Below are 57671 nucleotides of genomic sequence, written 5' to 3'. Positions count from 1 at the left end.
ACGATCTGCTGCATCCATGTGTTCTGTTTGCTTATATGCAGGCAATCTGTGAAAAAAACGCGGATTATATTTACTGTGATGAGGCAACTTTTAAAGGAAACAGCATTAATCATATGATTACCATGCATTTCAAACCTGATTATGCGCCTGATAATCTGCTTGCCAACAATTACATCTGCCATTTCAGCGTATTCAGCAGAGAACTTCTGGAAAGCGGTGAGTTGTTCCGCAGCCAGTTTGATGGCAGTCAGGATCACGACATGATCCTCCGGCTGACAGCTAAGGCAAAGCATATCGTGCATATACCGAGAATCCTGTATTACTGGAGATCTCACAAGGGAAGCGTCGCATCTTCCATTGATGCGAAGACTTATGCGATCAATGCAGCAAAGGGTGCAGTTGCTGACCGCCTGACAAGATTGGGATATAAAAACTTTGAAATCGAGAGCACCAGGGCATTTGCAACGATTTTCCGGATTAAATATGCGCTGTCAAGCCATCCGCTTATATCCATTATTATTCCGAATAAAGATCATATGGAAGACCTGAGCCGCTGTGTGGATTCCATTATCAATCTGTCCACATATGATAATTACGAACTGATCATTGTGGAAAATAACAGTGAAACAGCCGAGATCAGAACGTATTATGAAGAAATCAGCAGACATCCGCGTGTGCAGGTGGTAGAATATAAAGGTGATTTCAACTATTCAAAAATCAACAATTTCGGTGTACAATATGCAAAGGGAGAGTATCTGCTGCTTTTAAACAATGATACAGAGGTCATAACCCCGGACTGGATGGAAGAACTTCTGATGTATGCAATGCGTGAGGATGTCGGCGTGGTCGGTGCCAAGTTGTATTATCCGGATAAAACGATCCAGCATGCGGGTATTGTGATCGGACTCGGCGCACATCGAACAGCCGGACACACGCATTACCGGATCCCGGAAGCCAATGTCGGCTATATGGGAAGACTCTGTTACGCACAGGATGTGACAGCGGTAACAGGTGCCTGTATGATGGTTTCCAAAGCCCTTTATGAGGAACTGGGCGGACTGGATGAGAGCTTTACCGTGGCACTCAATGATGTGGATTTCTGCCTGCGCGTCAGAGAAAAGGGATTTCTCAACATCTTTACGCCATTTGCAGAACTGTATCATTACGAATCCAAATCAAGAGGCAGTGATAAAAAGGATGATAAGGCAGTGCGTTACCAGAAGGAGTCAGACAGATTCCGTGCGAAATGGGCAGATGTGCTGGCAAAAGGCGATCCGTATTATAACCCGAATTTCTCTCTGGATCACTCAGATTTTACCGTGAACTGGAAGAGGCCGAAACAGTAAAGTAATAAATTTATCATATAGCAGGAGGAGAAAGAATGAGCTACAGAGAAACTTACAACTTTTGGTTAGAGGATGATTATTTTGATCAGAATACCAAAAACGAGCTTTTGGCAATCCGTAACAATGAAGAAGAGATCGAAGATCGCTTTTATCGCGATCTTGAATTCGGTACAGGCGGCCTTCGTGGCGTGATCGGTGCGGGAACAAACCGTATGAATTTCTATACGGTCAGAAAAGCAACACAGGGTCTTGCCAATTACATCATCAAACAGGGCAGCCAGGAAAAAGGCGTAGCAATCGCATATGATTCCAGAAAATTTTCACCGGAATTTGCGCTGGAAGCAGCCCTCTGCCTGAATGCAAACGGAATCAAGGCATACTTATTCGATGCACTTCGCCCGACACCGGAGCTTTCCTTTGCTGTCCGTCAGCTCGGCTGTACAGCAGGTATCGTCGTAACAGCAAGCCATAATCCACCGGAATACAACGGCTATAAGGTATACTGGGAAGACGGCGCACAGATCACAGCACCGAAGGACGTGGAGATTGTTGCAGAGGTAAAGGCAATCACAGATTATCATACCGTAAAAACAATGTCTGAAGCAGATGCCAAGGCACAGGGACTTTTAACGATCATCGGCAAAGAAATCGATGATGCTTATATGGTAGAACTGAAGAAGCAGATCGTACATCCTGAGATCATCAAAGAAGTAGCAGATGAGATCAAGATCGTTTACACACCGCTGCACGGTACAGGACTTGTTCCGGTCAAACGTGTTCTGTCAGAGCTGGGCTTCAAGAATGTATATGTTGTACCGGAGCAGGAGCTTCCTGATCCTGAATTTACAACACTGGCTTATCCGAACCCGGAAGATCCTGCAGCTTTTGAGCTTGCGATCAAGCTTGCAAAAGAAGTTGGCGCAGATATCATCCTGGCAACAGATCCGGATGCTGACCGTCTCGGTGTTTACGCACTCGATACAAAGAGCGGTGAATATGTGTCCTTCACAGGTAATATGTCAGGTATGCTGATCGCCGAATATCTGCTGAGAGAAAAGACAAAGACAGGTACAATGCCTGAAAATCCTGCACTTGTTAAGACAATCGTTACAACAAACATGGCAGATGTCATGACAAAAGCATATAACGTAAAAGAGATCGAAGTACTGACCGGCTTTAAGTACATCGGCGAGCAGATCAAGCTGTTTGAACAGAACCATACTTACAACTATGTATTCGGTCTGGAAGAAAGCTATGGCTGTCTGGCAGGTACACATGCAAGAGATAAAGATGCCGTTGTTGCTGTTATGTGTCTGTGTGAAGTGGCTGCATACTGCAAGAAGAACGGTATCACACTCTGGGATCAGATGCTGAAGATCTATGAAGAGTACGGATACTTTAAGGAGGGTCTGCACACGATCACCATGAAGGGTGTCACAGGCGCGCAGGCGATCAAAGATATCATGGCTGCACTCCGCAAAAATCCTGCAAAGGAACTGGCAGGCCTGAAGGTACTGAAGGTGCGCGACTACGATGCAGATGTTGTAACGGATATGGCAACAGGTGAAAAGAGCAGTACAGGACTTCCGAAGTCAAACGTACTGTACTTTGATCTGGAAAATGATTCCTGGTGCTGTGCACGTCCGTCCGGAACAGAGCCTAAGATCAAGTTCTACATGGGCGTAAAGGGTACTTCCCTGCAGGATTCCGAAGAAAAACTGGAAGCACTGAAGAGCGCAGTACTTGCTATGATTCCTGAAGTATAGGAGTTTATCTGCTATGAAGAAATTAATAGAACAGATATTAAAATTCGGCGTTGTCGGAGTTGTCTGTTTTCTGATCGATTTTCTGATCACTATGGGACTGTCCACGCTTCTTAGAAGCGTGGCAGGTATGCCCACAGGCAGCGCAGCACTTGTCGGCGCGTTTTTTGGATTTACGATATCTGTGATTGTGAATTATCTGCTGTCCATGAAGTATGTATTTGTCCGCAAAGAGGACATGGACAGAAAAAAAGAATTTATCATCTTTACAATACTGAGCCTGATCGGGCTTGTCATCAATGAGCTGATCATCAAGGTATCGATCGATGTTCTGTATGAAAACTGGACGTGGTTGAAAAATCTGATCGGTCCGACGACGGTGACTGCAGCAGCCAAAATTGTTGCGACGGCTATTGTGATGGTTTATAATTTTATTACGAGAAAGATCTTTTTGGAACAGAAGGAAGGGTAACATATGAATGACAGAATGCTGCTTTTTATACCGGCATATAACTGTGAAAAACAGATTGTACGTGTGCTGCATCAGCTGGACGAGGAGGTAGTTCCTTATTTTGAGGAAATTCTGGTTGTCAATAACCGCAGTACGGATCATACCGAGCAGGTTGTGATGGAGTATCTTGCGGAGCATCCGTCTCTGCCTGTGAAACTGATGCGGAATGATGATAATTATGGTCTGGGCGGTTCGCAGAAGATGGCATTTCATTATGCGGTGGAGCATGGTTATGACTATGTCTGCATGCTGCACGGAGACGATCAGGGAGATATCCATGATTTTATCCCGATGCTGGAAAAGAAGATCTATCAGAGGCATGATTGTGTACTGGGTGCCAGATTTATGAAAGGCTCCAGACTGAAAGGCTATTCCACATTCCGTACACTGGGAAATGTGGTTTATGATTTTATCTTTGCATTTATCACAAAGCAGAGGATCTTTGATCTGGGAAGCGGACTGAACCTGTACAGCACAAAGATGCTGGAGAACTCCTTCTTTGAGAAATTCCCGGATAATCTGATGTTCAATTATGTCATGATTCTGGCCTCTCACTATTATAAGCATGATATTATTTTTTATCCTGTTTCCTGGAGAGAGGATGATCAGGTATCCAATGTAAAAATGGTAAATCAGGCTGTCACAGTCCTGAAAATGGCATTTGGCTATCTGTTTAACCATGAGAAGATCAAACAGGAATACCGTGAGGTAGTGAGAGAAAGCTATACAAGCAGACAAATTGAAGAGCTTGCAGACTGCGAGCCACAGGCATAAAAGAAAACGGAGCGTATCATGATTTGCATACTTACGATCGCAGTCGGGTTTATAGCGGTGCATTTCTTTAAAATGCTGCGTCTGTATCTGGTTCTGATGGAACACAGGATCAGCTTCGGACGCTTTATCCTGCTCTACCTGCGGACAACCTTTATCAATTTAATCATTCCGTTCAAACTGGGCGAATTATATCGTGTTGAAGAGATCGCACGGGTAACAAAAATCTGGCAGGTCGGCTTTTTAAGCGTTCTGGTAGACCGTTTTTTTGATACCCTTGCGCTTCTTTGCGTTTTATTGCCGTTGGATCTGATTCTGCGGGGGGGCATTTCCGTGATCACGATCGTATTTCTGGTTGCCCTTTTTGTGATCACGCTTGTATATCTGGCAATTCCGGCGAGCTATACTTACTTAAACCGGTATCTGATCATGCGGAAAACATCCGGCCGGGCACTTATGGCACTGCGCGGACTGGATATCGTAAAGTCCTGGTATGACTTTACCCATGAGCTGATCACAGGGCGCTCTGCACTGATCGTAGCAGCTTCTTTCCTTGGCTGGGGGGCTGAAATTATTACATTGCGGGCGTTATCTATATGGATGCACATTTCATTCGGTCTGGGTGATTTTGCTTCCTATATTGAAGCAGTGCTGTTAAAAGGAGAGAGCAGTCTTCTGGAGACATATACAAGGATGGGTGCGATCGCACTTCTGATCCTGACGATACTCGGCTATGTGAGCTATCTGCTCTATCACAGAAAGGAACGGGCATGAAGAAAGTAATCGTTATCTATGATGACAGTCTGAAACCGAATAAAGAGATCAGGTCTATTACCGGAGATAAATCCTACGGAAATACGATCTTTAAACGTGTGACACTGAAAAACAGAATGCGGGAAGAAATCGAGAAAAACAAAAACGTGGTTTCTATGTATTCGATCAGTGACAAACAAGAAAACGAAAAGTTAAAAGAAGAATTAACAAATTTAAAAGAAGGAGAGGCAGTGTTTTATCTGTACTCCAATTTCGGACTGGCAGATACCGTGCAGTTCCAGACACTTTTGACAAAGACTGCCTATGTAAATGAATGTTATACCGTATACTGTGGAGATCAGCCAGCTGCAGTGATGCTTCCTTCTGTAGAAAGTTATGAGCAGAAAGCACAGCAGCTTCTGGAGCGGAATGTACTGGCAGAACAGGTAGAGACAACCGTATTTACGGATTTGTCGGATCTGAATCATTTCCTGACCTTTATTACCGGCGGCTTTGATGCCAGATTTTTCAATGCACTTGCCGGTGATGCTTATACGGTTACAAAAAAATCGACGAAAATAGAAAAAATTAAATCTGAATATAAGTTTTATTATCTGCTGCCCGACAATATGAAAATGTGGTTTGTCATGCCATATGATTATCGGGAGGATGCAAACGGTGCCAGCTATACGATGGAACGCTATCATATGACCGATATCGCGATCCGGTTTGTACATGGCGCAGTCAGTACGGAAGAACTTTCCGATATTTTAGATAAACTGTTTTACTTCATTAACATCCGCGGCAGAAAACAGGTTTCCGAAAAGGAAGCAAAAGCGGTTGCGGATGCGCTCTATGTGGAGAAGCTGAAGGAACGTATGACGGATCTGAAAAAGCTGCCCGCCTACAGCCAGTTTGATGCGCTGCTTTCCATGGGAACAGATTATGCAGGTATTGATGCGGTGGTAGAGAAATATCTGCAGCTTTATGAGAAGATCGCAGCACGCCCGGCAGAAAATGCCCTTGTGATCGGACATGGAGATCTGTGCTTTTCCAATATCCTGTACAGCAGGGAGGCAAATCTGCTGAAACTGATCGATCCGAAGGGCGCGCTGAACGAGGATAATATGTATACAGATGTGTACTACGATCTGGCAAAGCTGTCCCATTCGATCTGCGGCTGCTATGATTTCTTTAACAGTGGTCTGTATCTTATCACAATGGATCGGGAGATGAAGATCCATCTGAGCATTGATGTGGATGCTGCGCCGTATATAGAAGTATTTAAGCACTATCTGGAAAAGAACGGCTTTGACTATGTCAGAGTCAGATTATATGAGGCAAGCCTGTTTTTATCCATGCTGCCATACCATATGGATCAGCCGGGTAAAGTATTCGGCTTTTTAATGAATGCGATCAGAATTTTAGAGGAGGTAGAGACATGTACGAAGATCTGACATTTTGTTTTGATATAGACGGTACGCTGTGTCCGATCAAGAAAAAGGAGGAGGCGTATATCGATCTGGTTCCTTACCCGGAAATGATCGATAAGATCCGTGAATATAAGGCGGGAGGCGCGAAGATCGTGCTGTTTACATCCCGTAATATGAACAGCTATCATGGCAACATCGGTCTGATCAATGCCAACACTGCAAAGGTGCTTCTGGCATGGCTGGAAAAATGGGATATTCCGTATGATGAGATCGTATACGGAAAACCGTGGCCGGGACATAAAGGCTTTTATGTAGATGACAGAACGATCCGCCCGGATGAATTTCTGCGCTGCAGCGTAGATGAAATGGATGAGATCTGTAAGAAAAGCCGTCCACAGAATCAGTAATCTATGAGAAAGTTTCTGATATGGGGGAGCACGCTGCTCCTGGTACTCATAACTGCATATAGCATCTGGCAAAGGGAAGACGGCGGGCTGTCCTATCAGACCGTAACGGAACATAAGGCGGAAAAGCTTGCGTCCCGTATGCAGGAGCAGGAAACACTGGAAGGTTTTTCGCTCTGCTTTGCCGGAGAAAAGCTTCCGTACGATGCTGGCAGTAAGACATTTTTTCTGCCGCTTTCTGCTTCCGATTCCTTATGGGAGAGCGGAGAGCTCCGCGCAGAGAATGGGGAAACGGTTTTGTTTCTGGAGGATTTCGGCAAAGAAGACAAACAGACGCTGATGGCAGAAAACCATGCGATCCCGTTTCTGGCGGCAAAGGGTAATGCGTATGCCGTATATTCCCTGAAATTGACAGGTCTGCCTATTGTGACATTTACGTCCACGGAGGAAATGACAGAGGCGGGAGAAATGCTGTATGCCTTTTCCTTATATGACAGTGATACGAAGACTGACTGGGTTACAACCTGTTATACGACGAGCAGGCTCAGAGGAAATACAAGTCTGGCTTATGAGAAGAAAAGTCTGCGCCTGAAGTTGAAAAAGAAGAAAAAGGATGGCAGCTTTGAGAAAAAGAATTGTGATCTTTTGGGCATCCGGAATGATGATGACTGGATCTTAAACAGCCTGTATGCGGATAATACAAGACTGCGAGACAAGCTTTGTATGGATCTGTGGCAGGAAACAGGTGCTTATGACAATCCCTATGGCAAAAATTTTGGCATGCAGGGCGAATATGTGGAAGTGCTGATCAATGAATCTTATACAGGTCTGTATCTGCTGACACATCCGATCGACAGAAAGCAGCTTGGACTGTCTGCAAATACCGGTACGGATACACTGCCCGAGCGGCTTTACAAGAAAAAATACGTCGCTGCCTGGCAGGAAAGTGATTTCCTGGGGGGATTATCCGATCCCAACCAGATTGATTACCGGGGCGGTTTTTACCTGAAAGGGAATCAGGTTGTCGGAACAGAGGAAGAATGGGAACCGCTGCGCCGTCTGGCTGCCTGTATCGAGGCGGATGATACGACCTTTACGCAGCAGATCGGACAGCTTGTCAATATGTCCAACCTTGTGGATAACTGGCTGTTTTTTCAGGCGATCGGTGGATTCGACAACAGTAATAAAAATGTGTACTATGCTGCGCGGAATGAAAACGGAAATTACAGGGGTTATTTTATTCCCTGGGATTTGAATATTTCCTTTGGCGCTGTTTATGCGGAAAACAAATATTATGCGGAAGAAACGCTGGAGGAAACCGGGACGCTGGTGCAGTTTGAACCGGGCTGCAGGGCAGTCATGCTGGATGCAGACGACGCGCGTGCACTTGCAAAAGAAAAATGGGAAGACTGGAAAGAAAAAGCATTTACTGCCGATGCACTGTTGGAAAGAGTGCAGAATCTGCAGCAGGAGCTGACCGGTTCCGGCGCCATGGCGCGGGAAATGGAAAGATGGCCGGGCGGTAATGCCTCTACAGATCTGTCGCTTCTGACGGAATTTACGAAGCGGCGGATGGCGTATATGGACAGTATGATTGACGGTTTATAAAGCGGAGAGGAGTGAGGACGTGGCGATCGCAAAAAGCAGGCATGAATATAAGTTCCGTGTGAATGAAAAAGATCTGCTGATGCTTGGCATGCGGCTCACGCCTTTGATCGCAAAGGACGCTCATGTAGGAGAGCAGGGATATTACCATATCCGCAGCGTCTATTTTGATGATTATCACAATAACAGCTTTTACAGCAATGAAGCGGGCGTTGATCCGCGTGTGAAATACAGGATCCGCATTTACAATGCCAGTGATGCTTCGATCAAGCTGGAAAAGAAGATCAAAGAAAACGGTATGACGCGGAAATATGCGGCGCCGCTGACGCGCCGGCAGGCAGATACGCTGCTCCGGGGACAGCTGCTTCCGATTGATCAGGAGAATCTGGAAAGCTATCCACCGCTCCTTGCACAGTTTTTGCTCCTGATGCGTACAAGACGGATGCAGCCTAAGGTGATCGTGGCATATGACCGCATTCCCTATGTGGACAGAAGAGGAAATGTGCGGATCACATTTGATAAAAATATTGCGGCTTCTGTGGATTTTTCCCACTTTTTTGAGGAAGAAATGCAGAAAATACCGCTGCTCCCACCGGGAGAACATTTGCTGGAGGTCAAGTACGACGAGTACCTTCCGGCAGTTTTAAAGCAGCAGTTAAATCTGGGAAAGCTCAGACAGGAGACTTTTTCCAAATATTATCTTTGCAGAAAGAGGGCAGGCAATGAACACTTTTTCGAACATCTTTAAAAAATCTTTTCTGGAGGGCTTCAGCGGCAGTGATATCACGACCGCACGGATCCTCGTTACACTGGCAGTAACCTGCGCGCTTGCGCTGTATATTTTTATCGTGTATTATGTGGCGACAAAGAAAACCTTTTATTCCAAAACGTTTAATATCGCACTGTTTATGATCGCAGTCATCACGGCAAGCATCATTCTGGCAATGCAGTCCAACCTTGTGATCTCCCTTGGTATGGTCGGTGCTCTTTCAATTGTCAGATTCCGAACGGCGATCAAAGATCCGATGGACCTGATCTTCTTATTCTGGTCGATCAGCATCGGTATCATCTGCGGCGCGGAAATGTACAAGATCGGTATAATCACTTCACTTGTCCTGACGATCGGATTATTTTTGTTAGAACTGACACCGGCGGGAAAAGCAAGTGTCCTGCTTGTTGTCAATGCAAAAGATGCACAGGCGGAAGCCGAGATCATGCAGATTGTGGGGCAGTATGCAAAGCGCCCGGCTGTCAAATCGCGGAATCTCAGTAAAGATGGTATGGATCTGATCATAGAGATCAAAACAGCACAGGAAAACAAGCTGCTTTCTGAGCTTCTGGCAGCACAGAACGTATACGGTGCTTCCCTGATGGCACATGATGGCGAGATAATGTAGGAGGATATGACATGAAAATGACAGTTGTGATCACAATGGCAGGACTTGGTTCCCGTTTCCGCAAGGCAGGCTACAAGGTGCCAAAATACCAGATCGAGGCGCACGGCAGAACTTTATTTGACTGGTCGATGGAAAGCCTGAAGGGCTTTGCAGACCCGGAAAATGACTATATATTTGTTGTTCGTAAAGAAGACGATGCAGAGGATTTTATCCGCAGCTCCTGTGAAAAGATCGGTATTAAGAATGTGACGGTGATCGGGATCGATTATCTGACGGACGGACAGGCGACGACAGCCATGCTGGCGAAAGATGTGTGGGATAAGGAATCAGCCTTGATGATCTATAATATCGATACGTATGTGGAAGCCTATGAAATGAAGACAGAGCAGATCGCCGGGGATGGTTTTATCCCTTGTTTCCATGCGCCGGGAGATCACTGGAGCTTCGCAAAACTGGATGAAAACGGCAAAGTCGTAGAGGTACGTGAAAAAGAGCGTATTTCCGATAACTGTACACTTGGTGCTTATTATTTCAAGACCTGTGCACTGTACGAACAGCTTTATAACGAATACTATACCAGCGAAGAAAAGCTGGAAAAGGGTGAAAAATATGTGGCACCGCTTTACAATTACCTGATCTCCAAGGGCGGAGATGTCCGCATTTCCATCGTGGATTTTGAGAAGGTGCATGTACTCGGAACCCCGGAGGAACTGAATTACTTCCTCGGACACTATAAAGACTAAGCGATAGAAGAATGAGAAAGGAGAGGCCATGAAGCAGGAAAAGAAGGGCTTACAACTTGATAAAACAGCACTGGTGATTTCCTGCGTTCATTTTCTCCTGAGCTTCTGGACAGACCACTTTATTTTCCGGTATGTGGTGTTTGATTTCAGCTCCGTGAAAAATATCGTAAAATCGATTGAAACCTGTGGGGTAAAACTTGTTTTCCTTTTCCTGCTGATCGCAGTATGGCAGGGAATTTTTTATGTTTGCAAAAAGGCGGACAGAACATTCAAAAGAGTGGTGCTCGGCTATTTTCTGCTGATGCTTGTTTTTTTGCTGCTGACATGGCCGGGCATCTGGCGTATGGATGAATTTGGCATCCTGTCCAGTGCTGTGCAGCTGTTTCCGCATTTTTGGCAGAATTATATAACAAGCGTGTTTTATATATTTTCCCTGATGCTGTTTCCGTTTCCTGCGGGTGTGATTCTGACACAGATCATCTGTATCTCCCTGATCGTTGCAAGACTGGTGACACTCTGCCTGTCTGCAGAGCCTGCATATACAGAAAATAAGAAAAGAAGCATTTGTTATTTATTGCTGCTGCTTCCGTTCTTACTGTTACCGGTACTGGATTCCAATCTGTATCCGATGCGTGTCAGCCTGCATGCGTTTTTGGAACTCTGGCTTTTGGCAGAGCTTTATTTTAACTGGAAAAAGAATACGATGCCAGCATGGTATCTGCCGGTGCTTGCTGCAGTTGTGACTGTGTGGCGGACAGAAGCAATCTATTATGTGGTCTGTTTCCCATTGCTGCTTCTTTGGATAGGCAGGGGGAAGAAATACCGAAAACAGATTTTACTATATTTGATGTGCACTGTTATTTTATTCGTACCGCAAAAGCTGGGCGAAAAAATAACAAGTGGCAGTCAATATGAACTGACAAGCGTTGTACTGCCACTCGTACCGCTTGTGGAGGCAGCGCATGAAACAGACACTGCAGTCGACAGACAACTGCTTGCTGAAATTGACAAGGTTGTCAGTGTAGAGGTGACACTGGAAGGCGCCAGAGAAGGAAAGACTGGGATCAACCTGTTCTGGAGCCGTCCGGACTTCCAGAGAACATACACGGACAAAGAGTTCGCATCCTTTAAGCAGGCATATTATAAATTAATCCTGCGTTATCCCGCCGTTTTCCTGAAAGAACGATTTGAGACATTTGTGTCATCTACGGGACTTCTGGAAAATACGACGGAGCTCTTTACAGCGTCTGTACCAAACTATGTGACATTTCGGCAGTATCCGCTCAGCAGTCCGATCTCAGATCAAACAAGAACGGCTGTTATCAAAGGACTGGAATTAAGGACGCAAAAAGACTATACACAGAAGCTGGCAGTGACGGATTTGGTATACTCTGCACTGCCTGCAATTCTGATCCTGCTTATAGCATCCGTTATTTTATTGATCCGCAAGAAATGGCTTCCACTGTTTGTGCTGCTGACTGCACTGGTGAAAGTACCGCTTGTATTTCTGACAGCACCGTCCAGATTATTTATGTATTACTATTCTGTTTATCTGATCGGATATGCAGTGTTATTTTATTCAATCTTTTTGCTGACAAAAAAGAAAACAAAAACGAGTAAGACAGGAGGCAGCTTATGAGTAAAATACGAAGAACCGTCTCTTATCTGAAACGAAATGGCATTGCCAATACAATAACAGCTGTACTTGAAAGAATAGATAAAAAAGGAATGGATCAGGCAGGCAGACAGGCAGCTTCTTATATGCGGCAGGTGACACCGAAGGAACGCTGGGAAATGGATGCACTTCCTGGCGCAGAAAGCAGAACATGGGAAAAAGCATATACGTTCAGTATTTTAGTACCGACGTATGAGACCGATGAAACATATCTGCGCGAAATGATTGATTCTGTGCTGGGACAGAGCTATGGAAAGCTACAGCTTGTGCTGGCAGATGCCTCTGCATCAGACCGGGTGGAGCGTGTGGCAAAGACGTATGGGGATGACAGACTGACTTATTTCAGACTGCAGGAAAATGCAGGGATCTCCCATAATACCAATGAAGCATTTGACCATGCAACGGGAGAGTATATCGGACTTTTGGATCACGATGATCTTCTGTGTAAAGATGCACTTGCCTATATGATGGAACGGCTTGAAGAGCAGGACTATCTGTTTTTATATACCGATGAGGATAAGATCGACCAGACCGGAACGACCGTGTTTGAGCCGAACTGGAAACCGGATTTTAATCTGGATTATCTGCTTTCTAATAATTACATCTGTCATTTTTCCGCGATCCGGACGGATCTTATGAAAAAGCTGCAGTTTCGCAGCAGCTATGACGGTGCACAGGATTATGATCTGTTCTTACGCGCTGTATATGAGATCGCAAAAGAAGGGCCAAAGGATACAGAGGGACGCCTTCTTTATCCACAGGACTATATGAAACGTAAAATTGCACACATTCCGCATATCTGCTATCACTGGCGGGCGCATCTCGGTTCTACCGCAGACAATCCGCAGAGTAAGCTTTATGCTTATGAGGCGGGGAAACGTGCTCTGGAGGATTTTGTTACACAGAACGGATGGCAGGCAGAGGTCAGCCATACAAATCATCTGGGCTTTTACCGGATCGACTGGAAAGATATGTTTGCACAGCGGCCGGATATTGTGGCTGTCTGCTCAAATGAGATCAAAAGAGGCAGGGTAGCGGGAAGCGGTACACTGCAAGGTGCAAAGTACGGAGAACATGTATTTACCGGACTGAAAAAGCATTACAGCGGCTATCTGCACCGTGCGTCCATGACGGTGGATGTGACGGATCCGCCGCTGCAGCAGACCGTATTTCGCAAAGATGCTAAGCAGAAACAGGGCAGGATCGTATATCTGCCGGGGAGTAAACAATAATATGATCAAAACAACGGTAGTGATTCCAAATTACAACGGCATAAAGTATATGGAAGATTGTCTGACCTTTCTTTCCCGCTGCAAGGAGACGGAGTTTGCCACGATCGTCGTAGACAACGGATCTTTGGATGGGAGCAGAGAGCTTGTGGCAGAAAAATTTCCCTGGGTCAGCCTGATCGTCAATGAAGAAAATCTTGGGTTCTGCAAGGCGGTCAATCAGGGGATCAGAGCCAGCAAAACGCCTTATGTGCTCCTGCTCAACAATGATACCGCTGTGGATGACCGTTTTGTGGCAGCTCTGGAAAAAAGCATGGACGCCCGCCCGGATTATTTCAGCATCAGTGCCAAGATGCTTTCCATGAAAGAACCTGAGATCATTGATGATGCAGGTGATTTCTACTGCGCACTCGGTTGGGCATTTGCCAGAGGAAAAGGCATGGACAGTGGGCGGTATACAAATCCGTCGAAGGTGTTTGCAGCCTGCGGCGGTGCAGCGATCTACCGGCGGGAAGTGTTTGCAAAGATCGGTTATTTTGATGAAAACCATTTTGCATATCTGGAGGATATCGATATCGGTTATCGTGCCAGAATATTCGGGTATCAAAACGGTTATTGCCCGGATGCGATCGTTTACCATGCGGGAAGTGGTGCAAGCGGTTCGAGATACAATGCGTTCAAGGTGGATCTGTCCTCCCGCAACAGTATTTATCTGATCTATAAAAATATGCCGCTTCTGCAGTTTATCCTGAATCTGCCGTTTTTACTTGTGGGATTTCTGGTTAAGACGCTTTTCTTTATGAAAAAAGGGTTTGGATTTCTTTACCTGCGGGGGCTGTGGAAGGGCATTCGGCTATCTGTTTCCAAAGAGGGCAGAAAGCATAAGATTCCATTCTCCGTACGCAGATTCTGGCAGTACTGCAAAATACAGGGAATGCTGTATGCAGGGGTTGTCAGACGGGTGATTCATTGATTCTTAAGAATAAAAATGTTGCCCTTTTCTTGTAAATATTGTAAAATATCGTATTGTATATGGATTGGGTGGTAGAACCATGATAAAGGATAATCAGAAAATGTTTAACCGGATGCATGTTGTGCTGGACGCAATCATTATCGTAATTGCATATGCTCTGGCGTGGTTTTTGAAATTCCGCAGTCATCTGCCGGGTCTGTATTCCGGTAATGAGGCACTGCCGCCGGAGACATACTTCAGTGCACTTATATTGATCGTTCCGGTTTATATCTTTTTATATTATATTACATCGCTTTATACTGCAAAGCGTGCGACAAGCATGCGCCGCGGCATTTACAATGTCATACGTGCCAATACGGTGGGACTTCTGTTCCTGATTGCTGGATTGTATATCATCAATCAGCCGGATTTCTCCCGTACGATGCTGTTTTACTTCTATGTACTGAATATTTTTCTGGATTCGCTGATGCGTGTCATGATCCACAAATGGCTTCGGATTCTGCGCAAAAAGGGATACAATGTGAAGTATATCCTGCTGGTCGGTTATTCGAGAGCGGCGGAGCTTTATATTGACAGGATCAAGCAGAACCCACAATGGGGCTATGTCGTCAGAGGTATTCTGGATGACAAGATTCCGCGCGGTACGGAATACAGAGGCATCAAGGTGATCGGACAGATCGACAACCTGTTTTATATTCTTCCGGAGAACAAACTGGATGAGATTGCCGTTACACTGGCACTGGAAAACTACGGAAGGTTGGAAGAAATTGTAAACCTGTGCGAGAAATCCGGCGTGCATACGAAGTTTATCCCGGATTACAACAGTGTTATTCCGAGTAAGCCTTATACAGAAGATCTGAACGGACTGCCTGTGATCAATATCCGGCATGTACCGTTGACCAATACATTGAATATGGTGGCAAAACGTGCTTTTGATATTGTATTCGGAGCCATTGCACTGGTGATCTTTTCGCCGGTACTTCTTGTTACCGCACTTCTGATCAAGTGCACAAGCGAAGGCCCTGTGATCTTCAAGCAGGAACGTGTGGGACTGCATAATAAACCGTTCCAGATGTACAAATTCCGCACGATGGAGCTGCAAAAGCCAAGTGAGGAAAAGAAAGAGTGGACAACCAGAGATGATCCACGTGTGACGAAGGTCGGTAAGGTTCTCCGCCGGACAAGCATAGATGAGCTGCCGCAGCTTTTCAATGTGCTGATCGGGGATATGAGTCTGGTAGGACCAAGGCCGGAAAGACCGTTTTTTGTAGAAAAGTTTAAAGAAGAGATCCCGCGTTATATGATCAAGCATCAGGTAAGACCGGGCATGACAGGCTGGGCGCAGGTAAACGGATATAGAGGAGATACTTCGATCCGTAAACGTATTGACTGTGATTTATACTATATTGAGAACTGGACCATGGGCCTGGATATCAAGATCTTATTCCTGACCATTTTCAAAGGGTTCGTCAATAAAAATGCATACTAATACAAGTGACAGTAAGGAGTAGTGATATGGGAAGTACAGATTCGAAAAAGAAAACCCAGACAGGGAAAAAGAGAATGACAAAGGAAGAACGCGCAAAAAAGAAACGGAACAGGATCATCCTGATCGCAGTTGAAGTTTTTGTACTGCTTTTGATGCTGATTGCATTATATGTAGTTGTCTTGTATGGAAAAATCCATCATGAGGATATTAATGAAGATGACATTGTGATCAATGATGGTATTGCCGGAGAAAATGATATCAATACCGGCGATATTACAACAAACGAAGGTCTGGGCGGTCATATGAGCGGTTATCGTAATGTGGCTCTGTTTGGCGTAGATGCTCGTGATAAGTCACTTGGAAAAGGGAACAGAACAGATACGATCATCGTTGCTTCTATCAATGAGACAACAAAGGAAGTCAAACTCGTTTCCGTTTATCGTGATACGTATCTGAATATCGGTAATGACAGCTATAACAAGGCAAATGCCGCTTATGCAAAGGGTGGTCCGCTGCAGGCGATCAATATGCTGAATATGAACCTCGACCTGAATATCACAGATTATGTGACAGTCGGCTGGGCAGGTGTTGCAGATACGATCGACGCTTTAGGCGGTGTTGAGATCGATGTTGATGAAAGCGAGATCAATCATCTGAACAACTATCAGGTAGAAACATCTAAGTCGCTTGGTAAATCTTATAATAAAGTAACATCCACAGGTCTGCAGACTTTGGACGGTATTCAGGCTGTTTCCTACTGCCGTATCCGTTATACAGCAGGTGATGACTTCAAGCGTACAGAGCGTCAGAGAGAGGTCATTCAGGCAATCCTTGACAAGGCGAAAAAAGCCAATATTGCAACGCTTAATAAAGCAGCCAATACGATCTTTGAAGAGATTTCCACTTCCATGACGTTTACAGAAATTACAGAGCTTCTGACAGACGTGGCAAGCTATACGATCGGTGAGACAGGCGGATTCCCGGCTGAGCAGTATCGTACAACAGGAGATGTACATGGTGCAAGCTGTGTTATGAGTACAGATCTGACAGCGGATGTATTAAATCTGCACCAGTTCTTATTTGGCGATGTCGGTGATTATCAGCCTTCGAGTGAGGTACAGTCGATCGCAGCGAGAGTACACAGTGATACAGGAAAATAAGTAAATAAAAAAGGAGCTTTGTAAAAAGCTCCTTTTTTTAAAATTATCATAAAGAAGGAAAGATATATGACGGTAGATGTAATTATACCGACTTATAAGCCGGATCAGCGTTTCTTTGAGCTGATCGCACTATTGGACAAACAGACATATCCGATCTCACATATCCGGATCATCAATACCGAAGAAAAGTACTTTGAAAAGATCATATATGGCAGACGCTATGAGGAAGAGTATCGCAATTTACGTGTGACACACATTTCCAAACGGGAATTTGATCATGCAGCAACCAGATCGCGTGCGGTTACACATTCCGATGCCGATATCTTTGTGATGATGACGATGGATGCGTATCCGAAAGATGAGCATCTGATCGAAAATCTGGTCAAAGCACTTGCTCCGGAAAATGTGGCAGTCAGCTATGCCAGACAGCTTGCCAATCCGGATGCCGGTATGATAGAGCGGTTTACCAGAAATTATAATTATCCGGACACATCCTGTGTGAAATCAAAAGCAGATATTGAGAGGCTGGGGATCAAGACCTTTTTCTGCTCCGATGTCTGTGCGGCTTATAAGCGGGACATTTTTGATAGGCTGGGCGGTTATGTGGATCATGCGATCTTCAATGAAGATATGATCTATGCACATAAGGCGATCATGGCAGGCTACAGCATTGCTTATGCAGCAGATGCCTGCGTATACCATTCTCATAACTATACAGGTGCGCAGCAGTTCCACCGAAATTTCGATATGGGTGTATCACAGGCGGATCACCCGGAGGTATTTGCCTCTGTTCCCGCAGAGGGAGAAGGCATTTCGATGGTAAAGAAAACAGCCCGGTATCTGATCGAACAAAAGCAGGGCTGGCAGGTTTTTAAGCTGATCTACATCAGCGGCTGTAAATATCTGGGCTATCGTCTGGGCAAGCATTACAGAAAGCTGCCCGAAAAGTGGATCCTGCACTTTACCGCAGACCGGAATTACTGGAAAAATTTGCATTAGCAGCCTGTTTCCACAAAATAAACACATTTCAGAGCTACACTATACACACTGGAAGAAATCTATCCCATAAAGTGAGGTAATGTGTTATGTATGGACAAGATGAATGGAACGTAAGACAGGATGATCTCTATCAGCCTGATTTATCCGATAAACCAAAAAAGAAAAAGAAAGGGCGTTTCTGGGCAACGGTTGGAAGCGGACTTTTGTTCGGACTCTGCGCCGGTTTGATGATCTGGGGCGTAGGACAGTTTATGCCGCAGCTTGCAGGCATTGCAGGAACACAGAAGCCAGCAGCAACAGAAGCATCTGACAGCAGTACAGACGCTCCGCAGGAGACTTCTGCGGCAACAGATACGGCAGAAGCGGATCAGGCGGCCAATACAGCGCTTTCGGATCTGCAGCAGGGAACAGATATCGCGGTGACGCAGACAGATACGATGACAGGAGCCGTTGTAACGGATGTCACAGATGTCGTTGACACGGTCATGCCCTCAGTTGTCTCTATTTTCGGAACATATGCTGTTACGGAAAATTTCTGGGGCTACGCGATCAAACAGGAGGAGACGGGAAGCGGCTCCGGCATTATCGTCGGTGAAAATGACGAAGAACTTCTGCTCGTGACGAATAACCATGTTGTAGCGGATTCCACCTCCCTTTCGGTACAGTTTATCGATGAAAGCACGTATGATGCGGTGGTAAAGGGAACAGATGCGGATGCGGATCTAGCAGTGATCGCCATAAAGCTTTCCGATCTTTCCGCAGCGACAAAGAGCGCGATCCGGATCGCAACACTCGGTGATTCCGACAACTTAAAGGTCGGAGAGCCTGCAATCGCGATCGGAAATGCACTCGGTTACGGACAGAGTGTGACAACAGGCGTGATCAGTGCGTTAAACAGAGATTATGCTGTAGATGAAAATGGAAATACACAGGCTCTGATCCAGACGGATGCAGCGATCAATCCGGGCAATTCCGGTGGTGCGCTTTTAAATGTCAACGGGGAAGTGATTGGGATCAATTCCAATAAGATTGCGGGCACAAAAGTAGAAGGTATGGGATATGCCATTCCGATCTCTACGGCAAAGCCGATCATTGCAGAGCTGATGAACAAGCAGACAAGAACACCGGTAGAGCAGAACAAACGTGGCTATCTGGGCATTTCGGGGCTGAATGTAGACAGTCAGGTACAGGATATGTACGGAATCCCGGTCGGTGTTTATATTTCAAGAGTATATGAAGGAACCGCAGCACAGAAGGCAGGTCTGAAAAAGGGTGATATCATCATAAGCTGTGACGGAGAAACGGTAGAAACGATGGAGGGACTTTCCACACTGCTTGACAGCATGGAAGCAGGCACATCCGTACAGATTGGTGTGATGATGTCCGTAGACGGCGGTTATCAGGAGCGTATCTTAGAGGTGACGCTTGACGGAAATCAGTAAACGATAAAGGAGAGAAATAATGTCTGATTATGATGAAGATGTTTTCTTTGATGAAGAAGACGAAAAAGAAAAGATAGAAAAGGAAATCATTTCAGAGGATGACTTTGACGAGGATTTTCAGGGTGAGGACAGAAAAAAAGAAGTATACCGGAATACAACGGAAGCAGAAGAAGATGAATTTTCCGAAGATTTTGATGTGACAGATACGGCAGAAGATGATTTCGATGATTCTGACGAAGTCTCTGATGAGGATAAAAGAGATGCTTCTGCAACAAAACAGAAGCAGATAAAAGCTGAGAATGATTTTAGAGAAGTGCCGGATAGTGCGGAGAAACAGAATGCGGAGAAAGAGTCCTGTGAAGGAACCGTAGAGGATACGGAAGAGGAGGTGGATGAAGACGACAGCCCGTACGAGGATGTCTGCTTTGTCTGCCGCAGACCGGAAAGTGTAACAGGCAAACAGTTTAAGCTTCCGAATAATATCTGCGTCTGCAATGACTGTATGCACAAGACAATGGATGCGGTCAGCCAGTTTGATTATCAGGGCATGCTTGATCCTTCCATGCTGGCACAGTCCATGAACCAGTCAGACCTTTCCGATCTGTCCAAGAAGTTTCCGAACATCAGCTTTGTCAATCTGGCTGATCTGCAGGGAGAAGGCGGTATACCGAACAAACAGAAGCTGAAGAAGAAAAAGAAAAAACCGGATGATCAGCCGGTGCTGGATATCAAAAATATCCCGCCGCCACATAAGATCAAGGCACAGCTGGATGATTTCGTGGTCGGACAGGATTATGCTAAGAAGGTTATTTCTGTTGCGGTTTATAACCATTACAAACGAGTGGCAACCAACACAATGGATGATATCGAGATCGAGAAATCCAATATGCTGATGATTGGACCGACAGGTTGCGGTAAGACCTATTTAGTCAAGACGCTTGCCCGTCTTCTGGATGTTCCGCTTGCAATCACAGATGCCACTTCCCTGACAGAGGCAGGCTATATCGGTGACGATATCGAAAGTGTTGTTTCCAAGCTGCTTGCTGCTGCGGATAACGATGTAGAGCGTGCGGAAATGGGTATCATTTTCATCGATGAGATCGATAAGATCGCCAAGAAGAAGGAAACGACGAGCCGTGACGTATCCGGCGAATCCGTACAGCAGGGTATGCTGAAGCTGTTAGAAGGTGCAGAAGTAGAAGTGCCGGTTGGTGCAAACAGCAAAAATGCGATGGTACCGCTTACAACGGTCAATACAAGAAATATTCTGTTTATCTGCGGTGGTGCTTTCCCGGATCTGGACGATATCATCAAACAGCGTCTGATGAAGAAAACGTCCATCGGCTATGAAGCAGATCTGAAGGATAAATTTAATAACGACAAAGATCTGATCAAAAAGGTAACGATCGAGGATCTGAAGAAATTTGGCATGATCCCTGAATTCCTTGGCAGATTACCGATCATTTATACGCTGGATGCGCTCGATAAGGATATGTATATCAAGATCTTAAAAGAGCCGAAAAACGCGATCCTGAAGCAGTACCAGAAGCTGCTTGCCTTAGATGAGGTAGATCTTGAATTTGACGACGGTGCACTCGAAGCGATCGCAGAGAAGGCAATGGAAAAGGATACAGGAGCCAGAGCACTGCGTGCCATCATTGAGGAATTCATGCTGGATATCATGTATGAGATCCCGAAGGATGAAAACATCGGTCGTGTGACGATCACAAAGGAATATATCGAAGGCTGCGGCGGACCGAAGATCGAAATCCGTAGTACGGAGGCACTTCCCGGCATAGAATAGAAAAAAGCCATAAGAGGCGTCTATGGATTGTAGGGAAAAAATATTGTCGGAGGACTATCAGAATCTGTTGGTTGATTATGTGGCAGATTTTGATGTACTTGCGCAGAACGGGATAGATTATTGTTTTTTGCCGATCGAAGGGAATCTGGGCATTTTATATGTAAACAGGCTGAATGTACAGCCTATCAGCATTTCGGAATATCGCTATGCATTTATTCCGAAATGTTACGGACTGGCTGCCCGGGAGGAGACTCCCGGGCTTTTTGCAACCATAAAACAGAGCCAGCTGCAGCAGCTTGTAGGGGCGTATGAGGACAGTGGTATTTTGCGCGTGCAGCAGCCACCACTGAGTCTGACTGGAAATGGCATTTTGATCGGTTTTGTGGATACGGGGATCCGATATACACTGCCTGAATTTCAGAATGAAGACGGCAGTACGAAGCTACATTCTGTCTGGGATCAGACACAGCAGACAGGGGAATCGCCGCAGGGACTTCCCTATGGGACGGTATTTTCCAAAGAAGCGATCAATGAAAACCTGCGCCTGCGGGAAACGGATCAGACGGTTCCGCTTTTATTTACGGATGAAAACGGACATGGCACGAAAGCAGCTTCCGTGGCAGAAAATGCAGCACCACAGGCAGAGCTTATCATGGTAAAATGCAGGCAGGCAAAACGGTATCTGCGGGAATATTATCAGATCCCCCAAACGGCGGATGCGTATGAGGAATCCGACATTGTGGCTGCTCTGAAATATTTACATGATGTCAGCGAGCGGGAGAACAAACCGATCGTGATCTGCATGACGATGGGTACCAATATGGGAGATCATGCGGGAAATTCGTTCCTGGATCAATACCTGACGGTGCTGACCAATAAACGCCATCACTGTGTTGTGATCGGAGGCGGAAATGAAGGAAATGCAGCACATCATTATGCGGGAAATGTTGTGCTGCAGGCAGTAGATGCGTATGAGGATGTGGAGGTGCAGGTTTCTGAGGGGGTAAATGGCTTTATTATGGAACTGTGGGGAGAGATCCCCAATGTGTATACGGTTTCGCTTCGTTCGCCCGATGGAGAGACGATAAGCCGCATTCCGGGCAGATACGGGCAGACCCTGCAGTATTCCTTTGTATACAGTAACTCCCGTGTCAGCGTGGATTATATTCCGATAGAGCTTAACAGTGGGGAAGAACTGATCTTTTTACGGTTTGAAACACCGCTGGCAGGCATCTGGACAATCCGTGTTTATGCGGAGGGCAGCATGGGAATTGCCGGATTTCACAGCTGGCTTCCCATTTCAGCCTTTTTAAATGCGCCGGTCTACTTCCTACGCCCGGATCCGTATACGACGATGACAGAGCCTGCTTATTGCGAAAATGCCATTGATCTGACCTATTACGATTCTTCTAACAACAGTTTTGCAATCGACAGCGGCAGAGGATTTCAAAGGCAGGGACTGATCACACCGGATCTCTCCGTGGCGGGGATCCGTGTACAGACAGCACTGGGACTTTCTTCGGGCAGCAGCATTGCAGCAGGCCTGATGGCTGGTGCGGCAGCGCAGTTCATGCAGTGGGCGATCGTGGAGCGGAAAGATCCTGTCATTAACAGCAAGGGAATCCGCAACTACTTTATCCGTGGTGCAGAGCGGGAAAAAACGCTGGAATATCCCAACCGCCAATGGGGCTACGGGAGGATGAATATTGCAGGCGTTTTTGATGCGCTGGTAGGATAGAGGCTGCCATGATTTTCATACGCGGCTTGTAAAGAAGAGTATTCTTTTTGGAAGAAAAATGTGATAGGATACCCATATAGAAAACAGGAATCTTATGAAGATAAGGAAAGAAAAGGAGAAAACATTTGGTTTACGTGATCATACTGCTGGTCCTCTTTATCGGGGATGGCATCATCAAATATCTGGTTGAAAATCTGATCGATCAAAAAGAGCGGATTCCCATTCTGGGCGGAAAACTTTATTTGACAAAGTATCATAATTTTGGGGCTTTTTTAAATCTGGGAGAGAAGAAAAAAGAACTGGTGAAGCTGACTGCGGCAGCGATCACACTTTTGTGCCTGCTTTTGTTTATCATGACACTCGGCAGACATGGAAAGAGGCTTCTGAAATGGGCATTGTCCCTGCTTTTGGGAGGCGCCTTCAGCAATATGTGCGACCGCCTGACAAGAGGCTATGTGGTCGATTATTTCGGCTTCCAGGTGAAAAATAAACGGCTGAGAAATGTCATCTTTAATGTGTCTGACTTTGGCATTATGATCGGTGCTGTGCTGCTGGTGATTGCAGCAAGATGAACACGTTGCATTAAGTTATAGCATATGGCAAAGAACTGGATTGACTGATCCGCACAGCAACATATTGTCTGTGAAAAAATAAGAAAAATGAAATAAAACAAACAGCTCCTGCATGATATTGGGATGCGATTAGCTGCAAATGCGTCTTTCTACTTGGCTAAGTACTGACAAATGTATGTGGTGCCACGACACGGATGTCGTGGCAGCGAACCTGAGACAGGGATGTCGAATGTTCGCGTGCCACATGCATGTCAGTACGTGTCTTAGTAGAAAAGCATATGCAGCGTGCATCAAAATATCATGCAGGAGCTGTTTTATATTTTTTATTGCACATATTATGCTGTAATGATCGTACCGGTCTTACCCTTCAGTGCAGCATTCGTCTGCGCAAGGGAAGTGATCAGTACCTGACCGTCCGGCTTCTTTGCAAGATATGCGATCGCAGCCTCAATCTTAGGCAGCATATCTGTTGCGCCGAACTGACCTTCTTCTATGTAGTTTTGTGCCTCGGCAACAGTCATGGAAGAAATGCCTTCCTGATCCTCTTTGCCAAAGTTCTTATATACCATATCGACACTTGTTAAGATGATAAGCTCATCTGCCATCAGATCGGATGCAAGCTTTCCTGCAATACAGTCCTTTTCGATGACTGCGGAAGCACCCTGATAAGCATGCTGCTGTTCAATGACCGGAATACCACCACCGCCGCATGCGATAACGATCTGATCTGCATCTGCAAGTGTACGGATTGCATCAATCTCCACGATCTTGAGCGGCTTTGGTGCAGCGACGATACGCTGGAAGCCCTTACCCGGTACCTCTTCTACATAATTGCCCTTTTTGATCTCCATGTCCGCATCTTCGCGGCTCATATAACGGCCGATTGCTTTCTGCGGTGCATAGAATGCTTCATCGTAAGGATCTACGGTTACCTGTGTCAGGATCGTGCTGACCGGCTTTGTGATTCCACGGCTCATCAGCTCTGCCTTCAGGGAATTCTGGATATCATATCCGACATAGCCCTGGCTCATTGCGGAACAGACACACATCGGTGCCGGTGTATAGTCAATATAAATACGTCTCAGTTCTGTCATGGCCTTGTGGATCATGCTGACCTGCGGGCCGTTGGAATGGGTGATGGTAAGCTGGTAGTCTGCTTCAACCAGATCAGCCAATGCCTTGGCTGTATCCTTTACAGCATCCCACTGTTCCATGATCGTATAACCTAATGCATCGTGTCCCAGAGACACTACAACTTTTTTCTTGCTCATAGAAATACCTCTTTTTTTAAATAATATAGTAACCATTTAGAAATCTATTATAGCAAATACTGCTTCATTTGTACACCTTTTGTCTGCTGTAAAAGATCCTTTTCCTAAAACGGGAAAGTCGTTGACAGAAGCGGGATTACAACTTATAATAAAAATATATCCTACATAACAAATAGGAAAAGGAGAGAATTGGTTTGAAAATTTCAACAAAAGGAAGATATGCGGTACGTGTCATGCTGGATCTGGCATTGAACGATACCGGTGAATATGTGAAAGTACGTGAGATCGCCAAACGGCAGGAAATCTCTGAAAAATATCTCGAGCAGATCATTGCTGTTTTAAATAAAGCAGGTTTTGTCAGAAGCACGCGTGGTGCGCAGGGCGGCTATAAGATCGCAAAGGATCCGTCGCAGTACACCGTCGGTATGATTCTGCGTCTGACAGAAGGCAGCCTTTGTCCGGTCGCCTGTCTGGAAACAGAGAGCAATGAATGCGAACGCTGTGATACCTGTGAAACGCTGCAAGTCTGGAAAGACTTAAACGACGCGATCAACAAGGTCGTAGACGGCGTTACAGTCGCAGATCTGGTAGCGCGCCATCAGGAGCGGATCGCCAATATGGATTATTCTATCTGACGTAACTTTAAAAATTGTCCACCTCTTACAGAGTCTGCAAGCTCTTCGAAAGAAAGAGTCTGCAGGCTGTTTTTTTGTGCATCGAGCAGCGTAAAGGTCAGGTCGCTGTTTTCACTGAGCAGCCATGTGGGCTGCATACCGAGCGGCAGAAGCAGGTCATCCTGTGCGGAGATAGAACATATTATATTGCTGATATACGTGTCATCACTTCTGTAGCTGATCTGCAGGTATGCTGCCTGCGCATCCGCTAAAAGTGCGGAAGAAGACAGCGGCAGATACAGGTAATCGTAATCACTACCCAAGATCGTATCACCTGCAGAAGACAGGGCAAGGCTGTCTGTAAAGCATTCCTGCAGGCTTTCCATGGAATTGCCGAGGCTGGCACAGATTCTGCCAAGCTCCAGATCCTCGGTCACCTCTCTGTAATCATCGCCTGCCTGCTCCGGGTAGATCTTGGCATACAGCTCCTGCGGATACAGTGCATTGTCCTCTTTATTGTACACATAGTCATGTGTCAGGATCCAGTGATATATATAATAGTTGCTCTGTGCATCCAGCACGAAAACGACAGGTCGTTTCTCTTTGATCTGGGTTAGCATTTCCTCCTGCGCTTCCATACTTTTGCCGACCGGCAGAAATCCGGTGCTGCAGGCTCTTGCATTCAGGTAATAGTAAAAGCCCTGTCCGTCAAAGCCCATATACCAGGTCTGCTCCTGCACGCTGTCACATTTCTGCATCACTGCTTCATAGGCAGTCAGATAGGATACCTGATCTGCGACCATAAAGCCACCTCCAAGCATGGAGCGGTCTGAAATGGGAACTTCATCCATGGCAAGGAACGTGTCGGGAACAACATAGGTGTTATAGAGCTTGGAAGTATCGTCCATGACAAGCGCTGCCTGTCCGTCCGGATAAGTCCACATATTCGGAAATTTCATATCACCTACTTCGTGATAAATCATAAGCGGCAGTGAAAAACAGATGCCAAGCAGGAGTGCGACCGTTTTGCAAGGCAGCTTTCGCCCATCGCGGAGCAGCAGAACCGGCAGGAACATGCCAAATACCGCGATCAATACCGGAGCGGTTCTTTGTAAAATGACACCGGTGTCGGCACGGACAAGTGTATACGTATAGGAAATTGCCAGTGTCAGAAAGGCTGCCAGCAGTCCGAAGAACAGCGGGGAAACACCGCTCTTTTGCATTTCCTTTGCAGCCCGTTTACCGGAAAGCGTCTGCAGCAGGACATGCAGACACAAATAACCAAGGATCCAGAGTGGCAGCATCGGCAGGAAAAAGCGGTAGACCAGATAGAGCCTGTCACGCCACTGCCCGGAAAGGTAAGGCAGGAACATATCCGGCGGTGTCTGCCCGAACAGGGAAATACCGTCTGCAAGCAGTGTCTGGCTGCTATAGGTCAGGGTATGTCGGAGCATACGCAGGAGCAGAGGCAGACAGAGCATGACCGGCACAAGTGTCAGAAGCCACAGAATAGAAAAGGAAGGCTTTTTGAGCTCTGTTTTCCAGTCGGTTTCTTTGACAGCGCGCAACAGCATCCGGATACCGAGCGGGAGTGTGCCAAGCAGGAGTGCACCGCCGTAGAGCGGATAGTAAAGTCCTGCCAGAAAGCAGGAAAAGATCCAGCATCTGAGCCAGTGCATCGGCTTTTGTAAAAGTGCTTTGTCAAACAGAAGGAGCAGAACGGGAAGTACCATATACTGCCGGTTGTAGCTTGGCAGCGCAAAAAATACGGCAAACAAAAGTGCCTTTCCACCGATCTGTCTGTATAAAAGCCACATCGTCAGAGCAGCAAATAGGACGACCGTGATCGAGATGGCCGGGGAGTAATCCGATACCGTTCCGTGCAGAAGGACATTCTGGATAAAACCGTTGACCAGCGGGAACAGACCGGAAACAGGTGTATACTCCTGATAAGCACTCTGGTGCAGACCGAAGATCTGCTGCCATGGGATCATCTGCTCGCCGTGGTGGTGCTGGTCAGGCTGTGCAAACGCGGGCGCAGCACTGAAGGAATGATAAATAAAGATCGTCATAACGGTAGCACAACTGATGAGCCGGGAAACGGACATGCCCTGTCGATCCGTCCGGGCGGTATTTGTATGCTGCAGGTTTCGGATCTTTTTTATGATATGACACATGTGCCATATTTCTCCTGCAAGCAGTCCGAGGAGCAGCAGTGCAAAAAAGATATAGTAAAAGCCTGCATAGGCAACGCGGATCCGCTCACCGCGATACAGATAGTGATCCACAAAATAAAGAACAAGTAAAAACGGGATCGGAAGCTGCAGGATGCAGAGCAGTAGTGAAAAACGTTCAGCTTTTTGCGCTGTCGTGGCTTTTGGAAGATAACAGATGAAAAATGACATTAGCGTCAATGCTGTAACGATTCCTGTGACCTGACTTCCAGAAAGGATAAAACGGTCTGAAATCTGCACCAGAACAGTAAGAACTGCCATCAGTGCATAATACAGTAAGACAGGAAGTGTCAGACACGGATACAAAAGAGCCTGTTCTTTTTTGAAATGCAGGCAGACTGCCAGCACGCAAAAATAACAAAGTCCCAGAAGCAGGACGGTGTTTTTCTGTCCGAATACGATAAAACTGCCCAGAAGCGGGAAAACAAGAATCCAGAGATAGCGCAAATAAGCCGGACGCTTGTCCGTCGGAGCGGTTTCGGTTGTTTTTGCCATATGTTTTATTTGCCATGCAGACAGAAGAAAGCCTGTCAGACAGCAGAGAAGAAGTCCAAGGACAGTCAGCAGACGGAACAGCGTAAGCTCTCCCTGTTTGTTAATGCCTGTTTTGGCGGTTGTTTCTATAATGATATCTGTAAAGATCGGTGCTTTTGCTGCCCAAAGCGGGAAAAAGTGGGCAAACAGCGGAATGCAAAGCAAAAGTGCGGCCATACATGGAAGAAGGATCGGTAATCTTTTTTTCATATTTTAAAAACCTCGTCAGTGGATTGCCGGAATACCGGCAGAATTTACATATCTATGATAAATGACTTTATTGGTGTTTGCAAGATTAGAAAATAGGAATAAATCAGCCACCTGCGGTTCATCCTATAAAATGATGGTTTCCCTGCGGGAAATGGAATGGAAGAAGGAGAACTGAAAATGAAGGATAAGATTTTTGGCGTTTTACAGCGCGTGGGACGGAGCTTTATGCTGCCGATCGCGATCCTGCCCGTAGCAGGACTGCTGCTTGGGATCGGCAGTTCGTTTACCAATGCGACCACGATTGAAACGTATCATCTGACGGGAATTCTGGGAGAAGGTACGATAGCACATGCCCTGCTTATGATCATGAACCGTGTGGGCAGCGCGGTCTTTGATAACCTGCCACTGCTTTTTGCGATCGGTGTGGCGATCGGTATGGCAAAGAAGGAAAAAGAAGTGGCGGCACTTTCAGCGGTCATTGCCTATCTTGTCATGCATACATCAATCTATGCCATGCTGCTTTTGTACGGGGAGATCACGGAAGACGGGCAGATCGCGGATTTTGTACTGGAAGGCAGTATTACATCGGTCTGTGGGATTCCGTCTTTGCAGATCGGTGTGTTTGGCGGTATTATCGTAGGACTTGGCGTGGCGGCGCTGCATAACCGGTTTTACCGGATCGAACTGCCGAGTGCCCTGTCCTTTTTCGGCGGGACACGGTTTGTACCGATCATTTCCACGGTCGTGTATTTGTTTGTCGGTATTTTACTTTATTATATATGGCCGACCGTGCAAAACGGTATTTATGCGCTGGGTGGCTTTGTGACAGGCTCCGGGTATTTTGGAACGCTTTTGTTCGGGCTGGTGAAAAGAGCCCTGATCCCGTTTGGACTGCATCATGTGTTTTATATGCCGTTCTGGCAGACAGCGGTCGGTGGCACGAAGGAAGTGGCGGGACAGCTTGTGCAGGGGGGGCAGAATATCTTTTTCGCGGAGCTTGCGGATTCTGCTAATATTGCACATTTCAGCGCGGACGCGACCAGGTATTTTTCCGGGGAATTTATTTTCATGATCTTTGGTCTGCCCGGCGCGGCACTTGCCATGTATCAGTGCGCAAAGCCGGAGAAAAAGAAGGCAACAGGCGGTCTGCTTTTATCCGCCGCCTTGGCAAGCATGATGACCGGTATTACAGAGCCGCTGGAATTTTCATTTTTGTTTGTGGCACCGGCATTGTTTGTCGTGCAGGTCATTTTGGCGGGCTCTGCCTATATGATCGCGCATATGTTGAACGTGGCGGTCGGACTGACCTTTTCCGGCGGACTGCTTGACTTCTTTCTATTCGGTATTTTGCAGGGCAATGAAAAGACAAGCTGGCTGCGGGTGATCCCGGTCGGTATTGTGTATTTCTTCCTGTATTATGTGATCTTCCGGTTCCTGATCCGCAAATTTGACTTTAAGACGCCTGGCCGGGAAGATGAGGATGGAGAGATAAAATTGTATACAAAGGCGGACGTCAATGCCCGGAAAAATGCCGGAGCAGGCGGAACTGGAGCTGGCGCAGGCGGAATTGCCAGCGCAGATCGTTCCGGTGTGAATCCGGAAAACGAGGCAGACAGACGTAGTGCGGCGATCACAAGAGGACTTGGCGGTAAGGACAATATCTCAGACGTGGATTGTTGTGCGACGAGACTGCGCTGCAGTGTCAACGATCCGTCAATGGTGGATGACAAGGTGCTTAAGGCAACAGGTGCAAGCGGTGTGGTACACAGAGGAAACGGCGTACAGATCATTTACGGGCCTCGTGTTACGGTCATTAAGTCGGATTTGGAGGACTATCTTTCTCGTGCGGTTCCGGAAATCATCATCTACAGCCCGATCACCGGGCAGGCGGCAGACATCACAGCAGCACCGGACGAAGCATTTGCGCAGAAGATGATGGGAGACGGCGCGGTCGTAATGCCAAAGGAGCCTTATGTCTATGCCCCGACAGACGGAACCGTCACCTTTGTCTTTGACACGAAGCATGCCATCGGATTTGAAACAGATTCCGGGATCAGCCTGCTCATTCATGTCGGGATCGAAACCGTGAAGCTGGAGGGCGCGGGCTTTACCGTAGTGGTAGAAAACGGACAGCGGGTAAAAGCCGGAGATCTTCTGATGGAGCTGGATCTTGCCTGGCTGAAGGAGCATGCGCCGTCCATTGTGACGCCGGTCGTCTGCACGGAGCTTGCCGAAAATCAGCATATCTGTATGCTGACACAAGCGTCAGTAAAGGCGGGAGATCCGTTATTCGCTGTAGAAACGAAATAAAAGCCGCAATGCCTGTCCCTTAGATTGACAACCCTCTGCCTGAAAAGGTAAGATAGAAGCAAATAAAAATACAGTAAAGAGAAAAGCATATGGAAAAAAATACAATGAAAAAAAGAAAACTGACGATAGAAGAAGGGCTGTATCTGCTGCTGGCAGGGACAGCACTTCTCGCCCTGATTTTATATGTAAGTTTCTGTCTGGACAATCTGATGCATTCGGATACGACCGCAGAGGTGATCTTATCCAAATTTCTGGCAGACCGGAACGAGCTGATTTCCAAGGAGTGGTTTTATTCCACCGAGATCCGCGTGATCTATACGCAGCTTGTGATGGTTCCGCTGTTTAAGATCTTCTCAAGCTACAAGCTGGTAAAGCTGTTATCCATTTTTATTTACTATGCCATCTTATTGTACGCCTGGCATATGCTGACAAAGCGTTTCACACTTGAGAAAAAGTGGATCTTTCTGGGACTGGCACTTTTACTGGCACCGCTTTCCAATGAATATCTGGACATGATGTTTATCGGCTGTTTTTACACGACGCAGACGATCTGTATGTATCTGGTGCTTTCTTTCGTGTTAAAAGAAAAGAAAAGCAGGAACATGTGGATCCGGGAGGGCGTCGTATTATCCATCCTTTCTGTGCTTCTTGGCATGACGGGGCTGCGGTATCTGGCAAGTCTGTATCTGCCGATGCTGCTTGCTTTCCTGCTTTTCCCGGTGCTGGAAAAGGACGGAAATAAAAAGGAAAACTGGCAGAATATCACGTTTTCACTGATCCTGACCGGCTTTGCAGGCATCGGTTTTCTGATCAATAAGTTTTATCTGGCGGTGCAGTACAGCTTTGATACGACATCTGAGGTCAGTTTTGTACCGATCGATGAGATCCCGGACCGGTTTCTGACGTCCATCCGGCTGATGCTGGAATTTATAGGCTATCGCCAGATCCAGGTCGTAACGCCGCTCGGTATTGTCAATGCGGTAAAATGCCTGTTTTTTCTGGCATTTATTGCGATGATCGTCGCACTTTTTCACAAACGGATGGAGCTGCCTGCAAAAGAACGCTTTTTGCTGTATTTTTTCCTGATGCTGTTTCTGATCAACTGGTATATGCTGATCTTTACGGATGTCCTGCAGCAGTACCGCTACTGGCTGCCTGTTTATGTGACAGGGGTTCTGCTGATCTGTGTCTTTTTGCAGCATTTCCGGCCTGCAACGGTATTCCAGAAGCCGCTGCTTTCTGCTTTTCTGGCAGTTGTAGTGGTTTCAAGCCTGTACGGAGAGCTTTGGCAGGATGTGAAATATAACGATTGTGCAAAACGATATGCTTATATGGATTTTTTGGAAAATAATGACTATGATTTTGGCTATGCGACCTTCTGGAATGCTTCCGTGACGGAGTATCTGAGCAACGGAACGATCCATGTCGGCAATCTGGGCGGCAGTGACGGCAAAGCGGCTCCGTATGAATGGCTGACACCGAAGGAATATTATCGGTCTGGCTACCATCACGGCAAATGCTTCCTGCTTTTGGCAAGAACGGAAGAAGCAGGAATGCTCAAGGGCGATTTCACGGTCATGGATGATGCAGTCTGCGTCTATCAGGACGAGTATTATGCGATCTACGAAGGACAGCAGGACATGTATCTGTTTTCGGAAGGCTATGAACCGCAATAGTATTAACTTTTTCTAAAAAGTATAAAATAAGTGGTTTCTGTATTGAATCTGTGGGAAAACTGCATTACAGTGTAGGAAATAATCTTGGAAAATGAAGGGAGAAACACAGATGAATGAGGTGAAGAAACCAAAGAAACCTTTGATCTCGTATTACTGCATTGTGCTGCTGATCCTGATCCTGTTCAATTCATTGGCAATGCCGTGGCTCATGGGACATCAGGTAAAAGATGTGGACTACGGTACGTTTATCCAGATGACAGAGGACGGACAGGTAGGGCGTGTCGATATCAAAGAGCAGAGTAATACGATCGTATTTACGGATAAAGAGGAAAAGAATGTTTATCAGACTGCCATGGTCAATGATCCTGATCTGACAGACCGGCTGTATCAGGCAGGCGTTTCCTTTTACGGGGAGGAGATCAAACAGACTTCTCCGATCCTGAGCTTTTTGATGAGCTGGATCCTGCCACTTGTGATTTTTATCGCAATCGGCGAACTGCTTTCCAGACAGATGATGAAAAAAGCAGGCGGCAAAAATGCCATGAGCTTTGGCATGGGAAAGAGCAGTGCCAAGGTTTATGTAAAATCTTCCGACGGTATCAAATTCAGTGATGTGGCAGGTGAAGATGAGGCAAAAGAAAATCTGACGGAGATTGTAGATTATCTGCATAATCCCGATAAATATAAGAAAATCGGTGCTTCCATGCCAAAGGGACTTCTGCTGGTAGGCCCTCCCGGAACCGGTAAGACCATGCTGGCAAAGGCCGTTGCAGGCGAAGCCAATGTACCGTTCTTCTCCATGTCCGGTTCGGAATTTGTGGAAATGTTCGTTGGTATGGGTGCTTCCAAGGTCAGAGATCTGTTCCAGCAGGCAAAGGAAAAAGCACCGTGTATCGTTTTCATTGATGAGATCGATGCGATTGGTAAAAAGCGTGACGGACAGATCGGCGGAAACGATGAACGGGAACAGACGCTGAATCAGCTTTTGACAGAAATGGACGGATTTGAAGGAAATACTGGTGTTATTATCTTAGCTGCCACAAACAGACCGGAAACACTGGATCCGGCTCTGCTGCGTCCGGGACGTTTTGACAGACGTGTACCTGTGGAACTACCGGATCTGAAGGGCAGGGAAGAGATCATCCGCGTGCATGCAAAGAAGATCAGAGTCGGCGATAATGTTGATTATAGCAAGATTGCCCGTATGGCATCCGGTGCCTCCGGTGCTGAGCTTGCCAATATTGTCAATGAGGCGGCACTTCGTGCGGTCAGAGATAACAGAGAATATGCAACGCAGGAAGATCTGGAGGAAAGCATTGAAGTCGTGATCGCAGGCTATCAGAAGAAAAATGCGATCCTGACCGATAAGGAGAAGCGTATCGTAGCCTATCATGAAGTCGGACATGCACTGGTTGCTGCAAAGCAGACAAATTCCGCACCGGTACAGAAGATCACGATCGTACCGCGTACTTCCGGGGCTCTTGGTTATACAATGCAGGTAGAGGAAGGCAATCATTACCTGATGACAAGAGATGAGCTGGAAAACAAGATTGCCACACTGACAGGCGGCCGTGCGGCAGAAGAAATCGTATTCAGCTGCGTGACAACGGGCGCATCCAACGATATCGAGCAGGCAACAAAGCTGGCAAGATCCATGATCACCCGCTATGGTATGAGCAAAGACTTTGATATGGTGGCAATGGAAACACAGACAAACCAGTATCTGGGCGGTGATACATCACTGACCTGTTCTGCCGAGACACAGACACTGATCGACCAGAAGGTGGTAGAGCTTGTCAGAAAGCAGCATGAGAAGGCTGCACAGATCCTGCTGGAGAACAGAGAAAAGCTGGATGAGATCTCCCAGTATCTCTACCAGAAGGAAACGATCACAGGCGAAGAATTTATGCAGATCCTGAATTCCTAAAATGCCGCGCATGGGCGGGCTGAAATAAAGATGATTTACAGAGATGGAGAGCTGTTATTCTGGATGAAGACAGCCTCCATTTCGTCTATATGCTGTAAAAAGATATCAGTGATATCAGGGTCAAAATGGGTGCCACGGCTTTCCCGGATGATAGCGACAGACTTCTCCACGGAGAAGCCTTCTTTATAATGGCGGTTGGAGCGGAGCGCGTCATATACATCACAGATCGCCATGATCCTTGCGGATAACGGAATCTCCGTTCCCTTCAGATTGCAGGGATAGCCGCCTCCCGCAAATTTCTCATGATGATAATATGCCATGTTGTAGGCGATATGGACGTATTCGTCATTCTCCAGTTTCCCTAATGTTTCTTTGATGATCCTTGCACCCTCAGCCGGATGCTTTTTCATGATCTCATATTCTTCATCGGTCAGCTTGCCGGGCTTTTGCAGGACATAGTCAGGGACAGCGATCTTTCCGATATCATGGAGCTGTGCTGCGGCGGAAACCATCTGAGCATATTCATCGGTGATGCGGCTATCGTATTTGGGACTGTTCTGCATGGCATGTGCCAGAATTCTGACAAAGTTACTTGTATTCTTGATGTGTAGTCCCGTGATACCGTCTCTTGCTTCGATCATGGCAGCAAAACTACCGATTACGGAACGCTGGATCTTGACGATCTCATGTGTTTTGGCAGAAACCTCCGCCTCTAAGCGGTTTGTGTAATAAAAGCTTTCCGTTTCATCGCTGACCAGGACTGCATAGCCGTAAGTCCGTCCCTGTCTGGTGATCTCACGTCCGGTAATGTGATAAACACTGTTTGCGGACTGGGGCACATCTTCATGATCGTGTCCTTCGCCACGGAATACATAGCCGTTTTTGACGATCAGATGCTCGTTTTTCTGTACAAGCTCTTTCAATACCTGCACAAATGGCTCTGTATAGTGCTTTTCAATGTAGTGCTGCATCAGCTTGGCGTTTTTATTCTGATAAATGACACCATCGTCATTGTCGAAAACAAAAAGTGCTTCTGTCATACCGTCCGTAGCTTCATCTTTGGCAAAGGACAGGGTATTAAAAAGCTGGAAATGCACCATCAGGATAATGAGCATCTGTACACAGACAAAGTAGGACAGAACGGTCGTATCATATCCATTTGTACAGCCGGATAAAAAGAGCAGAAAGCCGATCAGGCAGATTACGATCATGGCAATGCACAGAAACATCTGTCGTTTGATCAGCCAGTCTTTTGTGGAACGGATCTTTTTGACTCCGATGATCGTGATCGCAATGAAATACAGGAAGGTCATGCCGATAAAGAGAAAATAAAAGAGACCGTGTCCCAGTACCAGATGGGAGTAGGAATCTGAATAGACATAACGGATGGAAGTATAAAAAAGGGGATGCAGATCACAGGTGAAAACAAGTATTGTGATCAGTACATGGAAAGCAATCAGGATGCCCTTGAGCAGGTCGGATACTTTCACTTTACAAAATTCTATGACAAAAAAGAAAATACAGAGTGTAATATAGGGCTTCCCCAGATAGGCAATTTTGACACCGATCAAAGCTGTTGCCAGGCTATCTGATTTCAGCTCAACCAGATAGCCGACAAAGTTGACCAAAACGGAGATGAGCAGCAAAAGCATCAGGTTCTGCATATAAGATCCCTTTTGCCGCATGACATAAATAATTTCAAAGATCAGTAGTGTAATACTGATATATTCAATGCCCATCATAAGTGTATACATAAAGCGTCCTCGCTCCCTTTATCCCTCTTTCTTATGAAGATAGCACATTTGTAGGATTAAGAAAAGAGTGAAAATGCCATGACAGCAATACCGAGGATCACAAGGATCACGCCGGTAACACGGTTCAGTGTTTTCGGCGTTGCTTTATTGGCAAATACAGCCGCGATCCTTGCCCAGATCAGGGTGAATACAACGCATAAGATCCAGACGAGAGGATCCGGCAGACCGCCGATCGCGAAGTGGGAAGCAGCACCTGTAAATGCGGTAAATGCCATGATAAAGACACTCGTTCCGACTGCTGTCTTTAGTTCATACCCAAGGACAGAGGTCAGGATCAGCAGCATCATCATACCGCCGCCAGCACCGACAAAGCCGCAGATAAATCCAATCATCACGCCGCAGATGACAGACTGCAGGGCGCGCTTTTTGGCGGAAACCTGTCCCATGGCTTCTTTTGTGGTCATGACCGGCTTTACGATAAATTTGATACCGAGCAGGAAGGTCATGAAAACAGAAAAACTGCCCATTGTCCGGGACGGGACAAGACTGGAGACATAACTGCCGACAACCGTAAACAGAAGAACGGTAACCATCATGATCAGTCCGTTTTTAACATCCAGATTTTTGTTTTTGCCATAGGTATAGGCAGAAACAGCACTGGCAAGTACATCCGAGGACAGGGCGATACCGACCGCCATATACGGATCAATGCCAAGGAAGGTGATCAGCATGGGACTGATGACGGCTGCAGCACTCATGCCTGCAAAACCGGTTCCAAGACCTGCCCCCATACCGGCTAAAAAGGTGACAAGAATAATCGTTAAAAGTTTCATATCGTAAATTCCTCCTCCGGGAGCTGATCCAGATTCTGTTCCATCTGTTTCAGCCCATTTGTAATGGCTTCTTTCGTTTCTGCATCGATACCTGTCATCAGCGTATCCATGAAATGCTTCTGCAAGGCTCTGCCTTTTTCAATGACAGGCGCGGCTTTTTCTGTACAAAAAAGCAATGTTTTGCGCCGGTCGGAAGGCGCAGCCTCCCGGATCAGATAGCCTTCGCTTACGAGCTTGTCCACATTGACGGAAACAAGGTTTGCCTTGATCTTTCTGAATTCCACAATATCACTGGCTGTCCGGTATTCCGGATTGTTAGCCAGAAACAACAGAATATCAAAGGCTGTCTGCGGCAGATGCAGGGTATGGCATAAAGGCTTGCAGGCAGCAGCATAGGCAGATGCAAATTTGTGCATAAAGGAAAGTCCTGCGTTCATAAATAGATCGATCCTTTCTTTAATGATTTCTTCAAAAATGAATAGTTCAATTTTGAAGTATATTAACACGGATGAGGAAATTTGTAAAGTAGAAACAAAAATTGAAATGGGTAAAAGAAAATCTAAAAAGAGCCTCTTCCCTATACAGGGAAAAGACTCTTGGATGTCTGCTTCTTATGCTTCCTTTTCTTCGTGATACTCTTTTTCGGTATTGACATTCCAGATGGCTGTCTTATCGGTAGAACCTGCCTTGATGGCATTGACAGCTTCGATCGCTGTCAGCATGGAGTGATCCATGTTGTTGTAGCGGTGCTGTCCGTTACGGCCTAAGCAGAACAGATTGTCAAAGGAGGAGAGGTAGCTTTCCACCTGGTCGAACTGCTTGTAAGTACCGAAGTAAGCCGGATATGCTTTCTTGACACGGATATGTGTGGCATCCAGCACATCTTCCTCTTTTACGATATCGATCTTGACAAGCTCGCTGATCGCAAACTTGATGAAATCCTCGGAGGACATGTTCCACATATCATCGCCTTCACTGCAGAAGTATTCCAGTCCCATCCAGACAGTGTCTTCATTGTGCGCCGGCATATAAGGCGACCAGTTATTGAAGATCTGCAGTCTGCCGATGCGGACATCTCTTTCCTGAATGTAGATCCAGCAGTCGGGCACAATGTTATTGACTGTTTTCATTTTTGTCAGATTTTTGATCAGCAGTTTGTTGACTAAAAGTCCTACGGTGATGAAATCACGGTAAGGAAGGTCTTTTGCAATGTCGTGTACTTTGGCAGGAACGGTATCGCCCATGGAAAGTACCAGATCTTTGACTGGCATGGTGGAGAAGTAGTAATCACCTGTATACGTTGTCTGCTCGTCTGTCAGCTTTTCTTCCGCACTGCCGCCGTTTGTTACCTTGGTGCAGGTAATGCCGCTGATCTGTCCGTTTTCTGTCAGGACAGCGGTCGCCTTCTGCCCGAAATAAATCTCGCCGCCCATTTTCTCAATTTCAGAAGCCATCTTTTCCCAGAGCTGGCCGGGACCTTTTTTCGGATACATGAACTGTTCGATCAGGGAAGTCGAATCTGTCTTGTAATTCGGGTTAAACAGATGACGCAGGAAATCTGCGATCACTTTGCCGAGCGATAATTCTTTTACACGCTGTGCACCCCAGTCCGGTGCGATCTTACTCGGATGGACACCCCAGAGCTTTTCGGTATAATCTTCAAAAAACATGCTGTAGAGCGGTTTGCCGAAACGGTTGATATAGAAATCCTCCAGAGAGTTTTCTTTGCGTTTGACAACGCAGGAATACAGATAGCCAAAGCCTGCTTTCATTGTGCGGACAAATCCCATGTTGATAAAGGTTTCCGGTTTCATGGAGATCGGATAATCAAAGAATTTACGCAGGAAGAAAATACGGCTGACACGGGTACGGATCAGGGATACTTCGTCCGTCTGCTCCGGATCAGGACCGCCTTCTGTAAGCGGCTTTTCTCTGCCAAGCATCAGGTCGTCCTTTGCGGGAGCACCCTGCAGGGGCATGAGCTCTTTCCAGATATCATTGACCTGCTCGTTTTTGGAGAAGAAGCGGTGACCGCCCAGATCCATACGGTTTCCTTTATACTCTGCGGTACGGGAAATACCGCCGATAAATTCACTTTCTTCTATAATAATGGGATGAATGTCAGTTTCTTTTAATAATTGATAGGCGGCAGTCAGTCCGGCAGGACCTGCGCCGATAATAATTGCTTTTTTCATATGTTTCACTTTCTTAATCTTTGTATTCTGTTATATATAATAGCTAAAATCGAGCGGAGGGTCAACATTTGACTTGAATATTTTGTATTCTGGCTTTTATGGTATCGGCTGCGGCAAATAACAACAAAAGGAATAGAGCCGGATAACGAAGACCAAAGGCAAACGAATAGCTGCTGAAATCTGTAAAAGATTTTAGTGGCAGAGCGAAAATTGTAAAAATGAATCCCCAGATGACCGCATAACCAATAGCAAGTGTATTGCTTTCCCTGAGAAAGAAAAGGAAAGGAATCAGAAGATATACGGTTGTGTATGGGTAACTAGATGGAACAAATACAACCATAAGACAGCATAAAAACAAGAGTTGTATCCATTTTTTGGAACTAATCCATGCCATATAAACTGAGAACAGTAAAAAAAACAACATTATAGCTGTGCCGATCATTTGGATTGAAGGAGGAATGAAATCGGAAGCGGTCAGTTTTTGATATACTAAATAGAAAAATCCGCGTATTGTACAAAGACTGCCTGTTGCATCCGTGATTTGAACTAAATTTCTAAAAAATTGAAGCATTCCCTGAAAACCTCCGAAAAAGAGAAACGGAATAAAGAAAACGAATACGCCATAGATAACAAGGCGAAAAACTTCCTTCCATCTTTTTTCAAAAATATATAATAGACCTATAACAGCGGGATATATCTTTAGACCGGCAGCAAAGGCGATAAAAAAGAGAGCCAGTTCTTTTTGCACCACTTTTTCACTGTCTTTCCAAATAAGCGCTTGCAATACCAAAATAACGGCGAAACCAACAGAGTTTCCTCTTTCTATAAATCCACCCCAGAGAGGTTCGGAAAATAGTAGAAGAAGAAAGATGGGGAGTACAACCCCGGGGGTATTTTTTAATAAAGTAGATATTTGATAATATAGAATACCAGTGCATAAGCATAATAAAACCATATAAATAAGAAGAGTGCCAGGAAGAGCACGATATCCATTCATAGTAGGTTCCAAGGGGGTGGGCAGAATACGCACGATAAAATAGTAAAACAGGTAAGCAAAAGGAGGAAAGCATGCCTGTGCATTTGCCATATATACACCGGAGGGAGTGCTTACAAAGGAAAGATGCATAAGATAATCACAGAAGGAAAAATAACCTGCCTGATCAAATATTTCGTCAAAGCATCCACCGTTTGTATAAAGCAGACGAAGTAATGTTATAAAGTAACAGGTAAGGCTGGTTAGAATAAAGATCATTTCAGTGGTTACTTTTTTTCTTTTATTTTCGTACATAGGCTATCCTCATTTCCTGTATAAATATTCTGATTGTGTGGAAAAACACAATATTAGCATATGATATATTATAACACACAGGAAAAATAGTGTCTATTTCAGGCAGGCGTCGCATATGATGTACAAATCAGTGTTGGGGCTATTTTATGGATCTGAAAGAATTATATAAACAGCAAAAAAACGTGATCTGGACGGTTCTCATTCTGGCTGTATTGGTGGTGGGATTTCTGACGATCGCTCCACAGGTATTTCATGCCAGCAGCAGTGTAAACGGCAGAAATCTCCCTATTTATTGTGTGGAAACGGATGAAAAAAAGGTGGCATTGTCTTTTGATGCGGCGTGGGGGAATGAGGACACGCGCAGAATATTGGAAATTTTGAAGAAACATAATACCCATGTGACTTTTTTTATGACCGGTGGCTGGGTGGAGAGTTATCCAGAGGATGTCAAAGCAATTCTGGCAGCAGGGCATGATCTGGGAAATCACAGTGAAAATCATATGCAGATGAGTCAGCTTTCCGATGAGGAATGTAAGCAGGAGCTTATGAAAGTACATGAAAAGGTAAAGGAACTGACAGGCTATGAGATGTTTTTGTTCCGTCCGCCTTACGGAGATTATGATAATCATGTTATAACCAATGCGGAAAGCTGCGGATATTATGCAATACAGTGGGATGTTGACAGCCTGGACTGGAAAGATTATGGCGTGGATTCCATTATCCAGACTGTCTGCGGACATAAGCATCTGGGAAACGGATCCATCATCCTCTGTCATAACGGTGCCAAGTATACGGCAGATGCGTTGGATACCATGCTGACCAATCTGGAGAATGCCGGGTATCAGGTTGTTCCGGTCTCTGAACTCATTTTACGTGAAAATTATCATATGAATACAGAAGGCAGACAGATTCCTGATGCCTGAAAGTAGACAGTATGCTGACAAGAAGGTAAAAGTTCGCTATAATAGGAAGGAAAATAAGGCGTATCTGCTCGGAATACGGGAAGCGCTTAATGAAATGATCCGCGCTATGCAGCAGAAATCAAGCTGTATGTTGGGTTATACTGAATTTTTATCACGCAGAGTAAAAAGAGATAAGAGAAAATGGCAACTTGTTATATTTATGGCGCAATGCCATGCGGTAATACAGAGAAAATTGAAGAAGGCGATCTGCTGATCGCCGCAGATGGCGGTTATGCTTATCTGCAGGAACAAAAGCCGGATCTTGTTGTGGGAGATTTTGATTCACTGGGATATGTACCGGAGGGAGAGCAGATCATCAAACATCCGATGCAGAAGGATGACACAGATATGCTGCTTGCTGTCAAGGAAGGACTGAAAAGAGGCTATCGGAAGTTCGTGCTTTATGGCGGAATCGGTGGCAGACTGGATCATACCATTGCCAATCTTCAGGTGCTGGCTTTTCTGCAGGAGCGGGGCTGTCAGGCTGTCTTATATGGAGAGAAGGAAGAAGTGTATCTGCTCCGTAATGAAACAATTACCTTTTCCGCCGGCAGAAAGGGGATCCTCTCTGTATTTTCCTTTGAAAAGGAGGCAAGGGGCGTGACACTTTGCGGACTTGCCTATGAGATTACAGATGCGGTGCTGACCAATACCTTTCCGATCGGTACCAGCAACGAATTCATCGGAACAGAAGCACAGATCACCGTTGCAGACGGGAGTCTGTTGGTGATCTGTGAGAGATAAACTCTTTATAACTTTTGACAACAGTATCTGAAAAAATAAAATCTTCTTCCTATTTGAAAGCACATATGCTATACTACATCCATCTAAGCGATCAGACTGATCGCATCAAAAGATCCATTCGGATCGAATTACCCAAAGTGAATCGTTCAGAATACAAACAGGAAGGAGTTTTTATGCAAAAAACAGAATATGGTTACCGGAGAGTAGTATGGCTAGGGATCATCTGCCTTGTTTTTGCCTTGTGCATGGGAAAATACACTTATGGCAGTGTTGTCGTGGATGAGGTGCTGATCGGCGGACAGGAGGAGGACGAGCCGGTTGATGCTGTGCCAGCGGCGCAGGTGCCGGCAGAATCAGGCATATCACAGCCTGTATCGGAGCGGCAAGAAGAACCAGCCACATCACAGTCTGCATCGGAGCCACAAGAAGGACCAGCCACATCACAACCCACATCGGAACGGAAAGCAAAAACTGCTGCATCCGGTCCCAAAGTCACTGGAACACCACGACCGGACACAGAAACATCCAAGTCAGAGAAATTCCCCACACCTGTCAGCCAGGCAGATGGCATGGAGACAGATGCCGAACAGCTCCAAGTTCCGGCAGAACCCACAGCCTCAGTTTCCGCAAATGACAGACAGCAATTTCATGTACCACAGCAGGAAACGCAGGCAGATGGGGATAAAACTGCCAAATCGGAAAACAGCAGTGGAAAAAATAGCAGCGAAGAAACTACAAAACAGGAGATGAAAGCACAAAAGCAGCCGTCCATCTGGCAGGACAGTGCTGAGACAGCAGGCAAAGAAAAATCGGAAGGTAAAGCAGAATCGGAAGAGAAATCTGGAAACCTGTTATTGCCTGTTTTCATAATTCTTTGCAGCCTGCTGCTTCTGTCAGGCAGTATTTGCCTGATCCGCGACAATAACATTGACTTGAAGAAATAAGACAGCTTATAATATAGCCTGTGATATTTGATTTCACGAATGTAGGTATGGATAGGTAATCATTATAGAAGAAAGAGATACAATATGCAGTTGGAAAATAAAAAAATAAAAAACGGAATATTGTGGATTTTGATCCTGTTATCCGTTGTGGCGGCGGCAAATCAGCTCCTGATCGGTTTTGATATTGATGAGGGTTATGCGGTCTCCATGCCATTCCGTCTTCTGCAGGGAGATCACCTGTTTGCGGATATGTGGGAGGTACATCAGACTTCCGCACTTCTGCCTGCAGCTTTTTTATGGGTCTTTTATCAGGTGACGGGATCGACCGCTTATATGGTGCTTTACCTGCGCATTGTTGCGACCCTGCTGCATTTTGGCATGACAGTGCTTGTTTACAGAAAGACAAGAAAGTATCTGACAGCGGACTGGAGCCTGTTATTTGCACTTTTGTATCTGAACCTGTTACCGAAGTGGATCATATCGCTGGATTTCTCCATGCAGCAGGTATGGGGACTTACCTTACTGTTTACATGCCTGCTGGAAGAAAGAGGAACCGGGAAAAAACAGCTTTGGCAGGATTTTCTGGCAGGACTTTCCCTGGCATTTACGGTGCTTGCCTATCCGGGCATGGTGCTGTTATATCCGGCGGTTTTAGTGACGATCTGTATGTGTAACAAAGCGCTTTCCGGGAAAGAAAAATGCAGAAAGTGTCTGATTTTTACCGCTGGTTGTGCGATCAGCGCAGTTATATTTCTGATATATGTACTGCTGTTTATGCCGGTGGCTGATTTCCTTTCCAGCATTCCGAAGGTATTTATGGATGGCACCCACCAGTTTACGATGCAGACAAAGCTGCTTTTATATGGGCAGCAGTGGCTGAATGTGGCAAAGCAGCTTCTGATCCTCAGTGTACTTCCGCTGCTTGCTGCACTTATCCTGCAGATCTTTAAGCAGAAGAAAGGAAAGGAAAAAGGCAGCCTGTTTCTGGCATTTCTTCTGTTGTTTGTGGCAGAAACTTCCCTTTTAATGATCCTTGGCAATCTTGTTGGCATTCAGATGGGACCGTTCCATTTTCAGGTGCGCTATCTGCTGTTTTTCCTGTGCACTTGTATTGCCGGATGGAGTATGCGAAATACGGACAGACCGCTTTTTTATGTGCCGATCTTTCTAATGCTGGTCGTATTTGTGGGCATTCTGGTATTTTCCAATGTGGGACCGGATTCAAGCAGTTCTTATCTGGGACTTGGTATTCTGGCGGGCTTTGCCCTGCTTTTGAAAAAATATCCGCAAAAAGAACGGCTTTTATTTGCAACGGTGGTTCTTTTTGTGCTCAGCCTGTTGTTCTGCAAAGGGTACTATGTGCGCATCACGGAATATGGACCTTCCACGGTCAGACAGCAGAGAATACAGGTAACAGAAGGGGCGCTTGCGGGGATTTATGTACTGCCCGAAGAAGCAGAGCAGTATACGCAGGAGCATGAGGCGGTGCAGCGTGTGACACAGCCGGAGGATAAGCTGCTGTTTCTGGGAACGGACGGTATTTTGAATTTATCAGCGAACTGCCCGTTTGTATCCCCTTCAACGATCAGCACACCGGCATTTAATGAGCAGTGGGTGGAATATTTTACGTTATACCCGGAAAAAGAACCGACAGTGATCGTACTGGCTAAGAATACGATTGATAACAGAGAGAAATTTTTTGCACAGAATCCGTTTGGAAAATGGATCGCGGCAAAATATGATATATTATATATGGAAGAAACAGATTCTTTGTGTATAATAAAGAAGAAAAAATCTGAATGATAGCAGGACTGAAAGAAAACAGAGAAAGCAGGAGGCAGCACAGATGAGCTGGGAAGAAAACGTCAGAAAGGTTGTACCTTATACACCGGGGGAGCAGCCAAACAAAGCGCATATGATCAAATTAAATACAAATGAATGTCCTTATCCGCCCGCACCGGGCGTAACAGAGGCACTTGCCGGATTAAAGCCGGAGGATTTCCGTTTATACCCGGATCCGAATGCAGACAGTCTGGTCAGCGTATTGGCAGAGTATTACGGACTGGAAAAGGAAAATGTATTTGTCGGCGTTGGTTCTGATGATGTGCTGGCACTTGCTTTCCAGACATTTTTTAACAGTGACAGACCGATCGTATTCCCACAGATCACATATTCTTTTTACGATGTGTGGGCAGATCTTTACAAGATTCCATATGAGAAAAAGCCTCTGGCAGCAGATTTCCATATCCGCAAGGAAGACTATATGGGAGCAAACGGCGGTGTGATCTTCCCAAATCCCAATGCACCGACAGGACTTTTGGAGGATCTTTCCGTGATCGAGGAGATCGTGCAGGCAAATCCTGATGTCGTAGTGATCGTAGATGAAGCATATATTGATTTTGGGGGAGAAAGTGCGCTGCCACTGATCAAAAAGTATGACAATCTGCTTGTGGTACAGACATTTTCCAAATCGCGTGCCATGGCGGGCATGCGGATCGGATATGCGATGGGAAATGCAAAGCTGATCCGATATCTGAATGATGTGAAGTTTTCAACCAACTCTTATACAATGAACCGTCCGTCTCTGCTGCTGGGCGTTGCGGCGGTAAAAGATGATGCATATTTTAAGCAGACAACGGCAAAGATCGTAGCAACCCGCGAGCGGGTAAAGCAGGCACTGAAAGAGCTCGGTTTTACTTTCCCGGATGCAAAGAGCAACTTTATTTTTGCAACGCATAAGAGCGTGCATGCGGTAGAGCTGTTTGAAGCGTTGAAGAAGCAGAATATATATGTCCGTCATTTTTCGGATCCGCTGATCGATAATTATCTGCGTATCACGATCGGAACGGATGAGGAAATGGATAAATTCCTGGCATTCCTCAGAGAATATCTGCAAAACAGAACTGCATAGCAGTAAAAAAGGATAATACAGACGATTGAAAGGAGTCTTTATGTTTAAACGTTACTTAATGGTGTTTTTGGTTTCTATGGTACCGCTGATCGAACTGCGAGGTGCGATTCCGTATTCCCAGCTTCCGGGCGTTGGTCTGCCGCTTCTGCAGGCGTATATTGTCGCCGTGATCGGTAATATGGTTCCGGTTCCGTTTATTTATCTTTTCGCAAGACGTGTGCTGGAATGGGGCGCTGATAAGCCGGTGATCGGCAAGTTTTTCCGTTTCTGTCTGGAAAAGGGCGAAAAGGGCGGACAAAAGCTGCAGGCAAAGGCAGGAAGAGGTCTTTTTGTGGCACTGCTTCTGTTTGTCGGTATTCCGCTGCCGGGTACAGGTGCATGGACGGGGACACTCGCTGCCAGCATTCTGGACATGGATTTTAAATCCAGCATTACAGCGGTTATGCTTGGTGTGATCTTAGCCGGTATCATCATGGGCGCGGCAAGTGCCGGCTTGTTCGGTGCACTGGGAGCTATTTTCTAGGAGGCAGCTATGGCAAGTTACGAAAGCTTTGCAAAGGTATACGATGAACTCATGGATAACGTTCCGTATGATACATGGACGGAGCATCTGATCAGAGATCTGAAAGAATACGGCATAACAGACGGGTTGATCTGTGAACTTGGCTGCGGAACCGGAAATGTCACGACAAGGCTCAGCAAAGCCGGGTATGATATGATCGGCGTGGATGATGCGGAGGAGATGCTTTCCGTTGCAAGGGAAAAGCAGGACAGCAGTGAGGTCCTGTATTTACAGCAGGATATGCGCAGCTTTGAGCTTTACGGAACGGTCAGAGCTGTGGTCAGCATATGCGACTGTATGAATTATCTGCTGGAAGAGGAGGATCTTCTTAAGACATTCCAGCTTGTCAATAACTATTTGGATCCTGACGGTATTTTTATTTTTGATTTCAATACGATCTATAAATATAAAGAAGTCATGGGCGACACCGTCATAGCGGAAAACCGGGAAGATTGCAGCTTTATCTGGGAAAACTACTATGATGTGGAGGAGGAGATCAATGAATATGACCTGACGATCTTTGTACAGACGCAGGAAGATCTCTTTCAGCGGTTTACGGAAACGCATCTGCAGCGCGGCTATACGCTTGCACAGATGCAGGAGATCCTGCAAAAAGCGGGACTTGTATTTTTAAAAGCGATCGATGTGGATACGCAGGGAGAAGTCACAGAGCAGACAGAGCGAATCTGTATCATCGCCAGAGAACATGGAAAACGAAAGGAAGCATAATTTTGTCAGATTATATTGTAAGAGCAACGGCAAAGCAGGCACAGATCAGAGCCTTTGCCATTACTTCAAAAGAACTTGTAGAAACAGCACGTCAGAAGCACAATACTTCACCGGTTGTCACAGCAGCACTTGGCAGACTGCTCAGCGCGGGTGCGATGATGGGCAGTATGTTAAAGGCGGATACGGATATCCTCACGCTGCAGTTAAAAGGTGACGGTCCGATGCACGGACTGACGGTAACAGCAGATGCAAAGGCGCGCGTCAAAGGCTATGCGGATGTACCGGATGTCCTTCTGCCGCCAAATGCCAAAGGCAAGCTGGATGTTGGCGGCGCGATCGGAAACGGTATTTTAAGTGTGATCAAGGATATGGGACTGAAAGAGCCTTACTGTGGACAAACTGTATTGCAGACAGGCGAGATCGCGGAGGATCTGACGTATTATTTCGCGACTTCCGAGCAGGTCCCTTCTTCAGTCGGACTGGGCGTTCTGATGAACAAGGACAATACAGTCAGACAGGCAGGTGGCTTTATTGTCCAGCTCATGCCATTTGCGGAGGAGGAAACGATCGAGCAGCTTGAACAGAACCTGAGCCGTGTTTCCAGTGTAACAGCCATGCTGGAAGAAGGAAAAACGCCGGAAGGCATTCTGGAAGTTTTATTTGAAGGAATGGATCTGGAGATCGTGGATACGATGCCTGCTTCTTTCTACTGCAACTGCAGCAAGGAGCGCGTGGAGAAAGCGATCATTTCTGTTGGCAAGAAAGAGATCACCGAGATGATCCGGGAAGAAAAACCGATCGAGGTGAATTGTCATTTCTGTAATACAGCGTATACGTTTACGCCGCAGGAACTGAAAGAATTGTTGAAAAAGTGTACAAAATAGAGCTGAATGAGGAGGATGGAACATGCAGCACGGATTTATCAAGGTAGCTGCCATTACCCCACAGATCAGGGTGGCAGATCCGTATTATAATGCAGAAAAAATATGTGAGAAGATTGCAGAGGCAGAAGAGCATGGTGCAAAGATCATGGTATTTCCGGAGCTGTGCCTGACCGGGTATACGTGTCAGGATTTGTTTTTGCAGGATACCCTGCTTTCTGCGGCAGAGGATGCGCTCAGACAGATTATCGCCGCAAGCGATGGGATTGATGCGCTGATCTTTGTCGGACTCCCTTATGAAAGAGACGGCAAGCTCTATAATGTGGCAGCAGCGATCAACTGCGGCGAACTGATGGGATTTGTGCCAAAAAGAAATATCCCGATGTACGGTGAATTTTATGAAGGACGGCATTTCACACCGGGCAACCGTCTGCCGGCGATCGTAGAGTTTGACGGACAGGAAGTACCGTTCGGAACAGATATTTTATTTACGGCGGATGCGATTCCGGGGCTTTGCGTGGCAGCAGAGCTTTGTGAAGATCTCTGGACGCCTGATACACCGTCTACTTCCCATGCACTTGCCGGAGCAACGGTGATCGTCAACCTGTCTGCCTCCGATGAAACAGTCGGAAAGGACAGCTACCGGGAGATGCTTGTCAGCGCAACGAGTGCAAGACTGCTCTGCGGTTATATTTATACAAGCGCGGGAGAAGGCGAATCGACACAGGATCTTGTTTTTGGCGGACATAACCTGATCGCGGAAAACGGAACGATTTTAAAAGAAGCGAAGCGTTTCACAAATGAAACGATCTATGCGGATCTGGATATCGAAAGGATCCGTCTGGAAAGAAGAAAGATGTCCACTTTTACGCCGGATCAGAATCCGGAATATATGGTAGTGCCGGTTGCACTTGTCCGGGATGAAACGTATCTGGAACGAGACTTCCCAATGCTTCCGTTTGTTCCTTCCGTTGCAGAAGAGAGGAATAAACGCTGCGAAGAAATTCTGTCGATCCAGTCCTGCGGGCTGAAAAAACGCTATGCGCATACAGGCTGCCAGACTGCAGTGATCGGTATTTCAGGCGGCCTGGATTCTACACTTGCACTGCTTGTGACGGTGCGTGCATTTGATATGCTGGGACTGAAAAGAGAAAATATCCTGGCTGTTACCATGCCATGCTTTGGCACAACGGACAGAACGTATGACAACGCCTGCAAACTTGCTAAAACACTTGGTGCCACGCTGATCGAGGTGGATATCAAGGCTTCCGTAAAACAGCATTTTGCAGATATCGGACAGGATATGGGCGTGCATGATGTGACGTATGAAAACGGACAGGCAAGAGAGAGGACACAGGTGCTGATGGACATTGCCAACCAGAAGGGCGGTATGGTGATCGGTACCGGTGATATGTCAGAGCTGGCACTTGGCTGGGCAACGTATAACGGAGATCATATGTCCATGTACGGCGTTAATGCGGGAGTTCCGAAAACGCTTGTCCGTCATCTGGTCCGTTATTATGCGGATACTTGTGAAAATGAAGAATTACAGACGGTACTTCTGGATGTGCTGGATACGCCGGTAAGCCCGGAACTGCTTCCACCGGAAAACGGTACGATCTCCCAGAAAACAGAAGATCTGGTCGGTCCTTATGAGTTGCATGATTTCTTCTTATATTATATGCTGCGTATGGGCTTTGCACCGGACAAGATCTACCGGATCGCCTGTATGGCGTTTGCGGGCGTATACGATGAAGAAACGATACTGAAGTGGCTGAAAACATTTTATAAGCGCTTCTTTGCACAGCACTTTAAGCGTTCCTGTCTGCCGGATGGCCCGAAGGTCGGCAGTGTTGCAGTATCACCTCGGGGAGATCTGCGAATGCCATCGGATGCATCCGCAAGGATCTGGCTCGAGAAGCTGGAAGAATTATAAAAGCCGTAAGATCAGCTTTCCGGCTGTTCATCGGTTGTGGGCACAGCTTTTTGTAAGGTCTGTGTGATCGCGCCGAGAAGGACACTGCTCGTATACCTGTTTTCATCGGAAAAGGTGATCTGGTCAAGCGGCTGCCCATCATAAATCTGGCTGACGAGCGCATCAAAGGAAGGCTCAATGAGAGGATACATGGTAGTCACAGCTTCACTTAAATTGACAAGCCGTATGGAATTGATATGTTCCGCATCAAGCACGATCTCAATTTCCAGACTGTTCTGTCCGAGTGCAAGTGAAGTAGTATAGACACCCGGTATGTAGCTTGCGGTTGTGGTTTCCTGTGTCTGTTTTTTATCCGGGATAAACATCATGACGAGAAGCACGATAAACAGGATGCCAAGCAGGACAAAGATACCGGTATAGATCAGCTCTTTCATATGAAGGACAACAATTTTTGTTTTAGAGTGCATGATCTGCCTCCCAAAGTAAGATTTGTATAGCATATGAACCGGGAAGAAAAAGTATGACAGGAAAGGTAAATATACTGTAATGAAAAACAACAGTAAAAATAAAAAAGAAACTATCATAACGGTGGCGATGCTGATTTTTCTGATAGCAATGTCTGTATGGTATGCATATAAGATCGGCCTGCTGTTTTGCGGATACTATTTTGCGGATGACCATGAAATAGCAAGGCTTCACGGTGGCATTGTCAGAGATGGACTGTTTAAAACAATGCAGCTCTGGATTGTAGCTGATACAAACCTGAGATTTCGTCCGGTATACTGGATATTTCGTGTGATGGAATCCTATATATGTGGGACACATATTGTGCTCTGGCATCTGATCAAGGCATGTGAAATTGGCTTTTGTGCGTGGATTGGTTATGTTTTTGCCCGTAAAATGCATGTGCCGCACGTGGCAGCCTTTTTGTTTGGGGTAGTAGGATTTTTTGGATCGCAATGCGCAGTTGTATACAGGCTCGGACCACAGGAACCATTGGCTTTGATCTGGATGTTTATGGGATTGATCTGTCTGGTAAAAGATGTGGAACAATGCAATCGCTCACGAGGCTGGAGAATAGGTTTTCATATATGCATGATACTTATGATGCTTACAAAGGAATCATTTCTTATTTTAATTCCGATAGTTCTGTTTTTTGCTTTTATTTTGGAATTGCAGTATGCGGATAGTAGTGATAGAACATGTGGCCAGATTATAAAAATGTATTTGAAAAAATATACTGCGGATATTGTATGTGAACTTGTTGTATTTGCTGTCTGTATGGGTGTTATTATATTGCATAGTGGAGTTTCTTCTACCGGATATGCGGGACTGGATGCATCTTATACGATCAGGGATTATTTAAATGGTATATGGAAGGTATGGACAGGGGATCTTTTGCCATATTTGATTCTGTTAGTGCTTTTTATGGGGATCAATATCGGCTTGAGTGTTGTATATCGCAAAGATAAAAAATTTTTGCTTTTACGTTTGAGTGAAATCGTATTTGTACTTTATTTTGTTTTATCACAGTCATTATTGCATGCTAAAACCGGTATGTCGGAGCGCTATCTGTTCCCATGTATCACGGGAATCTTCATATATGTGTTTTGTATGAGCATTCCATTGTGGATCAAGCTTATAGGAAAGAAATGCATTCTTACTTGGGCTTTGGAAATCCTTTTGACTGTCTGGGCAATTGGAATGGTTGTTACAAGTCAGTTTCATGCACTGTGTTTAAATTATGTATTTACCTGTAGTAATAATACGCAGATGCTGATCCGGCTTTCGGAACTGGCCGAACAAAATGGTGGGAAAGATTGTAAAATGATTGTATCAACACCATATGGAGAATGGAATCTGGCAATCAGTGCCTTCATGGAGGAATTGTACGACATTGATTACGTATATTCTTTAAGTCAGACTTCATCGACAGATCAGGCGGTAGACCGATATATGGTAAAAGGAGAGACGAGGGAAATGCTGTCTTTGTCTGAGGCCGATATTTTTATTGCACAGCAGGAATTTCTGCCTGATAGAATGAGAGCATGTGGCATAGAATACACACAACTGCAGCAGGAAATTTTTGGAAACTATATGATATTTATCAAGTAAGGGTAAAATATTGACAAACGCACAGTTTAGCTGTTATCATAGACAAGAACAAAGGCGTTCTTACGGGAGTAAGAGCGCCCTTTTTTAAAATGATCTGCGTAGCAGGTTGCAGCAAATTTACTTACCGGTAAAGTAATTTTGGCAAGTGGGAATACTGAATAGTTGCAATATATCATGTATAAGATTTAGAAAGGGAAAGGAAAAGGAATATGAAAAAGACCTACACACGAGAAGATGTGATCGCAGAGGTACAGGATAAAGATGTGGAGTTTATCCGCCTGCAGTTCACGGATATGTTTGGACAACTGAAAAATCTGGCAATTACATCCAGCCAGTTGGAGCGTGCGCTGGATAACCGTTTCTCCTTTGATGGATATGCGGTAAACGGTTTTGAGAACGGAGAGCGTTCCGATATGTATCTGTATCCTGATTACAGTACGCTGGAAATCTTCCCTTGGAGACCGCAGCAGGGAAAAGTAGCAAGACTGATCTGTGATGTTTATACTGCGGATGGTAAGCCGTATGAAGCAGATCCGCGTTATATTTTAAAACGTGCCATAGGGCATGCGGCAGAGCTGGGGTATTCTTTCCAGGTCGGACCGGAATGTGAATTTTTCTTATTCCACACAGATGAAAACGGACTGCCTACCACACTGACACATGAGCAGGCAGGCTATCTGGATCTGAGCCCGCTTGATCTTGGCGAAAATGCCAGACGTGATATGGTGCTGACACTTGAGGACATGGGCTTTGTTATTGAAGCCTCCCATCATGAAAAAGCACCTGCACAGCATGAGATCGATTTCCAGTATGATGAGGCACTTGCAACAGCCGATAATATCATGACCTTCAAGATGTCAGTCAAGTCGATCGCAAAGCGTCATGGCCTGCATGCAACTTTTATGCCAAAGCCGAAATACAATGAGAACGGCTCCGGTATGCATATCAATATGTCACTGTTTCATGATGGTAAAAATATTTTTGCCGATGAAAAGGATAAGATGGGACTCAGCAGGGAGGCATATTATTTTATCGGTGGGCTGATGAAGCATATGAAGGGAATCACAGCTCTGACCAATCCACTGGTAAATTCTTATAAACGTCTGGTTCCGGGTTATGAAGCGCCGGTTTATATTGCATGGAGCACGACAAACAGAAGTCCGCTCATCCAGATCTCTGCAGGCAGAGGAGAAGCAACCAAGGTGGAACTTCGTTCGCCGGATTCCGCTGCCAATCCGTACTTGGCACTGGCAGTCTGCTTAGAGGCAGGTCTTGACGGCATCCAGAATAAGATCATGCCGCCAAAGAGTGAGGACTGTAATCTGTTTGATATTTCCTTAGAGGAATGCCATAAAAAAGGAATTGAAGTATTACCGGGCACTTTATATGAAGCAGTACAGGAAATGGAAAAAGATCCACTGATCAAAAAGGTGCTGGGAGAAGATCTGTTTACCAAGTATGTGGATGCCAAGCATGCAGAGTGGGATGAAAGTAAGCGGCAGATCACCCAGTGGGAACTGGATCAGTACCTGTTCAGATTCTGACACCGCTCCGAGTAGTTTTATGAGAGAGAAAGGATAAAACGAAAGGAGGTGTTCGTGTGACCAGCATAATTGTAGTATTACCGAAACTGGATGACAGTAAAACAATTAAGAACCTGCTGGTACGAAACGGATTTCAGGTCGCGGCGGTCTGTGGATCGGGTTTGCAGGCAATCAGTGTCGCGGATAATCTGGATGACGGTATTGTAATATGTGGCTATAAACTTGTTGATATGATGTATTCTGAGTTGCACGATTATCTGCCTCCGGGATTCGAAATGTTGCTTATGGCTTCCAGCCATCTGCTGGCAGAATGTGTGGGAAGTGATATCATGTCGCTGTCCATGCCACTGAAGCTTCACGATCTTTTAAATACCGTGGAGCTGATGACCAATTCGATCGAATACAAGAGAAAGAAACGCAAATCCCAGCCAAGGACAAGAAAGCCGGAGGAGATCGCCCTGATCAATGAGGCAAAAGCACTCCTGATGAGCCGGAACAACATGACTGAGGAAGAAGCGCACAGATACATACAAAAATGTAGTATGGACAGCAGCACCAATCTGGTCGAAACCGCCCAGATGGTCCTCGCAGTGATGCAATAACTGTCGTATATTTGCGCAGCAAATGTACGGCCCAATAACCTGCGGAGCAGGTTATAGAATAACTGTCGTATATTTGCGCAGCAAATGTACGGCCCAATAACCTGCGGAGCAGGTTATAGAATAACTGTCGTATATTTGCGTAGCCTGCCACATATTTGCGCAGCAAATGTGCGACTAAAATGTGCGACCAAAATGTACGACCCAATAACAGAAAGGCGAAATTATGAAATTTACAAAAATGCACGGCTGTGGCAACGATTACGTCTATGTCAACGGCTTTACAGAAAAAGTTGCCGATAAACCAAAGGCAGTTGTCGCACTTAGCGACAGACACTTTGGGATCGGTTCCGATGGCGTAATCTTTATCAATCCGTCGCAGCAGGCTGATTTTGAAATGGAAATGTATAATGCCGATGGCACCAGAGCGGAAATGTGCGGAAACGGAATCCGTTGTGTCGGCAAATATGTATATGACCATGGCATGACAGATAAAACAAGTATTACCGTCGAAAGCTTCGGTAAAGTGAAATACCTGGATCTGACCGTGGAAAACGGAAAAGTTGTTAAAGTAAAAGTAAACATGGGTAAGCCGGAGCTAACTGCGAAGGATGTGCCTGTCGTATCGGAACATGAGCAGGTGATCGACGAAGAGATCATTGTAAAAGGAAAGTCATACCGCATGACCTGCGTATCTATGGGAAATCCACATGCAGTTGTCTTTATGGATGATGTAGAGCATCTGGCGATCGAAGAAATCGGTCCGTATTTTGAAAATCATGAAAGATTCCCAAATCGTACCAATACCGAATTTGTGCAGGTGATCGATGACAGCCATGTAAAAATGCGTGTCTGGGAGCGTGGTACGGGTGAAACACTTGCCTGTGGAACAGGCTGCTGTGCAACGGCTGTGGCATGTGTCTTAAATCACCTTACGGGAGAGCATGTGACAGTGCAGGTACTTGGCGGTGAGATCGAGATCTACTGGGATCAGCAAGAAAACCTTGTTTATATGACCGGCCCTGCAGTGACCGTCTTTGAAGGAGAAACGGAGGAAGCATATGTTTAAAGTAAATGAAGACTATTTAAAGTTACCCGGAAGTTACCTTTTTTCCACGATTGGAAAGAAAGTAAATGCGTTTGCAAAGGAGAACCCGGATAAAAAGATCATCCGCCTGGGAATCGGTGATGTGACCCAGCCACTGGCACCGGTGATCATTGACGCGTTACATAAGGCGGTTGCGGAAATGGGTGTTGCAGAAACCTTCCACGGCTATGCACCGGATCTGGGCTACGAATTTTTGCGAAATGCCATTGCGGAAAATGATTATAAGCTGCGTGGCTGTGATATCAGCCCGGATGAAATTTTTGTATCGGATGGTGCCAAGTGTGATTCCGGTAACATTCAGGAAATCTTTGCCAAGGATAACAAGATCGCTGTCTGTGACCCGGTTTATCCGGTTTATGTTGATACTAATGTTATGGCAGGCAGAGCAGGCGAATATGATCCGAAGACGGAGACATGGAGCAATGTGATCTATATGCCGTGTACCGCAGAAAATGATTTTGCACCGGAGCTGCCAAAGGAAGTGCCTGATATCATTTATCTGTGCTTCCCGAACAATCCGACCGGTTCCACGATCACAAAGCCGCAGTTGCAGGAATGGGTTGACTATGCAAATAAGCATGGCAGCGTGATCATTTATGATGCGGCATATGAAGCTTATATCAGCGAGGACAATGTACCACACAGTATTTATGAATGTGAAGGTGCAAGAACCTGTGCGATCGAACTGCATTCCTTCTCCAAAAATGCAGGCTTTACGGGAGTCCGTCTGGGTTATACGGTAGTACCGAAGGATCTGAAGGCGGGAGATGTGATGCTGCATTCTCTCTGGGCAAGAAGACATGGTACAAAATACAACGGAGCACCTTATATCCAGCAGCGCGCGGGTGAAGCGGTTTACAGCCCGGAAGGCAAGAAACAGTTAGCAGAGCAGGTTGCCTATTACATGAAAAATGCAGCATACATCAAGGAAGGTCTGAAGAGCGCAGGCTATACGGTTTCCGGTGGTGTGAATGCGCCTTATATCTGGCTGAAGGCACCAAACGGTATGACAAGCTGGGAATTCTTCGATTATCTGCTGGAAAAGGCAAATGTAGTCGGAACACCTGGTTCAGGCTTTGGCCCAAGCGGAGAAACATATTTCCGCCTGACCGCATTCGGTACTTATGAAAACACAGTGGAAGCGATCGAGAGAATCAAGAAGCTGTAAACGCATGGTTCATGATGATATTTTGATCTGTTATGTTACATGTTTTACAGGCAAGGAGTGTATGAAATACCCGGGAACACCTTATTATAAGGTGTTCCCGGGTAAACTGTTTTCCGGGGAATGATTTCCATGATAATTTTTGCCGTATTGTTTCGTCTTTCGTCTGCCATTGCTGTAACTGCCTTGTTTTTTGTAGGCTGATGCCTCTTTTTATGGATCACTGTTGTGATTATTTTATTGCTGATGACTGCTGTGCTTGTCATCCGAGAGGACTTTTCCTATAATAATCGTGATTTCAATGATTTTATCCGTATCCTATAGCCGTTTTTTTCAAAGATTTACGATGTTTAACCTATAAAAATAGCTATTTCACAAATATTATCGGTATTATGTTCCAGGCTAGCTCTTTCAGACAGCAAATTTAGAGGTTTTGAAGCCAATATTGGCTATTTTTTACCTATAAAATACGAATATTTCCGGATTATATAGGTAAATGCCCCGTCAAATACAAAATACTGTGCGCTGAGCAGCCCCACCGGTAACAAACAGCCACGGCATAATCACCAACAAAAAAGTAGATACAAAATGAAAAAATTGATGTAGAATATCCATAAATGGTTGACACAGAAACGTAATACTACTGTCAGAAAGGAGTTTTATGTGACAGATCAAGAATTTGAATCATGCATGATCCTGATGACACAGGGAGACCGGGAAGGCCTCCGCCTTGTGTATGAGGAATATATCGGTTACATTTATGCGATCGTGCTGGATGTACTGAAGAATAAAGAGAATGCGGAGGACATCAGCACAGA

Annotated in this window: 49 protein-coding genes (2 of these 49 cut by a window edge); 40 read left to right on the top strand and 9 right to left on the bottom strand. The window is 45.8% G+C overall.

Annotated elements, in window-relative coordinates; all coding sequences use genetic code 11:
• From KQI22_RS03660 to lspA, 21 genes are all read left to right on the top strand, one after another.
• Positions 1-1346 carry the 3' portion of a glycosyltransferase family 2 protein gene (locus tag KQI22_RS03660; protein ID WP_216550724.1) on the top strand. 652 nt of this gene lie to the left of the window's left edge, so the window shows 1346 of its 1998 coding nt (coding positions 653-1998); the start codon falls outside the window, past its left edge; the stop codon is at positions 1344-1346.
• 35 nt (positions 1347-1381) lie between these two features.
• Complete coding sequence (locus KQI22_RS03655) at positions 1382-3112, top strand: phospho-sugar mutase (RefSeq protein WP_216550723.1); 1731 nt, start codon at positions 1382-1384, stop codon at positions 3110-3112.
• A 13-nt stretch (positions 3113-3125) separates the two neighbouring features.
• Complete coding sequence (locus tag KQI22_RS03650) at positions 3126-3581, top strand: GtrA family protein (RefSeq protein ID WP_022005315.1); 456 nt, start codon at positions 3126-3128, stop codon at positions 3579-3581.
• Positions 3582-3584: 3 nt separating this feature from the next.
• Positions 3585-4394, top strand: coding sequence for a glycosyltransferase family 2 protein (locus KQI22_RS03645; RefSeq protein ID WP_216550722.1), 810 nt, complete (start codon positions 3585-3587; stop codon positions 4392-4394).
• Between the two features lie 18 nt (positions 4395-4412).
• Complete coding sequence (locus KQI22_RS03640; protein WP_216550721.1) at positions 4413-5165, top strand: lysylphosphatidylglycerol synthase domain-containing protein; 753 nt, start codon at positions 4413-4415, stop codon at positions 5163-5165.
• The gene (locus tag KQI22_RS03635; RefSeq protein WP_216550720.1) at positions 5162-6601 is read left to right on the top strand and encodes a phosphotransferase family protein; all 1440 of its coding nucleotides are present in this window, start codon (positions 5162-5164) and stop codon (positions 6599-6601) included. The genes KQI22_RS03640 and KQI22_RS03635 overlap by 4 nt, the downstream gene beginning before the upstream one ends.
• Positions 6586-6984, top strand: coding sequence for a capsular biosynthesis protein (locus tag KQI22_RS03630; protein ID WP_216550719.1), 399 nt, complete (start codon positions 6586-6588; stop codon positions 6982-6984). Before KQI22_RS03635 ends, KQI22_RS03630 begins: the two co-directional genes overlap by 16 nt.
• Positions 6985-6987: 3 nt before the next feature.
• Positions 6988-8589, top strand: coding sequence for a CotH kinase family protein (locus KQI22_RS03625; protein ID WP_216550718.1), 1602 nt, complete (start codon positions 6988-6990; stop codon positions 8587-8589).
• Positions 8590-8608: 19 nt separating this feature from the next.
• Positions 8609-9334, top strand: a complete 726-nt coding sequence (locus tag KQI22_RS03620; protein ID WP_216550717.1) for a polyphosphate polymerase domain-containing protein — start codon at positions 8609-8611, stop codon at positions 9332-9334.
• Positions 9309-9983 (top strand): DUF4956 domain-containing protein, encoded by a 675-nt coding sequence (locus tag KQI22_RS03615; protein ID WP_216550716.1) that lies wholly within the window; start codon positions 9309-9311, stop codon positions 9981-9983. Before KQI22_RS03620 ends, KQI22_RS03615 begins: the two co-directional genes overlap by 26 nt.
• Before the next feature lie 11 nt (positions 9984-9994).
• Positions 9995-10726 carry a glycosyltransferase family 2 protein gene (locus KQI22_RS03610; RefSeq protein ID WP_216550715.1) on the top strand — a complete coding sequence of 244 codons (732 nt, stop codon included), beginning with the start codon at positions 9995-9997 and terminating at the stop codon, positions 10724-10726.
• A gap of 28 nt (positions 10727-10754) precedes the next feature.
• On the top strand, positions 10755-12365 hold the full coding sequence (locus tag KQI22_RS03605) for a hypothetical protein (protein WP_216550714.1): 1611 nt from the start codon (positions 10755-10757) through the stop codon (positions 12363-12365).
• Positions 12362-13633, top strand: a complete 1272-nt coding sequence (locus KQI22_RS03600; protein WP_216550713.1) for a glycosyltransferase — start codon at positions 12362-12364, stop codon at positions 13631-13633. The genes KQI22_RS03605 and KQI22_RS03600 overlap by 4 nt, the downstream gene beginning before the upstream one ends.
• A gap of 1 nt (position 13634) precedes the next feature.
• Positions 13635-14603, top strand: a complete 969-nt coding sequence (locus tag KQI22_RS03595; RefSeq protein ID WP_216550712.1) for a glycosyltransferase family 2 protein — start codon at positions 13635-13637, stop codon at positions 14601-14603.
• Positions 14604-14682: 79 nt separating this feature from the next.
• Positions 14683-16092 carry an undecaprenyl-phosphate glucose phosphotransferase gene (locus KQI22_RS03590; protein ID WP_216550711.1) on the top strand — a complete coding sequence of 470 codons (1410 nt, stop codon included), beginning with the start codon at positions 14683-14685 and terminating at the stop codon, positions 16090-16092.
• A gap of 26 nt (positions 16093-16118) precedes the next feature.
• Positions 16119-17252 (top strand): LCP family protein, encoded by a 1134-nt coding sequence (locus KQI22_RS03585; protein WP_216550710.1) that lies wholly within the window; start codon positions 16119-16121, stop codon positions 17250-17252.
• Positions 17253-17318: 66 nt separating this feature from the next.
• Complete coding sequence (locus KQI22_RS03580; RefSeq protein WP_216550709.1) at positions 17319-18251, top strand: glycosyltransferase; 933 nt, start codon at positions 17319-17321, stop codon at positions 18249-18251.
• A gap of 86 nt (positions 18252-18337) precedes the next feature.
• On the top strand, positions 18338-19693 hold the full coding sequence (locus KQI22_RS03575) for a S1C family serine protease (protein ID WP_253293493.1): 1356 nt from the start codon (positions 18338-18340) through the stop codon (positions 19691-19693).
• Positions 19694-19712: 19 nt separating this feature from the next.
• Positions 19713-21497 (top strand): ATP-dependent Clp protease ATP-binding subunit ClpX, encoded by a 1785-nt coding sequence (gene clpX, locus KQI22_RS03570; protein ID WP_216550708.1) that lies wholly within the window; start codon positions 19713-19715, stop codon positions 21495-21497.
• Positions 21498-21519: 22 nt separating this feature from the next.
• Positions 21520-23235 (top strand): S8 family peptidase, encoded by a 1716-nt coding sequence (locus tag KQI22_RS03565; protein WP_216550707.1) that lies wholly within the window; start codon positions 21520-21522, stop codon positions 23233-23235.
• A 125-nt stretch (positions 23236-23360) separates the two neighbouring features.
• The gene (lspA, locus tag KQI22_RS03560; RefSeq protein WP_216550706.1) at positions 23361-23807 is read left to right on the top strand and encodes a signal peptidase II; all 447 of its coding nucleotides are present in this window, start codon (positions 23361-23363) and stop codon (positions 23805-23807) included.
• A 335-nt stretch (positions 23808-24142) separates the two neighbouring features.
• Here lspA and arcC read toward each other — a convergent pair whose 3' ends face one another.
• Positions 24143-25078 (bottom strand): carbamate kinase, encoded by a 936-nt coding sequence (gene arcC, locus KQI22_RS03555; protein WP_216550705.1) that lies wholly within the window; start codon positions 25076-25078, stop codon positions 24143-24145.
• 194 nt (positions 25079-25272) lie between these two features.
• Here arcC and KQI22_RS03550 point away from each other — a divergent pair, with 194 nt between their 5' ends.
• On the top strand, positions 25273-25713 hold the full coding sequence (locus KQI22_RS03550; protein WP_216550704.1) for an RrF2 family transcriptional regulator: 441 nt from the start codon (positions 25273-25275) through the stop codon (positions 25711-25713).
• Here KQI22_RS03550 and KQI22_RS03545 read toward each other — a convergent pair.
• On the bottom strand, positions 25701-28670 hold the full coding sequence (locus tag KQI22_RS03545; protein ID WP_216550703.1) for a hypothetical protein: 2970 nt from the start codon (positions 28668-28670) through the stop codon (positions 25701-25703). The genes KQI22_RS03550 and KQI22_RS03545 overlap by 13 nt on opposite strands.
• Positions 28671-28847: 177 nt before the next feature.
• Here KQI22_RS03545 and KQI22_RS03540 point away from each other — a divergent pair, with 177 nt between their 5' ends.
• From KQI22_RS03540 to ftsH, 3 genes are all read left to right on the top strand, one after another.
• Complete coding sequence (locus tag KQI22_RS03540; protein ID WP_216550702.1) at positions 28848-30980, top strand: PTS transporter subunit IIABC; 2133 nt, start codon at positions 28848-28850, stop codon at positions 30978-30980.
• Between the two features lie 89 nt (positions 30981-31069).
• The gene (locus KQI22_RS03535) at positions 31070-32656 is read left to right on the top strand and encodes a hypothetical protein (RefSeq protein WP_216550701.1); all 1587 of its coding nucleotides are present in this window, start codon (positions 31070-31072) and stop codon (positions 32654-32656) included.
• Positions 32657-32765: 109 nt separating this feature from the next.
• Positions 32766-34583 (top strand): ATP-dependent zinc metalloprotease FtsH, encoded by a 1818-nt coding sequence (ftsH, locus tag KQI22_RS03530; RefSeq protein WP_216550700.1) that lies wholly within the window; start codon positions 32766-32768, stop codon positions 34581-34583.
• 35 nt (positions 34584-34618) lie between these two features.
• Here the strand turns inward: ftsH and KQI22_RS03525 are convergent, their stop codons facing one another.
• The 5 genes from KQI22_RS03525 to KQI22_RS03505 form a co-directional block, all read right to left on the bottom strand.
• Entirely contained in the window at positions 34619-36337 is a 1719-nt protein-coding gene (locus tag KQI22_RS03525) for an HD domain-containing phosphohydrolase (protein ID WP_216550699.1), read from the bottom strand.
• A gap of 56 nt (positions 36338-36393) precedes the next feature.
• Positions 36394-37170: a sulfite exporter TauE/SafE family protein gene (locus KQI22_RS03520; protein WP_216550698.1), complete on the bottom strand. Its 777-nt coding sequence runs from the start codon at positions 37168-37170 to the stop codon at positions 36394-36396.
• Positions 37167-37607 carry a MarR family winged helix-turn-helix transcriptional regulator gene (locus KQI22_RS03515; protein ID WP_216550697.1) on the bottom strand — a complete coding sequence of 147 codons (441 nt, stop codon included), beginning with the start codon at positions 37605-37607 and terminating at the stop codon, positions 37167-37169. The genes KQI22_RS03520 and KQI22_RS03515 overlap by 4 nt, the downstream gene beginning before the upstream one ends.
• 174 nt (positions 37608-37781) lie before the next feature.
• Positions 37782-39365, bottom strand: a complete 1584-nt coding sequence (locus tag KQI22_RS03510; RefSeq protein ID WP_216550696.1) for an NAD(P)/FAD-dependent oxidoreductase — start codon at positions 39363-39365, stop codon at positions 37782-37784.
• 61 nt (positions 39366-39426) lie between these two features.
• A complete protein-coding gene (locus tag KQI22_RS03505) occupies positions 39427-40653 on the bottom strand; it encodes a glycosyltransferase 87 family protein (RefSeq protein ID WP_216550695.1) in 1227 nt (408 codons plus the stop codon).
• A gap of 146 nt (positions 40654-40799) precedes the next feature.
• Between KQI22_RS03505 and KQI22_RS03500 the strand changes: the two genes are divergently transcribed.
• From KQI22_RS03500 to KQI22_RS03460, 9 genes are all read left to right on the top strand, one after another.
• On the top strand, positions 40800-41576 hold the full coding sequence (locus KQI22_RS03500; RefSeq protein WP_216550694.1) for a polysaccharide deacetylase family protein: 777 nt from the start codon (positions 40800-40802) through the stop codon (positions 41574-41576).
• 180 nt (positions 41577-41756) lie between these two features.
• Positions 41757-42359 carry a thiamine diphosphokinase gene (locus tag KQI22_RS03495; RefSeq protein WP_216550693.1) on the top strand — a complete coding sequence of 201 codons (603 nt, stop codon included), beginning with the start codon at positions 41757-41759 and terminating at the stop codon, positions 42357-42359.
• A gap of 173 nt (positions 42360-42532) precedes the next feature.
• Entirely contained in the window at positions 42533-43303 is a 771-nt protein-coding gene (locus tag KQI22_RS03490) for a hypothetical protein (protein WP_216550692.1), read from the top strand.
• A gap of 90 nt (positions 43304-43393) precedes the next feature.
• Complete coding sequence (locus tag KQI22_RS03485; protein WP_216550691.1) at positions 43394-45106, top strand: hypothetical protein; 1713 nt, start codon at positions 43394-43396, stop codon at positions 45104-45106.
• Positions 45107-45149: 43 nt separating this feature from the next.
• Positions 45150-46214, top strand: a complete 1065-nt coding sequence (hisC, locus tag KQI22_RS03480; protein ID WP_216550690.1) for a histidinol-phosphate transaminase — start codon at positions 45150-45152, stop codon at positions 46212-46214.
• 40 nt (positions 46215-46254) lie between these two features.
• On the top strand, positions 46255-46737 hold the full coding sequence (locus KQI22_RS03475) for a COG2426 family protein (RefSeq protein WP_216550689.1): 483 nt from the start codon (positions 46255-46257) through the stop codon (positions 46735-46737).
• 9 nt (positions 46738-46746) lie between these two features.
• Entirely contained in the window at positions 46747-47505 is a 759-nt protein-coding gene (locus KQI22_RS03470) for a class I SAM-dependent DNA methyltransferase (RefSeq protein WP_216550688.1), read from the top strand.
• Between the two features lie 2 nt (positions 47506-47507).
• Positions 47508-48389: an Hsp33 family molecular chaperone HslO gene (hslO, locus tag KQI22_RS03465; RefSeq protein ID WP_216550687.1), complete on the top strand. Its 882-nt coding sequence runs from the start codon at positions 47508-47510 to the stop codon at positions 48387-48389.
• Between the two features lie 22 nt (positions 48390-48411).
• The gene (locus tag KQI22_RS03460) at positions 48412-50322 is read left to right on the top strand and encodes an NAD(+) synthase (protein WP_216550686.1); all 1911 of its coding nucleotides are present in this window, start codon (positions 48412-48414) and stop codon (positions 50320-50322) included.
• An 11-nt stretch (positions 50323-50333) separates the two neighbouring features.
• Here KQI22_RS03460 and KQI22_RS03455 read toward each other — a convergent pair whose 3' ends face one another.
• Entirely contained in the window at positions 50334-50789 is a 456-nt protein-coding gene (locus KQI22_RS03455) for a hypothetical protein (RefSeq protein ID WP_216550685.1), read from the bottom strand.
• 79 nt (positions 50790-50868) lie between these two features.
• Between KQI22_RS03455 and KQI22_RS03450 the strand changes: the two genes are divergently transcribed.
• From KQI22_RS03450 to KQI22_RS03430, 5 genes are all read left to right on the top strand, one after another.
• Entirely contained in the window at positions 50869-52437 is a 1569-nt protein-coding gene (locus tag KQI22_RS03450; protein WP_216550684.1) for a hypothetical protein, read from the top strand.
• 209 nt (positions 52438-52646) lie between these two features.
• Complete coding sequence (gene glnA, locus KQI22_RS03445) at positions 52647-53981, top strand: type I glutamate--ammonia ligase (protein ID WP_216550683.1); 1335 nt, start codon at positions 52647-52649, stop codon at positions 53979-53981.
• A 56-nt stretch (positions 53982-54037) separates the two neighbouring features.
• Positions 54038-54583: an ANTAR domain-containing response regulator gene (locus KQI22_RS03440; protein ID WP_216550682.1), complete on the top strand. Its 546-nt coding sequence runs from the start codon at positions 54038-54040 to the stop codon at positions 54581-54583.
• A gap of 223 nt (positions 54584-54806) precedes the next feature.
• Entirely contained in the window at positions 54807-55649 is an 843-nt protein-coding gene (gene dapF / locus KQI22_RS03435) for a diaminopimelate epimerase (protein ID WP_216550681.1), read from the top strand.
• Positions 55642-56856, top strand: a complete 1215-nt coding sequence (locus KQI22_RS03430) for an LL-diaminopimelate aminotransferase (RefSeq protein WP_216550680.1) — start codon at positions 55642-55644, stop codon at positions 56854-56856. Before dapF ends, KQI22_RS03430 begins: the two co-directional genes overlap by 8 nt.
• 44 nt (positions 56857-56900) lie before the next feature.
• Here KQI22_RS03430 and KQI22_RS03425 read toward each other — a convergent pair whose 3' ends face one another.
• Positions 56901-57119, bottom strand: coding sequence for a hypothetical protein (locus tag KQI22_RS03425; RefSeq protein ID WP_216550679.1), 219 nt, complete (start codon positions 57117-57119; stop codon positions 56901-56903).
• A gap of 397 nt (positions 57120-57516) precedes the next feature.
• Between KQI22_RS03425 and KQI22_RS03420 the strand changes: the two genes are divergently transcribed.
• Positions 57517-57671, top strand: partial view of an RNA polymerase sigma factor gene (locus KQI22_RS03420; RefSeq protein WP_216550678.1) — the 5' portion only. The gene runs 409 nt beyond the window's last position; 155 of the gene's 564 nt are visible here — the first part of the coding sequence; the start codon lies at positions 57517-57519; its stop codon lies off the right edge, out of view.

The organism is Kineothrix sp. MSJ-39, assembly GCF_018917935.1.
GTDB lineage: Bacteria > Bacillota > Clostridia > Lachnospirales > Lachnospiraceae > CAG-194.
The sequence above is the reverse complement of the archived record's forward strand: the minus strand, read 5'-3'. Positions and strand labels throughout refer to the sequence as shown.

Excerpts from the sequence above, each read along its gene's own strand:
- KQI22_RS03600 (WP_216550713.1), top strand. The coding sequence starts at position 12,362 with ATGAGTAAAATACGAAGAACCGTCTCTTATCTGAAACGAAATGGCATT.
- KQI22_RS03615 (WP_216550716.1), top strand. The coding sequence starts at position 9,309 with ATGAACACTTTTTCGAACATCTTTAAAAAATCTTTTCTGGAGGGCTTC.
- KQI22_RS03575 (WP_253293493.1), top strand. The coding sequence starts at position 18,338 with ATGTATGGACAAGATGAATGGAACGTAAGACAGGATGATCTCTATCAG.
- KQI22_RS03540 (WP_216550702.1), top strand. The coding sequence starts at position 28,848 with ATGAAGGATAAGATTTTTGGCGTTTTACAGCGCGTGGGACGGAGCTTT.
- KQI22_RS03565 (WP_216550707.1), top strand. The coding sequence starts at position 21,520 with ATGGATTGTAGGGAAAAAATATTGTCGGAGGACTATCAGAATCTGTTG.
- glnA (WP_216550683.1), top strand. The coding sequence starts at position 52,647 with ATGAAAAAGACCTACACACGAGAAGATGTGATCGCAGAGGTACAGGAT.
- arcC (WP_216550705.1), bottom strand. The coding sequence starts at position 25,078 with ATGAGCAAGAAAAAAGTTGTAGTGTCTCTGGGACACGATGCATTAGGT.
- KQI22_RS03515 (WP_216550697.1), bottom strand. The coding sequence starts at position 37,607 with ATGAACGCAGGACTTTCCTTTATGCACAAATTTGCATCTGCCTATGCT.
- KQI22_RS03500 (WP_216550694.1), top strand. The coding sequence starts at position 40,800 with ATGGATCTGAAAGAATTATATAAACAGCAAAAAAACGTGATCTGGACG.
- KQI22_RS03585 (WP_216550710.1), top strand. The coding sequence starts at position 16,119 with ATGGGAAGTACAGATTCGAAAAAGAAAACCCAGACAGGGAAAAAGAGA.
- KQI22_RS03475 (WP_216550689.1), top strand. The coding sequence starts at position 46,255 with ATGTTTAAACGTTACTTAATGGTGTTTTTGGTTTCTATGGTACCGCTG.
- KQI22_RS03610 (WP_216550715.1), top strand. The coding sequence starts at position 9,995 with ATGAAAATGACAGTTGTGATCACAATGGCAGGACTTGGTTCCCGTTTC.
- KQI22_RS03630 (WP_216550719.1), top strand. The coding sequence starts at position 6,586 with ATGTACGAAGATCTGACATTTTGTTTTGATATAGACGGTACGCTGTGT.
- KQI22_RS03520 (WP_216550698.1), bottom strand. The coding sequence starts at position 37,170 with ATGAAACTTTTAACGATTATTCTTGTCACCTTTTTAGCCGGTATGGGG.
- KQI22_RS03470 (WP_216550688.1), top strand. The coding sequence starts at position 46,747 with ATGGCAAGTTACGAAAGCTTTGCAAAGGTATACGATGAACTCATGGAT.
- KQI22_RS03535 (WP_216550701.1), top strand. The coding sequence starts at position 31,070 with ATGGAAAAAAATACAATGAAAAAAAGAAAACTGACGATAGAAGAAGGG.
- KQI22_RS03635 (WP_216550720.1), top strand. The coding sequence starts at position 5,162 with ATGAAGAAAGTAATCGTTATCTATGATGACAGTCTGAAACCGAATAAA.
- KQI22_RS03510 (WP_216550696.1), bottom strand. The coding sequence starts at position 39,365 with ATGAAAAAAGCAATTATTATCGGCGCAGGTCCTGCCGGACTGACTGCC.
- KQI22_RS03580 (WP_216550709.1), top strand. The coding sequence starts at position 17,319 with ATGACGGTAGATGTAATTATACCGACTTATAAGCCGGATCAGCGTTTC.
- dapF (WP_216550681.1), top strand. The coding sequence starts at position 54,807 with ATGAAATTTACAAAAATGCACGGCTGTGGCAACGATTACGTCTATGTC.
- clpX (WP_216550708.1), top strand. The coding sequence starts at position 19,713 with ATGTCTGATTATGATGAAGATGTTTTCTTTGATGAAGAAGACGAAAAA.
- KQI22_RS03495 (WP_216550693.1), top strand. The coding sequence starts at position 41,757 with ATGGCAACTTGTTATATTTATGGCGCAATGCCATGCGGTAATACAGAG.
- KQI22_RS03430 (WP_216550680.1), top strand. The coding sequence starts at position 55,642 with ATGTTTAAAGTAAATGAAGACTATTTAAAGTTACCCGGAAGTTACCTT.
- KQI22_RS03655 (WP_216550723.1), top strand. The coding sequence starts at position 1,382 with ATGAGCTACAGAGAAACTTACAACTTTTGGTTAGAGGATGATTATTTT.
- KQI22_RS03640 (WP_216550721.1), top strand. The coding sequence starts at position 4,413 with ATGATTTGCATACTTACGATCGCAGTCGGGTTTATAGCGGTGCATTTC.
- KQI22_RS03505 (WP_216550695.1), bottom strand. The coding sequence starts at position 40,653 with ATGTACGAAAATAAAAGAAAAAAAGTAACCACTGAAATGATCTTTATT.
- KQI22_RS03450 (WP_216550684.1), top strand. The coding sequence starts at position 50,869 with ATGAAAAACAACAGTAAAAATAAAAAAGAAACTATCATAACGGTGGCG.
- KQI22_RS03490 (WP_216550692.1), top strand. The coding sequence starts at position 42,533 with ATGCAAAAAACAGAATATGGTTACCGGAGAGTAGTATGGCTAGGGATC.
- ftsH (WP_216550700.1), top strand. The coding sequence starts at position 32,766 with ATGAATGAGGTGAAGAAACCAAAGAAACCTTTGATCTCGTATTACTGC.
- KQI22_RS03545 (WP_216550703.1), bottom strand. The coding sequence starts at position 28,670 with ATGAAAAAAAGATTACCGATCCTTCTTCCATGTATGGCCGCACTTTTG.
- hisC (WP_216550690.1), top strand. The coding sequence starts at position 45,150 with ATGAGCTGGGAAGAAAACGTCAGAAAGGTTGTACCTTATACACCGGGG.
- KQI22_RS03595 (WP_216550712.1), top strand. The coding sequence starts at position 13,635 with ATGATCAAAACAACGGTAGTGATTCCAAATTACAACGGCATAAAGTAT.
- KQI22_RS03625 (WP_216550718.1), top strand. The coding sequence starts at position 6,988 with ATGAGAAAGTTTCTGATATGGGGGAGCACGCTGCTCCTGGTACTCATA.
- KQI22_RS03460 (WP_216550686.1), top strand. The coding sequence starts at position 48,412 with ATGCAGCACGGATTTATCAAGGTAGCTGCCATTACCCCACAGATCAGG.
- KQI22_RS03425 (WP_216550679.1), bottom strand. The coding sequence starts at position 57,119 with ATGACAAGCACAGCAGTCATCAGCAATAAAATAATCACAACAGTGATC.
- KQI22_RS03590 (WP_216550711.1), top strand. The coding sequence starts at position 14,683 with ATGATAAAGGATAATCAGAAAATGTTTAACCGGATGCATGTTGTGCTG.
- KQI22_RS03645 (WP_216550722.1), top strand. The coding sequence starts at position 3,585 with ATGAATGACAGAATGCTGCTTTTTATACCGGCATATAACTGTGAAAAA.
- KQI22_RS03455 (WP_216550685.1), bottom strand. The coding sequence starts at position 50,789 with ATGCACTCTAAAACAAAAATTGTTGTCCTTCATATGAAAGAGCTGATC.
- KQI22_RS03605 (WP_216550714.1), top strand. The coding sequence starts at position 10,755 with ATGAAGCAGGAAAAGAAGGGCTTACAACTTGATAAAACAGCACTGGTG.
- KQI22_RS03650 (WP_022005315.1), top strand. The coding sequence starts at position 3,126 with ATGAAGAAATTAATAGAACAGATATTAAAATTCGGCGTTGTCGGAGTT.
- KQI22_RS03525 (WP_216550699.1), bottom strand. The coding sequence starts at position 36,337 with ATGTATACACTTATGATGGGCATTGAATATATCAGTATTACACTACTG.